At 62.4% G+C, this 45953-nt stretch carries 43 protein-coding genes; 33 read left to right on the top strand and 10 right to left on the bottom strand.

The genetic code is table 11. The features are described from left to right. The 6 genes from tssI to BM046_RS15745 all read left to right on the top strand — a co-directional run. Nucleotides 1-1257, top strand: a 1257-nt coding sequence (gene tssI, locus BM046_RS15770) for a type VI secretion system tip protein TssI/VgrG (protein ID WP_143084215.1), incomplete at its 5' end; no start/stop codon positions are given. Between the two features lie 362 nt (nt 1258-1619). Beyond that, complete coding sequence (locus tag BM046_RS15765; protein ID WP_177197895.1) at nt 1620-4358, top strand: hypothetical protein; 2739 nt, start codon at nt 1620-1622, stop codon at nt 4356-4358. Beyond that, the gene (locus BM046_RS16465; protein ID WP_090541271.1) at nt 4358-5677 is read left to right on the top strand and encodes a T6SS immunity protein Tli4 family protein; all 1320 of its coding nucleotides are present in this window, start codon (nt 4358-4360) and stop codon (nt 5675-5677) included. Before BM046_RS15765 ends, BM046_RS16465 begins: the two co-directional genes overlap by 1 nt. A gap of 41 nt (nt 5678-5718) precedes the next feature. Beyond that, the gene (locus BM046_RS15755; RefSeq protein WP_090541267.1) at nt 5719-6996 is read left to right on the top strand and encodes a T6SS immunity protein Tli4 family protein; all 1278 of its coding nucleotides are present in this window, start codon (nt 5719-5721) and stop codon (nt 6994-6996) included. A gap of 109 nt (nt 6997-7105) precedes the next feature. Next, a complete protein-coding gene (locus tag BM046_RS15750) occupies nt 7106-7363 on the top strand; it encodes a type II toxin-antitoxin system ParD family antitoxin (protein ID WP_090541284.1) in 258 nt (85 codons plus the stop codon). Continuing rightward, entirely contained in the window at nt 7350-7592 is a 243-nt protein-coding gene (locus BM046_RS15745) for a type II toxin-antitoxin system RelE/ParE family toxin (RefSeq protein ID WP_090541264.1), read from the top strand. Before BM046_RS15750 ends, BM046_RS15745 begins: the two co-directional genes overlap by 14 nt. Nucleotides 7593-7737: 145 nt before the next feature. On the opposite strand, the gene BM046_RS15740 is transcribed toward BM046_RS15745, so the two are convergent. Further along, nucleotides 7738-8208: a hypothetical protein gene (locus BM046_RS15740; protein ID WP_090541261.1), complete on the bottom strand. Its 471-nt coding sequence runs from the start codon at nt 8206-8208 to the stop codon at nt 7738-7740. Between the two features lie 552 nt (nt 8209-8760). Between BM046_RS15740 and BM046_RS15735 the strand changes: the two genes are divergently transcribed. The 4 genes from BM046_RS15735 to fliS (BM046_RS15720) all read left to right on the top strand — a co-directional run bounded on the left by BM046_RS15735 (nt 8761) and on the right by fliS (BM046_RS15720) (nt 12397). Further along, the gene (locus BM046_RS15735; protein WP_090541258.1) at nt 8761-9936 is read left to right on the top strand and encodes a flagellin; all 1176 of its coding nucleotides are present in this window, start codon (nt 8761-8763) and stop codon (nt 9934-9936) included. Between the two features lie 73 nt (nt 9937-10009). Further along, nucleotides 10010-10378, top strand: a complete 369-nt coding sequence (locus BM046_RS15730) for a flagellar protein FlaG (protein WP_090541255.1) — start codon at nt 10010-10012, stop codon at nt 10376-10378. 192 nt (nt 10379-10570) lie between these two features. After that, nucleotides 10571-12028: a flagellar filament capping protein FliD gene (gene fliD / locus BM046_RS15725; protein ID WP_235818665.1), complete on the top strand. Its 1458-nt coding sequence runs from the start codon at nt 10571-10573 to the stop codon at nt 12026-12028. Next, entirely contained in the window at nt 12029-12397 is a 369-nt protein-coding gene (fliS, locus tag BM046_RS15720; protein WP_090541248.1) for a flagellar export chaperone FliS, read from the top strand. It begins immediately after the preceding gene. An 89-nt stretch (nt 12398-12486) separates the two neighbouring features. On the opposite strand, the gene BM046_RS15715 is transcribed toward fliS (BM046_RS15720), so the two are convergent. The 3 genes from BM046_RS15715 to BM046_RS15705 form a co-directional block, all read right to left on the bottom strand. After that, nucleotides 12487-12780 carry a type II toxin-antitoxin system RelE/ParE family toxin gene (locus tag BM046_RS15715; protein WP_090541245.1) on the bottom strand — a complete coding sequence of 98 codons (294 nt, stop codon included), beginning with the start codon at nt 12778-12780 and terminating at the stop codon, nt 12487-12489. Continuing rightward, the gene (locus BM046_RS15710) at nt 12768-13040 is read right to left on the bottom strand and encodes a CopG family ribbon-helix-helix protein (RefSeq protein WP_090541240.1); all 273 of its coding nucleotides are present in this window, start codon (nt 13038-13040) and stop codon (nt 12768-12770) included. Before BM046_RS15710 ends, BM046_RS15715 begins: the two co-directional genes overlap by 13 nt. A gap of 247 nt (nt 13041-13287) precedes the next feature. Next, a complete protein-coding gene (locus tag BM046_RS15705) occupies nt 13288-15537 on the bottom strand; it encodes a sulfatase-like hydrolase/transferase (RefSeq protein WP_090541237.1) in 2250 nt (749 codons plus the stop codon). A gap of 149 nt (nt 15538-15686) precedes the next feature. Here BM046_RS15705 and fliS (BM046_RS15700) point away from each other — a divergent pair, with 149 nt between their 5' ends. The 22 genes from fliS (BM046_RS15700) to BM046_RS15595 all read left to right on the top strand — a co-directional run bounded on the left by fliS (BM046_RS15700) (nt 15687) and on the right by BM046_RS15595 (nt 36490). Then, nucleotides 15687-16067, top strand: coding sequence for a flagellar export chaperone FliS (gene fliS, locus BM046_RS15700; protein WP_090541233.1), 381 nt, complete (start codon nt 15687-15689; stop codon nt 16065-16067). Between the two features lie 16 nt (nt 16068-16083). After that, nucleotides 16084-16380 (top strand): flagellar protein FliT, encoded by a 297-nt coding sequence (fliT, locus tag BM046_RS15695; RefSeq protein WP_177197894.1) that lies wholly within the window; start codon nt 16084-16086, stop codon nt 16378-16380. A 222-nt stretch (nt 16381-16602) separates the two neighbouring features. Beyond that, nucleotides 16603-18084 carry a sigma-54 dependent transcriptional regulator gene (locus BM046_RS15690; protein ID WP_090541227.1) on the top strand — a complete coding sequence of 494 codons (1482 nt, stop codon included), beginning with the start codon at nt 16603-16605 and terminating at the stop codon, nt 18082-18084. Nucleotides 18085-18190: 106 nt separating this feature from the next. Then, the gene (locus BM046_RS15685; RefSeq protein WP_090541224.1) at nt 18191-19402 is read left to right on the top strand and encodes a sensor histidine kinase; all 1212 of its coding nucleotides are present in this window, start codon (nt 18191-18193) and stop codon (nt 19400-19402) included. Continuing rightward, nucleotides 19399-20796 (top strand): sigma-54-dependent transcriptional regulator, encoded by a 1398-nt coding sequence (locus BM046_RS15680; RefSeq protein ID WP_090541222.1) that lies wholly within the window; start codon nt 19399-19401, stop codon nt 20794-20796. Before BM046_RS15685 ends, BM046_RS15680 begins: the two co-directional genes overlap by 4 nt. A gap of 99 nt (nt 20797-20895) precedes the next feature. Next, entirely contained in the window at nt 20896-21231 is a 336-nt protein-coding gene (gene fliE, locus BM046_RS15675; RefSeq protein ID WP_090541219.1) for a flagellar hook-basal body complex protein FliE, read from the top strand. Nucleotides 21232-21274: 43 nt separating this feature from the next. Then, on the top strand, nt 21275-23002 hold the full coding sequence (fliF, locus tag BM046_RS15670) for a flagellar basal-body MS-ring/collar protein FliF (RefSeq protein ID WP_090541216.1): 1728 nt from the start codon (nt 21275-21277) through the stop codon (nt 23000-23002). After that, nucleotides 22995-24011, top strand: coding sequence for a flagellar motor switch protein FliG (gene fliG / locus BM046_RS15665; RefSeq protein ID WP_090541214.1), 1017 nt, complete (start codon nt 22995-22997; stop codon nt 24009-24011). Before fliF ends, fliG begins: the two co-directional genes overlap by 8 nt. Nucleotides 24012-24134: 123 nt before the next feature. Next, nucleotides 24135-24914 (top strand): flagellar assembly protein FliH, encoded by a 780-nt coding sequence (gene fliH / locus BM046_RS15660; RefSeq protein ID WP_090541211.1) that lies wholly within the window; start codon nt 24135-24137, stop codon nt 24912-24914. Next, nucleotides 24907-26256, top strand: coding sequence for a flagellar protein export ATPase FliI (gene fliI / locus BM046_RS15655; RefSeq protein WP_090541208.1), 1350 nt, complete (start codon nt 24907-24909; stop codon nt 26254-26256). Before fliH ends, fliI begins: the two co-directional genes overlap by 8 nt. Beyond that, nucleotides 26249-26707: a flagellar export protein FliJ gene (gene fliJ / locus BM046_RS15650; protein WP_090541206.1), complete on the top strand. Its 459-nt coding sequence runs from the start codon at nt 26249-26251 to the stop codon at nt 26705-26707. The genes fliI and fliJ overlap by 8 nt, the downstream gene beginning before the upstream one ends. A gap of 108 nt (nt 26708-26815) precedes the next feature. Then, nucleotides 26816-28087 (top strand): flagellar hook-length control protein FliK, encoded by a 1272-nt coding sequence (locus BM046_RS15645; protein ID WP_090541204.1) that lies wholly within the window; start codon nt 26816-26818, stop codon nt 28085-28087. Between the two features lie 239 nt (nt 28088-28326). After that, nucleotides 28327-28839 (top strand): flagellar basal body-associated FliL family protein, encoded by a 513-nt coding sequence (locus BM046_RS15640; protein ID WP_090541202.1) that lies wholly within the window; start codon nt 28327-28329, stop codon nt 28837-28839. Between the two features lie 10 nt (nt 28840-28849). After that, nucleotides 28850-29821, top strand: a complete 972-nt coding sequence (gene fliM, locus BM046_RS15635; protein ID WP_090541200.1) for a flagellar motor switch protein FliM — start codon at nt 28850-28852, stop codon at nt 29819-29821. Nucleotides 29822-29878: 57 nt separating this feature from the next. Then, a complete protein-coding gene (gene fliN, locus BM046_RS15630; protein WP_090541198.1) occupies nt 29879-30340 on the top strand; it encodes a flagellar motor switch protein FliN in 462 nt (153 codons plus the stop codon). A gap of 1 nt (nt 30341) precedes the next feature. Continuing rightward, the gene (gene fliO, locus BM046_RS15625; protein ID WP_090541196.1) at nt 30342-30761 is read left to right on the top strand and encodes a flagellar biosynthetic protein FliO; all 420 of its coding nucleotides are present in this window, start codon (nt 30342-30344) and stop codon (nt 30759-30761) included. Continuing rightward, nucleotides 30758-31510 carry a flagellar type III secretion system pore protein FliP gene (fliP, locus tag BM046_RS15620; RefSeq protein WP_090541193.1) on the top strand — a complete coding sequence of 251 codons (753 nt, stop codon included), beginning with the start codon at nt 30758-30760 and terminating at the stop codon, nt 31508-31510. The genes fliO and fliP overlap by 4 nt, the downstream gene beginning before the upstream one ends. A gap of 101 nt (nt 31511-31611) precedes the next feature. Then, nucleotides 31612-31881, top strand: coding sequence for a flagellar biosynthesis protein FliQ (fliQ, locus tag BM046_RS15615; protein ID WP_090541192.1), 270 nt, complete (start codon nt 31612-31614; stop codon nt 31879-31881). Further along, a complete protein-coding gene (gene fliR / locus BM046_RS15610) occupies nt 31881-32657 on the top strand; it encodes a flagellar biosynthetic protein FliR (RefSeq protein WP_090541190.1) in 777 nt (258 codons plus the stop codon). Before fliQ ends, fliR begins: the two co-directional genes overlap by 1 nt. Beyond that, entirely contained in the window at nt 32657-33790 is a 1134-nt protein-coding gene (flhB, locus tag BM046_RS15605; RefSeq protein ID WP_090541186.1) for a flagellar biosynthesis protein FlhB, read from the top strand. The genes fliR and flhB overlap by 1 nt, the downstream gene beginning before the upstream one ends. A 982-nt stretch (nt 33791-34772) precedes the next feature. Then, nucleotides 34773-35489 (top strand): SIMPL domain-containing protein, encoded by a 717-nt coding sequence (locus BM046_RS15600; RefSeq protein WP_090541184.1) that lies wholly within the window; start codon nt 34773-34775, stop codon nt 35487-35489. 131 nt (nt 35490-35620) lie between these two features. Further along, complete coding sequence (locus BM046_RS15595; RefSeq protein WP_090541182.1) at nt 35621-36490, top strand: alpha/beta fold hydrolase; 870 nt, start codon at nt 35621-35623, stop codon at nt 36488-36490. A gap of 76 nt (nt 36491-36566) precedes the next feature. Here BM046_RS15595 and BM046_RS15590 read toward each other — a convergent pair whose 3' ends face one another. The 5 genes from BM046_RS15590 to ectA are packed head-to-tail and all read right to left on the bottom strand — an operon-like array spanning nt 36567 to nt 41200. Beyond that, nucleotides 36567-38000: an aspartate kinase gene (locus BM046_RS15590; RefSeq protein WP_090541181.1), complete on the bottom strand. Its 1434-nt coding sequence runs from the start codon at nt 37998-38000 to the stop codon at nt 36567-36569. Between the two features lie 26 nt (nt 38001-38026). Beyond that, a complete protein-coding gene (gene thpD, locus BM046_RS15585) occupies nt 38027-38953 on the bottom strand; it encodes an ectoine hydroxylase (RefSeq protein WP_177197893.1) in 927 nt (308 codons plus the stop codon). An 8-nt stretch (nt 38954-38961) separates the two neighbouring features. Further along, nucleotides 38962-39363, bottom strand: a complete 402-nt coding sequence (locus tag BM046_RS15580) for an ectoine synthase (RefSeq protein ID WP_090541179.1) — start codon at nt 39361-39363, stop codon at nt 38962-38964. Nucleotides 39364-39377: 14 nt separating this feature from the next. Then, complete coding sequence (gene ectB, locus BM046_RS15575) at nt 39378-40664, bottom strand: diaminobutyrate--2-oxoglutarate transaminase (protein ID WP_090541177.1); 1287 nt, start codon at nt 40662-40664, stop codon at nt 39378-39380. Continuing rightward, entirely contained in the window at nt 40661-41200 is a 540-nt protein-coding gene (gene ectA, locus BM046_RS15570) for a diaminobutyrate acetyltransferase (RefSeq protein ID WP_090541174.1), read from the bottom strand. Before ectA ends, ectB begins: the two co-directional genes overlap by 4 nt. Before the next feature lie 319 nt (nt 41201-41519). Between ectA and speA the strand changes: the two genes are divergently transcribed. Further along, nucleotides 41520-43436, top strand: a complete 1917-nt coding sequence (gene speA, locus BM046_RS15565) for an arginine decarboxylase (protein WP_090541277.1) — start codon at nt 41520-41522, stop codon at nt 43434-43436. A 291-nt stretch (nt 43437-43727) separates the two neighbouring features. Here the strand turns inward: speA and ligB are convergent, their stop codons facing one another. Beyond that, nucleotides 43728-45362, bottom strand: coding sequence for an NAD-dependent DNA ligase LigB (gene ligB / locus BM046_RS15560; protein ID WP_090541173.1), 1635 nt, complete (start codon nt 45360-45362; stop codon nt 43728-43730). Nucleotides 45363-45953 lie beyond the last annotated feature (591 nt).

Below are 45953 nucleotides of genomic sequence, written 5' to 3'. Positions count from 1 at the left end.
GCCCACACCAGCTGCTGGCTGCGGGTGGCCAGCAGCTGGGCCGGCAACCACTGGGGCAGCGTCACCATCCCGCGCATCGGCATGGAAGTACTGGTCAGTTTTCTGGAAGGCGACCCGGATCAGCCCCTGGTCAGTGGCTGCCTGTACAACAGCGCCCATCCGGTGCCCTGTGAGCTGCCCGAGCACAAGACCCGCAGCCTGTTCAAGAGCCTGAGCAGCCCCGGCGGCAACGGCTTCAACGAACTGCGCATCGAAGACCGGGCCGGGGAGGAACAGATCTTCATCCACGCCCAGCGCGACTGGGACCAGAACATCCAGCACGACCAGACCATCCGCGTCGGCAACGAACGCCACGAGCGCATCGAAGCCAACCGCTACACCGAGAACCTGGCCGAGGAGCACCACCGCACCCACGCCGATCGCAGGACGGAAATCAAGGCGGATGATCATCTGACTGTCGCCCACCACCAGCACATCAAACTCGGTCAGGGCCAGTTCATCGAAGCCGGAGAGGAAATCCACTACTACGCCGGGGACAAAGTGGTGATCGACGCCGGCATGGAGCTGACCGCCAAAGGCGGCGGCTCCTTCCTCAAACTCGACCCCAGCGGCATTACCCTCAGCGGCCCGGGCATCAGGATCAACTCCGGTGGTGCGGCTGGGCGGGGTTCGGGGCTGGCAATCAAGCTGCCTGAGCGTCCGGGTGAAGCGGGCGCCGGTCAGCATGGAGCTCTCAACGATCCGGCACAGGCCAACCCGGCATTGCCATACCAGGCAGCAGTATCTGAACCACGTGAGATGCGTTTTGACATCCGTCTGAAGGACAAGCCCGGAGAAGACGGTTATGCCCTGGCGCACACCCCCTGGCGTATCGTCCGCGCCAGCAAACCAGGCTGGCGCACGTTCGCACGTCTGAGCGAGGCAGATATCATCGCCCGCGGCGAAACTGACGATAACGGTCGCATCATCCTCTCGGATGCAGAGCAGGAGTCGCTGTCTCTGGCCTATCAACAGACTCCGGGCAACCTATGGCTGCTCTACCCAGGACAATACGTTGCCCTGACGGTGCATGTGGATGCGGGCTGGAACGACCAGCAGCGCGAAGCGCTGGCACTGGCCAGTATGGATTTCAGCCATGCCCCACACACTGATCCACAGCACGCAATGGCCTGCCTCGATCAGACCTGCGCCCGTGACACCCTGGGGCTCGACGACAACAGTCCACTATTCGAAAAACTCAAGGCATTCAAGGGATGAGTCAGATGACGGCAATCCGCTCACGCCAACTGGACCAGCTCAATACGGCAGAAGGCGAGCCGCTGTGCGCCATTTCTGCCCCGGACTGGTTTATCCGTCCGGACCCGCGGTTTGGCCCGCCGTACGCCCGCAAGCGCGCCGGTAACAATGTCAGGTTCTTCACGAACGGCGAAGACTACTTCAAGGATGTCGCCGCCGCGATCAGCAATGCCCGGCACTCGATTTACATCAGTGGCTGGCAGATCAACTACGAGGTGCGCCTCGATGGCGACAGGCGCCTGTGGGACTGCCTGGCCGAAGCGCTGCGCAAGAACGAGAAGCCTGACATCTACCTGATGCCCTGGTTGTCGCCCAAAGTCGGCATGGACACCGGCGACCTTGAAACCATGCTGGCCAGCTTTCTGCTCAATGCCGGGTTGGAGCAACGCAAGGTCTGGTGTCTGCCGGCCATACAGCAAAGCGATATGGATCAGCTGGGTACCTTTTTCTCGCACCACCAGAAAATGGTTGTGATCGACAATCAGATTGCCTATGTCGGCGGCATTGACCTGGCCTACGGACGCCGTGACGACAACAACTTTCGCCTTGCCGCCGACGGGCGCAGTGAACGTGAACTGTACAACCCCTGCATTCCCCCGTTGCGAGAGATCCCGGCGCATCAGCAATACCCCTACATGACCACCGCAGAGCTGATTGGCGCCACCCTGATGGAAGGCGACGCCCTCAGCCGCGTGCAACGCTGGATAGGTCTGCGCCTTGATAACGAACACGTTAACGCCGTACGCCAACGCAAACAGGCGGCCCTGAACTGGCTCAAGGATAGGCTCAAGGGCGGCCTGCGCCTGTTCGGCGTTGGCGCCGCCTATACAACAGGAGGAGCGCTGGATATGGCGCGCTTTCTGCGTGAGTATCTGGGAGATGAAGAAGTCAGACAGCATCTGCCGCCCAGAATCAGCCAGTTGGAGAAAGATCTGCTGGACTGGGCAGAGGAAGTTGAGCAGCAGTCAGGCGAATACAGTCAGGCGCTGCAGATCAGAGGCAACACGTTATTCAATCAGTGGGTCGAGCAGAGCGGCGCTGGCGCATTCTTTACCTGGCTCAACAACACCCCGCCAGAACGGCTCACAGCCCAGGCACTGGAGCAGTTCAGCGCAATCGCCACACCATTCTTGCTCTACCTGCACAACACACTCGACCGTATGAGTGATGCGCAGCAGGGCCAGCCCTATTCCTATCTTTCTGACCCGGCAGTACGGTTGCTGCCCCCTGGCGGCCGCACAATCGATCCGGCACGCCAGCCCCGCATGCCCTGGCATGATGTGCAGGTACGCCTTGAAGGGACGGCCGTAGAAGACTTCTCGCGCAACTTCATCGAACGCTGGAATAGCCTGCAGGCACGCTTCGACGGAACTACACAGGCCATGCCGGCCCTGCTTGCGGGTGGGCTGGGGCTGGTAAGCCGCAATCTGGCTCCGCAACCATTCCGGCCACACTACCTGCCACCGGCACAACCCGTGGCAGCACAGGGCAGCCTGTTCGCTCAGGTGTTGCGCAGCACACCCTACCGGCAACTGCGTGAAGAGCGTCAAGGCGCTCTGCAAGCCCATGCCAGCCGTCTGCCGCAGCCCACTGAAGGTTTTGCGTTACCAGATGCCCGTCAGGCCAACTGCCTGCAAGCCATGCTGCAAGCCATTGCCGGCGCACAGCAGTTCATCTACATCGAGAATCAGTTCTTCCAGAGTGATTTCGGTGAGGTCGACTACGCCACACCCCCCAAGGACGACGGCGAGGAAGCGGCAGGGCCACCCAACCAGGATAAAAAAGATCCCTGGCAAGACGGGCCCATGCAAAGCCTGATGGACATCGAGAAGCTGCCCGACTACCCGCGCTATGCTGCACGGCTGGGGCTGGAAGGGCGTTTCCAGGACAACGCAACCCGTCTGCAGCACCTCAACTTCTACGCCCTGGCGGAAATGATCCACAACCGCGAGGCGGATGAGTTTGTCAGTGCGCTACTGAAAGTCTTTGCCAACCAGGCTGCTGTTGAAGCCTCTGTAAACCTGCAGGCACCACAGCCCAGGGTTCTGAACACCCTTTGCGAGGCCTTGGCCACACGCATAGAAGCCGCGATCGAGATGGGTGAAGATTTTCACGTCTATATGGTCCTGCCGGTTTATCCGGAAGGCCCGCTGAACGACATCACCCTGATGACCCAGATCCACCTGACCATGCAGAGCCTGTCTCTGGGCAGTCATAGCCTTGTGCGCCGGATTCAGCGGGCGATGGCAATGAAGGCACAAATGGACAGTGGAATCCCGGAAGACGTAGCCAGTGATAACATCGACAAGCATCAGCGCCGTGGAGAGGCCTGGAAGGTTTTCGAGCGAGAAGATTGGAAACGCTATCTTACTTTGCTCAATCTACGTACCTGGGAAGATTTCCACGGTCGCCCGGTGACCGAACAGATTTATGTACACAGCAAGCTGTTAATCGCTGATGACCGGGTGGCCATTCTCGGCAGCGCCAATATCAACGACCGCAGCCAGCTTGGTGACCGCGACTCCGAACTGGCCGTGGTAATCTCAGGCCGCCAGGCCCAGCTCAGCCAGCTCAACGGCTGCACGCCCCAACCCATCTGCCGCGAAGTGCAGCAACTGCGTATCGCCCTGTGGCGCAAGCTCTTTGCACTGGACGTCACCCATGAACAGGTTCGGGTGGCGCCGGCAACGCAACTGGAGCCGATGCTTGAACAGCCAGCAGCACCGGCGACCTGGCAGGCGATTCAAAAGCAAGCAAAGGACAACGCAACTGCCTATCAAGAAGCGTTCATACACATACCCCGAAACCACGCCTCAATCTGGCCAACTTGGCCGGATAACAATTCTGGCTCCATGCCCTTCGAGCATGCATTCTGGGAAAACCCGAGCACTGCCGAGCTACCGAAGAATGTCGCCGGCTTCATCACCGAGCTGCCCATCTACTGGACCCGTCGTGAAAATAATGACTCGGGGTTCAACTTGAGTGTTCTTGCCCACAACGACAAAAACGAGCGGAACACTCTACAAGCGTCTGTTTCGCTCGTTTCCGAAGGAACCACCTAATGCGTTATCTGATTGCGCTCATACTGCTTGGTTTGACGTCTGACATCTGGGCCGTTACTCCTGAACCATCTCTGCCAGCCAACTGGCAAACCCAATGCTTCGGCCGGGTGCAGTTTTCCATGCCCGCACACCTGGCTTGGTACAACCAGCAGGCTGAACCACCTGCATTTTATAAGGGAAGCGAACCCACCCCAGCAATCTGGCGGGGGAATTATGGCCGTGACCCGCTGCATGAAGAGAAGGTGCTGGTGCAAATCGCCGTCAGCCGCCTTGCCACGCTTGATTACTGGAAGCGCGACACTTCCTATTTCAAGCCCAGCCGCGGGGAGGCTCAAGAACGGGTCATCCAAAAACAGCTTGATGAGATTAAGGCCCGAAAAGTCGCTTTGCTTTCAGATCAAAGCGAGGAGGCAAATGCTCTTTACTCTCAGCTCCGTGAAGAAGAAAGAGCATTAGAGCAAGCTCAGCAGCACATCGGCAAAATCAGCACCGATATCCTGTGGGTTTCCGAAGCCATCGAAAACTTCAAGGAGCAGGGCCGGGACACAGCCCAACTGGAAGCCAAACTCGCCGAACTGCTGATCGAAGACGCCAAGTTTCCGACCGATGATCTGTTCGAACAGGAATACTTTGTAGAGCTCAATCGCCCCAATGCCCTGGCGATCAGCGGCCCCTTCGACTTTTCCGCCAAGCTCTGGGAAAACGGGCGTATCTATACCTTCCAGTTCGGCATGCAGCACAACAAACCACGCAGCGAACAGGCCAGCCTGGAGCCCGCCGCGCTGGACTTCCTGGCCCGTTTCCGCGCCCGCGCAGAACATGAAATCCCCACCGAACCCGGCGTGTGCATCCCCTTCGGCTTTATCGCCGACAGCGGCAATGAACCCTTTGACTTCGGGTACCAGTGGCGCCCGCGCAGCACCCCGGCACTGCTCTATCGGATCGATCAGCCAGCGTCCAGTGAGCTTTTCAGCATGGCCATGCGGCGTTTGATACCAAACGCTTATTCCAGCCTGCTGCAGATTAACCGCTTCGGCCCGCAGGATGTCGCTTTCGGCTATCAGGCCGGCAGCCTGGTCGGTACCCGTTTCCAACGACGCCACCCCGAAAACCCCGACTGGCAGCCCCCGCAGAGCTATCACCTGATTGCCGAGACCGGTGCGCATGGCACTGTGCCGCCGGTGTCCTTCGAGATGAAGGTGCATGATATCGACGGCGAATACCCTCTCTTCGAGCAGGGCGAGGCCGAGTTCAAACAGATTCTGGACACTTTTCGGCCCTTGCCGGGGATGGTCAAAGAAAGCGCAGGTCAGCCGTGACGAGAGCGATAAACAGGCTCGTGCTGTGTCTGCTACCGCTGATGGCTCCAGCCGTCTGGGCCGACAGCCCCAATGCTACGCTGCCAGCCGACTGGCAGACCCAATGCTTCGGCCGTGTACAGTTTTCCATGCCCGCGCACCTGGCCTGGTATAACCAGCAGGCTGAGCTACCCGCATCCTATAAGGGGAGCGAACCCACACCGGCAATCTGGCGGGGGAGCTATGGTCGTGATCCACTGCATGAAGAGAAGGTGCTGGTGCAGATCGCCGTCAGCCGGCTTGCCACGCTTGATTACTGGAAGCGCGACACCTCCTATTTCAAGCCCAGCCGTGGGGAGGCGCAGGAGCGTGTCATTCAGGGAAAGATCGACCAGCTTCGGGAGCAAAGAGCGGCATTATCAGATGATGAGCCAGACGAGCACCATCGCCGATTATTGGAGGAGGAACTGGCATTACGGGCCCAGATGCAGCACATCGGCAAAGTCAGCACCGATATCCTGTGGGTTTCCGAAGCCATCGAAAACTTCAAGGAACAGGGCCGGGACACTGCCCAACTGGAAGCCAAACTTGCTGAACTGCTGATCGAAGACGCCAAGTTTCCTACCGATGATCTGTTCGAACAGGAATACTTTGTAGAGCTCAATCGCTCCAACGCCCTGGCGATCAGCGGCCCCTTCGACTTTTCCGCCAAGCTCTGGGAAAACGGGCGCATCTATACCTTCCAGTTCGGCATGCAACACAACAAACCACGCAGCGAACAGGCCAGCCTGGAGCCTGCCGCGCTGGATTTTCTGGCCCGTTTTCGCGCCCGTGCGGAACATGAAATTCCCACCGAACCTGGCGTGTGCATCCCCTTCGGCTTTATCGCCGACAGCGGCAATGAACCCTTTGACTTCGGGTACCAGTGGCGCCCGCGCAGCACCCCGGCATTGCTCTATCGGATCGATCAGCCAGCGTCCAGTGAGTTGATGACCCATGCCCTGATGCGCTTTGTTCCCAACCCCTATCCGTCACGGGTACGGATCGATAGCTTCGGCCCGCAGGATGTCGCCTTCGGCTATCAGGCCGGCAGTCTGGTTGGTACCCGTTTCCAGCGACGCGACCCGGAAAACCCCGACTGGCAGCCACCGCAGAGCTATCATCTGATCGCCGAGACCGGTGCGCATGGCGCTGTGCCTGCAGTGTCCTTCGAGATGAAAGTGCATGATATCGATGGCGAATACCCTCCCTTCGAGCAGGCTCAGGCCGAGTTCAAACAGATTCTGGACAGTTTCCGGCCCTTGCCGGGCATGGCCAAAGAAAGCGCGGGTCAGCCGTGAGGAGAGCGATAAACAGGCTCGTGCTGTGTCTGCCATCGCTGATGGTTGGGTTTTCCAGCACTCCATGCTATATGTTCGAAGTATGAATATTGGTGCGGAGGGCAGGTCCATGTCCGTAGTACGTAAAACCATTACCTTGACTGAGCAGCAGAATGATTGGGTGAAAATGCGCATTGGCAGCGGTGACTATACCAATGATAGCGAGTACATCCGTGACCTGATCCGACGGGATCAGGAGCGCAGCGCAGGCCTGGAGCAATTGCGCATGTTATTGGATGAAGGGGAGCATAGTGGAGTGAGTCAGCGCTCGCCCCGGGACATCCTGTCTGCAGCCAGGGAAAGGCTGAAAGCTGATGGCGAATTATAGGCTCAGTAATAGTGCCGATGAGGATTTCGAAAATATCTTCATCTATGGGGTCAGGAGATTTGGGTTGAGGCAGGCTGAGCAATATGCGGAAGGGCTGGAAGCACGTTTCGAGCAAATCGCAGAGCTGCCAAGCCTTTATCCAGCCGCTGATCACATCAAGCCCGGCTATCGACTGAGTGTTTATATCAGTCATACCACTTATTACCGGGCTGATGAGCATGAGGTGTAATGACCCAGATACGACCGGCCCTATGTATGGACGGAGGAAAGGCAGTAACGATTCCTGAAGCCGGCGCTGGGCCGGGTTATGGCATCGACGTGAAGGAGCAGATGACTGAAACGCCCCCGGCTTATCATCGGGGGCGACGTGATAGTCAGAGCGTCTGCTTTTGCGCCTCACCAGCTTCGGCCGGGCCGTCCGCCGCAGGCTTGCTGACCAGTTTCTCAACGTTCGTGGCGATCGACAGGATCAGAATCAGGCTCTCTTTGAAGAAGGACATGAGAATGACGCTGAAGTAGAAGTACACCAGCACGGCAAACGCGCTGCCGATTCCCGCTAGAAAACCGAAACTGAACATCCCACCGAGCAGTGTGAGGATCGCGGCCACCGCGCCGACGAACCAGGACAGAAAGATCATTCCATCCCAGGCGGTACGGATCCAATCGAGTACCGGGAATTCCGACTTGCCGCGGCCATCGTCTGGTCCGCTTGCCGCTTCACGGCGATCAGCCAGACGCAGGGCAGCACCTTTCCAGATGGACAATGGGATGGTGAAAAAGCGCACGATGCAGACGATCAGGGCCTGAACGATAGCCGGGCCGATTTTCTGTTGTAGTTGGGACATTACAGCTCCTTGCTGATTGTTATACGTCAATGTGAAAGATTGCCGAATGATTATGCCATCATTGCGACATTAAAAAAGGGCATGAAGTCCTCCGTCCCCCTCCCGTAGGAGCACCCGCCCCGGGTGCGAACCGCTCTCCCCGGAAACACCAGCATCACCGGCGTGGCCCAAATTCGCACCCGGGGCGGGTGCTCCTACAGCAACAAGCCAGGATCTCGCCCAAGCCGTAGTCGGATCCCCCCGCTCGACCCGATGCCGTTACAGGAGCGCCACCGGGCCGCCCCGCTGTCAGCGTAATGCGCAGCACGTCTTATCAGCCAAACAAGCCAAGTCATCCTAAAGCTTTTGTCGACACGCCCGATACCCCGGGTATCGGCAAGGCGCTGCGAAGGCTGTCAACCCATCCGGAAAAATTTTTCCGGAAAAGATTAAAGCTCTTGGCCAGTACGCCGATAAAGGGATTGAACGCGAACATTATGGGTGTCTGGGCGAGTCCTGACCCATGAGTCGCTGGCTCAGACAAACATCGATTTGGTCAAATGGAGAACTACCATGGCCCTGACAGTAAACAGCAACATTGCTTCCCTGAACGCTCAGCGCAACCTGAGTGGTTCTACCAACGCCCTGTCCACCTCGCTGGAGCGTCTGTCCTCCGGCTCGCGCATCAACAGCGCCAAGGATGACGCAGCAGGTCTGCAGATTTCCAACCGTCTGACCAGCCAGATCAATGGTCTGAACGTCGCGGTGAAGAACGCCAACGATGGTATCTCCATTGCCCAGACTGCTGAAGGTGCACTGCAGGAATCGACTAACATTCTGCAGCGTATGCGGGACCTGGCTCTGCAGTCTGCTAACGGCTCTAACAGTGATGCGGAGCGTAAAGCTCTTAACGCTGAAGTGGGACAGTTAAAAAACGAACTGGATCGTATTAGCAAGACCACCACGTTCGGTGGTAAAAATCTCCTTGATGGAACCTTCGGCTCTGCGAGCTTCCAGGTTGGTGCTGCAGCGAACGAAACGATCAGTATGTCTATCGGCGAAGCGAGCAAGTCATCATTGAGCGGAAGTCATTTCGACAATGCTCTTACTGCGGCGACGGTGGACCCCGGCGGTATTACCGAGGATGGTGACCTGAAAATCACCATAACTATGGCTGACGACCGCGAAGTTAACGTATACGCTGCGATCAAGAAAGGTGACTCCGCCGACGTGGCTAACGCTAAAATTGCAGCGGCAATCAGCGACTCCGGCTTGGGCGTAGGTGCGTTTGTTCAAGGCAGTGGTGCGATTAACGTCGTGTCTGCAATAGACGATGAAGGTGGGAACGCACTGACTACTATTGCATTTGAAGATACTCCTGATGGACTCACGGTGGGTGTTTTCACACCGGCTGATAACGGTGCGGTAAAATCGCTGTCCGTTGAAGAAATGGATATTACAACCGCAGAGGGTGCGCAAAAAGCTCTATTGACGATTGATGCGGCTATCGAAACTATCGACGCTCAACGCGCTGACCTGGGTGCGGTGCAGAACCGCTTTGAATCCACTATCAGCAACCTGCAGAATATCGCTGAGAACGCCTCTGCATCCCGTGCTCGCATCATGGACACCGACTACGCAGCCGAGTCTGCCAACCTGGCCAAGAACCAGATCATGCAGCAGGCGGGTACTGCGATGCTGGCCCAGGCCAACCAGTTGCCGCAGGCGGTCCTCAGCCTGCTGGGCTAAGGTAAGCTGGCGGTATGACTGGCGGGGGAAGGGGTGACTCTTCTCCCGCCTTGTCCTGTTCGGAGGAAAAACCATGGATATGGGATCTCTCGGTAGCAGGGGTAATGTCGGGGTAAGCGCTCCGGCTTCCAGAACACAGGATATTGCGGATACACAACCGGCTCAGGCAGATGCCAGACAGGCCGAGTTGTTGCAGAACAAGGGCACGTCCGAGCCGAATCGTGAGCAGGTGCTGGCGGCGGTAACGGATATGCAGGATTTTGTGCAGGCGACCCATCACAATATCCAGTTTCAGCTGGATGAGAACAGTGGACGCATGCTGATAAAGGTAACCGAGCGGGATACCGGCGAGGTGATTCGCCAGATTCCCTCGGAAGAGGCGGTGCGACTGGCGGAGAGTCTGTCCGAGATCCGCAGTCTGTTGTTCAGGGCTGAGGCCTGAGATTGGCGGGCGGGTGCGGGGATGTTCGCACCGGGGCGGTGCTCCTACAGGGGGCGTTGATCTGATGGTCTTTGTCCAGGCGGCTCGGCTTGGAGCAGGAACGCGTGTGCTTGGCACGGTACATGCTTGATACGTTGGAGTACTCACTTTCAGCAAGCGATGCGTCAATAAACGGACGCAGAGGGTAGGATTATGGCAATCACCGGTATCGGTTCGGGCATGGATGTCAACGGCATGGTCAAGGCATTGTTGAATGCGGAGGCCGCGCCGAAGACTGCGCAACTGGATCGTCTGGAAAAGTCCACCACGTCCAAGGTGTCGGCGCTGGGGCAGTTCAAGAGCGCGCTGTCGACCTTCAAGGAAGCCCTCGGCAAGCTGAATGATCCTGCGCTGTTCGAGAAGCGCAGCTCGACGACCAGCAATGCAGATATCGTCGGCATCAGCGCTGGCTCCAAGGCCGTCACCGGCAACTACAACGTGCAGGTGTTCAACCTGGCGCAGAGCAGCAAGGTGGCGCTGGCCGGTGTCGAGAATGCCGAGGACCCACTGGGCAGCGGTACCCTGACCATCAATATCGGCGAGGACTCGCTGGATATCGACGTGACCGACGCCAACCTCACCGATATCCGCGATGCCATCAATGCGGCCGGCAAGGACAAGGGATTGAGTGCGACCATTGTCACCGACCCCAGCGGCGATGGCGGCTCCCGGCTGATCCTGAGTTCGGACAAGTCCGGTACCGGTAACGATATCAGCGTCGAGGTGTCCGGCGCTGACTCGGGCGGGCTCAGTGCTCTGGCATTCACACCGTCCTCTGGCACCGATGCCGACTTCCAGCCCACGCCGGTTGACCCGGCGAATCCCCGTGCGGCACGCGTGATCAGCTATTCGCGCGATGCCAGTTTCGCTATTGACGGCATCCAGCTGAACAGCGCCAGCAACACGGTGACGGATGCCATCGAAGGGGTAACCCTTACCCTGAAGAAGGCCCAAACCGCTGAGGCGCTGGAGAATGCTGAGACGGTCAATCTGGGCGTGACCCAGGACAAGGTGGGCGTCCGCAAGTCGATCACCGATTTTGTCGACGCGTATAACAAGATGCTCGACACCGTCAATTCGCTGACCAGCGTGGTCTCGGTCGGTGGCGATGATGGTGAGCCGCTGGCGGCTGCGCTGGTGGGGGACTCCTCGGTGCGTTCGTTCATGAACGCCATGCGTACCGAGCTGGGCACGCCGTCCGCCGGGGAGGGCATCCGCATACTGGCTGACCTGGGCATCAGCACCCAGCGTGACGGCAAGCTGGCGGTGGACGGCACCAAGCTGGATAATGCGCTGGACAACAACCTCGAGCAGGTCAACGGGTTCTTTACCGGCGAGCGGGGGCTGATGGCCCGCATGGAAGCCAAGATAGAGCCCTACACCCAGACCGGTGGGATTCTCGAGAATCGCACCAAGGCGTTGCAGAACACCCTGTCGGGCGTGGATGAGCAGCGCGAGACGCTGGCAATGCGTCTGACCAAGCTGGAGTCGCGCCTGTTCGCCCAGTTCAACGCCATGGACGCGCTGGTATCGCAGATGAGCAGTACCAGCTCGTTCCTGACTGCCCAACTCGACAGCCTGCCCGGCGTCGTTCGCAAGGATAAGAAGTAGATGAAAAGCCCCATCGATACCTACAAGCAGGTCAACCTGGCCCAGGAAGTGTCCCAGTACCGGGCGGTGCAGCTGCTGCTCAACGGTGCCATCGAGCGCCTCAAGCTGGCGCGGCATGCCCAGGCGACCGGTAATGCCGAGCGGCGCGGCACGGCGGTGAGCAGCACCATCAGTATCATTGGTGCGCTGCAGGCTTCGCTGGACAAGGAACTGGGCGGCGAGATTGCCGAGAACCTGGACAGCCTCTACGACTACATGACCCGCAAACTGGCGGGCGTAGCGCTGGATGATACGCCGCGGTCGCTGGAAGAAGTGCAGGGCCTGCTTGAGGAGATCAAGGAAGGCTGGGATGCGATCGAGCCCAGATAGGGCTGGTTTTTGAGTGGTGGTGATGATTTGGCGAACCCCGGCTTTGGCCGGGGTTTGTTGTTTTTTGGGGGCTTTCAGCGAGCGGCTATCTAATAGCCTGCTTCTTTTTGATGCCGGAAGGCCAGAACATATAGTGTATCGCTGGGTGGGTCATGGCGATAAAGAGCTACATAGCCGGAGTCACCGAAGGGAATCAGTAGCTCACGCAACTCTGGTAGGTCGTCGAATGGTCGGCCAATATCCGGTGTGGTTTCCAGTAGCAGAAGCTGCTGTTCGATGGCCTGGCCGGCCCGGGCGGCTGCCGCTGGTGCTTTTCTGGCCAGGAATAGACGGCAGCGCTCAAGACCTTCCGCTGCGAGCTCTGTGATGATTACTTGTGGCACTCTGGTATCTGTTTTTCGTCATCGGTGCCCCAGGTATTCAACCAGGTGCGCACTTCCTGTCCGGACAGGTGGCGACCTGTTTCCTGGTAGGACTGCCAAGACGCCAGGGCTTCCTGCTTGAAGCGCTCACGGGCTTCCTCACGCTCAATGTACTGTTCGATTGCTTCCTGAATCATGCCTTGGGGTGAGCGGTGGCGCTGATTGGCAAGCTGATGGACGCGGCTTTTCAGCGTGTCGTCAATCTTGATGGATGTTGCCATTGGGAGCCCCTTATCAAATGGAAATACTGGGTGATCTTGATGTTCCCGCATTTCATTATCGTCCAGGGCGATGTGGATGTCGATGAAGTTCAGATTCGTAAAGGATTACAGAGGTGGTGGAATATGGACAGGGGCAATGTGGCAGGGTGTGATGGGTTGGCAGGTCGATTCTGTCGGCGAGCGGGGGCTCGCCAGCGCTGAAGATGCTCCAGCTTTCCCCGCTGGAGCGTTATCCATGCTGCCGGAATCAGATCCGGCAAGCATTCCCCAGATTGGCTTCGATGATGGCTTTGTCCGCTTCGTCGGTGATGCCGTCGTGGTTGAAGTCGTACCAGCTGGAGGCGCCGCCGCCCTGGTTGGGGTCGGCCCAGTAGGCCCATTCGTCCAGGTCGGTCTGATCCACCTGCAGATCGCCGTTGCCGTCGCCGGGGCAGCTGATATTGCTGGCCAGCAGGGCGGTCAGCTGGTCGCTCAGGCTCTGGTAGATGGCCTGTTGCTCGGGGTTAAGGCTGTTGTTGGCCAGCAGGTCCTGGTCGGCGCGGTCGAGCTTGAGCTGCGCCGGGTCGGTGCTCTGGTTTATCTCATAGAACTCTTCGGTATCGACCAGGCTGTCGGTGGCGCAGTCCATGCGGCGGATGCGTACCAGCTTGTAATCCTCGTTGCGCAATGCGCTCTGGTGTTGAGGAAAGAGGATTGTGGCGGGTTGGCCCTGGTCTTCCAGATAGGCGTTGACCGCGCAGCAGGAGCTGAAGCCGTTGGGATCGATGGCGCTGCCGGGGCCGTACCAGACACCGCTCTGGTCCTCACATACACCCTGCTGCGGGAATATCTGCACGCAGGTGTTGGCGGCGGGGATGACGCAGGGGGCCGGGGTCTCGGCACTGATATTGGTGCCCTGTTCGGTGAAGTTGGTGCTGCGGATGGCCTCGTGCTGTGGTTCGGTGAGATAGGGCATGACCGGCTGGGCGTCCAGTTGCAGCTCGCTGGGCAGGGCTGCTGCGTCGATTCCCGCGATTTCCCGGAACAGGCTGAACAGGTCGGTGCTGTTGACCATGTGCGGCACGTCGCGGTCGCTTTCCGTGACCATCGGCCCGGCAACGATCAGCGGTACCCAGACGCCGGTCTGGTACAGCGAGCCCTTGGCCCGCAGCGGGTCGAAGGGCAGCTTGACGGTGGGCATATAGGTGCCGTTGTCGCTGGTGATGATGACCACGGTGTTGCTGTCGGGGTTGTATTCCAGACTGCCGTCGTCTTGCTCCAGGGCGATACCGGTGCTGACTAATAGACGGCCGATTTCATGGTCCACGGCTTCGAGCATGTGCTGGGCCACGGCGCGCTGCTGGGCGAAGTCGGCCAGATCGATGGCGGTGTCGGGCAGTATGCCCAGTTCGGTCAGGCTGTCGGCCACGGGTGTACCACAGCCGACCAGGCTGAGGGTGGCGTCGGGGTGGGGCAGCAGGCTGGCCGGTGGCGGCTGCAGGGGCGTGTGCAGGGCGGAGTAGCCGAGGCTGAGCATCCAGGGCTTGTCGGGCTGCTGTTCACTGATGCGGTTGAGCCACTCGATGGCCAGATTGGTTTCCAGAACGGTGCGGTAGCCCCGGGCCTCGGCTTGGTCGGCGCTCAGCTGGCGGTTGCTGCCGTCGGCCAGGTTGATTTTCCAGGCACCGGTGTAGTGGCCGTTCTGGGTGGCGAAGTCCAGTTCATCGCGCCGGGCTTCGCTGTAGACAGTGGCGCGTGGATCAAGAATGCCGCCCAGCTCCAGACAGGTACGGCCCGGAGTGGGGTACTGGTCCGGATCGGTCATCAGCAGGTGGCTGCCATCGCTGTGGCCCGCGGGCAGGTAGCAGACGCCGTAATCGGCGCCATTGTTGATGTCCGCCGTGGTGTTGGGCACAAAGCCGCAGTGGTAGGTGCCGGGCGGGGCGACGCCGCCGGCGGTGGTGTCGATCGGGTAGGGTGCGCCGTCCAGATAGCCGGCAAAGTAGTCCCAGCCCAGTTCACGCATGGCGTCGTCGCCCAGCGGGTGGTTGGCGGGATTGATGTCGGAGCCGGTCAGGTGCATCTTGCCGATCAGCGCACTGACGTAGCCGGCCTGCTCACGCAGCAACCGGGGCGTGGTCAGGCTATAGGGCGAAACCTGGGAGTTGGCCAGGTCATTGGAGACGATGGCGTTGCGTACACCGCTGCGAAATGGGTAGCGCCCCTCGAAAAAGGTCGAGCGCGTCGGTGAGCAGGTGGGCATGGACCAGGTGTTGCGAAAGCGCACCCCGGCCTGGGCAATGGCGTCGATGCTGGTGGTCTGGGCCGGTTGGGCGCCGCCGTAACCGAAGCTGGCGAACTGATCCACCCCCACGTCGTCAATGACGATGAACAGGATATTGGGTGGTAGCCGGGGGGATGCGTGGTTGCCGGAGCCTGAGCTTGAACTGGAACCGAACTTGCACCCGGTGAGCGCGAGCAGGCACAGGGCGGCCAGCAGGAGGGGGCGGCGGGGCATGACTTGTCCTTGTTATTGTCTGCCATCAGAGGGCTACTACTGAAAGATAGTCATGTTTGCAGGTGCGGGCAAACAAAAAAAGGGCTTCAGGTTTTGCCGCCATGGCCGATAACCGGGTCAGGTGTCACAGTTATCGGGATGTTTTTCTTATGAATGCCTACGCAATGAAGCAGTACCAGACCGTCAGTGTTCACGCCCAGGTAACCGAGGCGGATCCGCATCGGTTGATCCAGATGCTGATGGAGGGTGGTCTGCAGCGCCTGGCCCAGGCCAAGGGGGCAATGGAGTACGGCAACGTCGCGCTCAAGGGCGAACTGATCGGCAAGGCCATGGGTATCATCGGTGGCCTGCGTGAGGCGTTGGACAAGGATAAAGGTGGCGAAATAGCATCCAATCTGGATAATCTGTATGCCTTCATGCAGCAGCGCCTGAGTCAGGCCAATCTGCAGAATGATCCGGCCATGCTCGACGAGGTGGCGGGGCTGTTGCGCGAGATCAAGCAGGGTTGGGACGGTATCCGTCATTCCTGATCCGGGAGTTGAAATCATGGCCGTTGCGGTAGAACAATTGCAGGATACCCACAGGGCGCTGATCGCTGCCGTGCAGGCGGGGGATTGGCAGCAGGTGGGCGAGCTCGATCATCTGTGCCGCACCCTGGTGCAGCAGGCCATGGCCGATCCTCAGCGCAATGAGGCGGAGCTGGCCGAGGTGCTGGGATCCCTGTCCGCCACCTACCGAGAGGTGATCGGTCTCTGTCAGGCGGTACAGGGCAAGCTGGCCGAAGAGCTGCAGGCGGTGCAGCGCAGCAAGCAGGGCGCCAAGGTCTATCAGATGTTCAGCTGAGCGGTCGCTCGGCTGAAGACGGCACAGCGCGGGCAGCGACGACATCCCCAATTCTTGAAAGTTCCCCTTGAAATTGATATTTCGGACAGGCTGCACCTGAAAAGTGCGCCAAGTATTTGACTCGGGTCTCCTTTATCACTAAGTTGTCCGTTAGTTTTCGTGTTTATGGCGTAACGCTATCACTGCGCCAGTTACCGCGTGTCAAAGGACCTGTTCCCCGCTATGCCGCCAGATAGTTATGTTCTGCTTGTTGATGATTGTCCCCAGAGCCGTCATGACCTTCGCCTGATCCTGGAATTCCTGGGGGAAGAGCCGTTTCCCGTCGCCTCGACCGGCTGGCAGGCGCTGGTGGAGAAGCAGATTGGCTCCAGTGCGGCCGTCAAGTGCGTGATCATCGGCGAGTGCGACTCACCCGGTGGTCTTGCCAGTCTGGTTGAACAACTGGATGCCTGGGATGCCCATGTTCCTGTGGTGGTGATAGGTCGCGACCGGGTCGTCGGTTGGCCGGATTACATGCGTCAGCGCCTGCTGTCCACCGCCGAGCTGCCGCTGACCTACAACCAGCTGCTGGACATCCTCCACCGCGCTCAGGTCTACCGCGAGGTGTTCGACGAGGGGCTGCGCAAGCATCAGCGCGAGCCCAACCTGTTCCGCAGCCTGGTCGGTACCAGCCGGGCGATCCAGTCTGTGCGCCAGATGATGAAGCAGGTGGCCGATACCGAGGCCACGGTGCTGATCCTGGGCGATTCGGGTACCGGCAAGGAAGTGGTTGCCCGCAACCTGCACTACCATTCAAGGCGCAAGGATGCCCCCTTCGTTCCGGTGAACTGTGGTGCGATTCCCGCCGAGTTGCTGGAAAGCGAGCTGTTCGGGCACGAGAAGGGCGCCTTCACCGGCGCCATCACCAGCCGCGCCGGGCGTTTCGAGCTGGCGGCCGGCGGCACCCTGTTTCTGGACGAGATCGGCGATATGCCGATGAACATGCAGGTCAAGTTGCTGCGGGTGCTGCAGGAGCGCACCTTCGAACGGGTGGGCGGCAACAAGCCGCAGCAGGCGGATGTGCGGGTGATTGCCGCCACCCACAAGAACCTGGAAGAGATGATCGCCCGCGGCGAATTCCGCGAAGACCTGTACTACCGCCTGCACGTGTTCCCCATCGAGATGCCGCCCCTGCGCGAACGCATCGAGGACCTGCCGCTGCTGCTCAACGAGCTGATCACCCGGCTGGAAAAGGAAAAGCGCGGCTCCATCCGCTTCAGCAGCGCCGCCATCATGTCCCTGTGCAAGCATCCCTGGCCGGGCAACGTGCGCGAACTGGCCAACCTGGTCGAGCGCATGGCGATCATGCATCCTCATGGGGTTATTGGTGTGGGCGAGCTGCCGCGCAAGTTCCGCTATGTGGATGATGACAACGAGGATCTGCGCCAGCTGCAGCAGGAGCAGGATGATAACGCCTGGCGCCCTCCGTTCGCCGGCTTCAGCCGCTCTGTGGGGCTGCCGCCGGAAGGGTTGGATCTGCGTGAGCATCTGGCTGAACTGGAGCAGTCGCTGATCCAGCAGGCACTGGATGATGCCAATTTCGTCGTGGCCCGCGCCGCCGAGCGCCTGCGTATCCGTCGTACCACCCTGGTGGAGAAGATGCGCAAGTACGGCATGAGCCGGGATGCCGAGACGACGGTCAGTCGCGAAGCGTCAGAAGACTGACAGCGGTGTTTCTTTGATGTTCGTAACCTGTTGATTTTTAACGTTTTTGTTGGGGTGGTACGGAAATTGTATTGATGCTTCCGGAAGTTTGATTCAGGGAGTTGTCATGACCGCCACCGCAACACATCTGCCGCAGGAACCTGCGGCCACGCATCCGGACCGGGAACAGCTGCAGCAGGCCTATGACCTGTTCGGCCGCATGTCCGAGCAACTGCGTGAGTCGCAGAGTCTGCTCGAGCAGCAGGTGGCTCAGCTCAAGGCGGAACTGGCTGAAGTCAGCGCCCAGCGCACCCGTGAACTGGCCGAGAAGGCCTGCCTTGCCGGACGGCTGCAGAATCTGCTGGATCTGCTCCCCGGTGGGGTGGTTGTGCTGGACGGCCGTGGTGTCGTCCGCGAAGCCAACCCGGCTGCCCGGGAGCTGCTCGGCGAGCCTCTGGAAGGCCAGCTGTGGCGCGAGCTCATCCGCGAGCGCTTTGCCCCCCGTGATGACGACTACCATGAAGTCTCCCTGCGCAGCGGTCGCCGTGTCTCCCTGGCGACCCGGTCCCTGCAGGGCGAGCCAGGGCAGATCATCCTGCTCACCGACCTTACCGAGACGCGCCAGCTGCAGGCGCAGCTGGCGCGTAACGAACGGCTGTCAGCGCTGGGGCGCATGGTGGCGTCGCTTGCGCACCAGATCCGCACGCCACTGTCCACCGCCTTGCTCTATGCCAGTCACCTGAACCAGCCGGAGCTGACGGCCAATCACCGCCAGCGTTTCAGTCAGCGGCTCAAGGACCGCCTGCAGGCCATCGAGCTGCAGGTGCGCGACATGCTGCTGTTCGCCAAGGGGGATCTGCCGCTGAACAGCCAAGTGTCGGCCCGCGAGCTGTTCCGGGAGCTGAGGCAGCAGGCCGAGACCCTGATCGTCGAAGCCGGAGCCGATTGCCGCTGGGCCGACCGCACCCCCGCTGACGTGCAGCTGGTATGCAACCGGGAAACCCTGCTGGGCGCTGCGCTGAATCTGATCGAGAACGCCATCCAGGCCGGCTATCCGCAGCCGCGGCTGAAGGTCATCCTGCGCCTGCAGGAAGGGCGCCTGAGCCTCAATGTGGTGGATGGAGGCAAGGGCATGACCCGGGCCGAGCTGGCCCGGATCGGCGAGCCCTTCTACACCACCCGGGAGCAGGGCACCGGGCTGGGTGTATCCGTTGTCAAATCCGTGGCCCAGGCCCATGGCGGCGCATTCCTTCTGCGCAGCCGGCCGGGGCAGGGAAGCTGGGCGGAACTGGTGCTGCCGGTACTGCCGCAGCCGGTCTCAGGAGGAAGCACTAGATGAGCAAGTCACGCATTCTGCTGGTCGAGGATGATCGCGCCCTGCGTGAGGCGCTGGCCGACACCCTGGCGCTGGGCGGTTACGACTACCTGGAAGCCGCCGACGGTGAGGCGGCACTGACCCTGCTGCAGCGGGAGAGCGTCGCCATGGTGGTCAGCGATGTGAACATGCCGGGCATGGACGGTCATGCGCTGCTGCGCACCCTGCGGGAGCGCTTCCCGCAACTGCCGGTATTGCTGATGACCGCCTACGGCACGGTGCAGAACGCGGTGGTCGCCATGCGTGACGGCGCGGTGGACTATCTGGTCAAACCGTTCGAGCCCCAGGCACTGCTTGATCTGGTCGCCCAGCACGCCCTCGGCCGCCTGCGCGCCGGTACCGACGGTCCGGTGGCAGTGGACCCGGCCAGCCAGCAGCTGCTGTATCTGGCCCAGCGTGTGGCCGCCAGCGATTCGACGGTACTGATTTCCGGCGAGTCCGGCACCGGCAAGGAGGTGCTGGCGCGCTATATCCATCAGCACTCACCCAGGGCCGATCAGCCGTTCATTGCCATCAACTGCGCAGCCATTCCGGAGAACATGCTGGAGGCGACCCTGTTCGGTCACGAGAAGGGCGCCTTCACCGGAGCTGTCGCCGCCCAGCCTGGCAAGTTCGAGCAGGCCAACGGCGGCACCCTGTTGCTGGACGAGATATCGGAAATGCCCCTGGCGCTGCAGGCCAAGTTGCTGCGCGTATTGCAGGAGCGCGAGGTGGAGCGGGTAGGTGGCCGTCGGCTGATCGAACTGGACATCCGCATTCTCGCCACCACCAACCGGGACATGCAGGCCGAGGTGGCGGCCGGGCGCTTCCGCGAGGACCTCTACTACCGGCTCGGTGTCTTCCCGCTGCAGTGGACCCCGCTGCGCGAGCGTCCCGGGGACATACTGCCGATCGCCGAGCGTCTGCTGGCCAGGCATGCCGGCAAGATGAATCAGGGGCCGGTGCGTCTGGCCGAGGATGCCTGCCAGGCCCTGCGTCAGCACAACTGGCCCGGCAACGTGCGTGAACTGGATAACGCCATCCAGCGCGCCCTCATTCTGCAGCAGGGCGGGGTGATCCGCGCGGCGGATCTGTGCCTCGGCCCGATGCCCGGACTGGGTCTGACGGCCAACAGCATCAGCATGGCCGCGCCGGTGCAGCCGGCGGTCAATATGCCGCCACCGGTATCTACCGGGGCGCTGGGGCAGGATGTGAAGCAGCGGGAGTTCCAGTTGATCATCGACGTCCTGCGCGCCGAGCGTGGACGGCGCAAGGAGGCGGCGGAGCGCCTCGGCATCAGCCCGCGCACCCTGCGCTACAAGCTGGCCCAGATGCGTGATGCCGGTGTGGATGTGGATGCCATGCTGTTTGCCGGCTGAGCCGGGGGCAGCGTTCTCTCGGCGAGCTGGCATCAATCTTGCTGAATATTCTGCAGAGTCGATTTTGCCGTCAAAATATTTACGGCCTGGAGAATGTGAATGACACAGGGTGTTGAATTCAATCGTCTGATGCTGCAGATGCGCTCCATGCAACTGGAAGCGATGAGCCGTCCGCAACCGGTAGCGCCCGCAGCGCCCCAGGAAACCAGAGGGCCGGCATTCGATGACCTGCTGCAGCAGGCAGTCAACCGCGTCAATGAACTGCAGCAGACCACCGCCGAGTTGCAGAGCGGCTACGAGCGGGGGGTGCCGGGCATCGATCTGGCGCAGGTGATGGTAGCATCGCAGAAATCCAGCGTGGCGTTCCAGGCGATGACCCAGGTGCGCAACAAGCTGATCACCGCCTACGAAGACATCATGAAGATGCCTATCTGATCCTGCTACCCGATTGCGCTGTGCCTGACCGAGGAAACACCTGATGGACGCTGCCACCACTCCCAATACGCCCGCCACGCGCCCCGACCCGGCTCTGCCGGAGACGCCGCGCCGCCCGCTGCCGGGTCTGGGCTTTCTGGATAATCTCGCCCAGCTGCCCATGCTGCGCCAGTTCGCGTTGCTGGTGGGGTTGGCGGCGAGTGTGGCGATCGGTTTTGCCGTGGTGCTCTGGTCCCAGCAGCCTGAATACCGCCCGCTGTATGGCAGCATGGACAATCTCAACGCCAGCCAGGTGATCGAGGTACTGCAGCAGAGCCGCATCCGCTACAAGGTCGAGCCCAACAGCGGCGCGCTGCTGGTGCGCTCAGAGGACCTGGCCGATGCACGCCTGCAGCTGGCCAGTGCCGGTGTCACTCAGGGTGACGGCAATGTCGGTTTCGAGATTCTCGACCGCGAGCGCGGTCTGGGTACCAGCCAGTTCATGGAGACCACCCAGTATCGCCGGGGCCTGGAAGGCGAGCTGGCCCGGACCATCTCCAGCCTCTACAACGTCAAGGCGGCGCGGGTGCACATTGCCATGCCGCGCTCTACCGTGTTTGTCCGGGATGACCGCAAGCCCAGCGCCTCGGTTCTGCTCGAGCTCTATGCCGGGCGCAAGCTGGAGGCCGCCCAGGTCATGGCCATCGTCAATCTGGTGGCGACCAGCGTACCCGAGCTGAGCAAGGATCAGGTGACCGTGGTCGACCAGCACGGCAACCTGCTGTCCGATCAGGACGAGCTCAACGAGCTGACCATTGCCGGTCGCCAGTTCGAGCACACCCGACGTCTGGAAGATACCTACACCCGACGCGTGCACAGCATCCTGCAACCGGTGCTGGGCGACGGCCGTTATCGTGCCGAAGTGTCCGCTGATGTGGACTTCAGTACCCTGGAATCCACCGCCGAAAGCTTCAGTCCCGACGCCGTGCTGCGCAGCGAGCAGGTGCTCAGCGAGCAGCGCGTGGCCGGGCAGGCGCCGGTCGGTATCCCCGGCGCCCTGAGCAACCAGCCTCCGGGCACCACCTCGGTACCGGAGCAGGTGATTGATCCGGAGACCGGCGAGCCGGTGGTCGTTGCACCGCCCCGTGACAGCCGTGAACAGGCCACGCGCAATTTCGAGCTGGACCGGCAGATCAGCTACAGCCGTCAGCAACAGGGCCGGCTGACCCGGCTGTCGGTAGCCGTGGTGGTGGACAACCGCCAGCAACTCAACGCCGAGACCGGCGAGGTGGTCAGCGTGCCGCTGAGCGAGGCGGAACTGGCCAATCTGACCCAATTGGTGCGCGATGCGGTGGGCTATGATGAGGCCCGCGGTGACAGCGTCAGCGTGGTCAATGCCGCCTTCGTGCCCACCGGGGAAGTGCTGGAGATCCCGGCAATACCCTTCTGGAGCCAGCCCTGGTTCTGGGATATCGCCAAGCAGATACTCGGCATCCTGTTCGTGCTGGTGCTGGTCTTCGGCGTGCTGCGCCCGGTACTCAAGGGTATCGGCGGCGGCAATCGCCAGCCTGCCGAAAACTACCCCTATCCGGCGGTGGGCGATGACCCGCTGCTGACCGACGAGCTGAGCGATGACACTGTCAGCCTGTCCGGGCCGACCTCCGGGCCGGTGCTGCTGCCGCCGCCGGGTGCCGGTTACGAGCAGCAGCTGAACGCGATCAAGGGCCTGCTGGCCGAAGACCCGGGCCGGGTGGCCCAGGTGGTCAAGGAGTGGATCAATTCCGATGAGTGACGACAAGCGTACCCAGAAGCTGAGCAAGCTGGACAAGGCGGCGATCTTTCTGCTGAGCCTCGGTGAGTCCGACGCAGCAGCGGTGCTGCGGCACATGGGCCCCAAGGAAGTGCAGCGCGTCGGCAGCGCCATGGCCGGCCTGCGCACGGTCAATCGGGATCAGGTGCAGCAGGTGATGGCGGACTTCATCGAGGTGGCCAGCGACCAGACCGGTCTGGGGGTCGGCGCCGATGGCTACATCCGCACCATGCTGACCCAGGCCCTGGGCGAGGACAAGGCCAACAGTCTGGTCGACCGCATTCTCATGGGTGGCAGCACCTCGGGGCTGGACAGCCTCAAGTGGATGGAGCCCCGCGCGGTCGCCGATGTGATCCGCTACGAGCATCCGCAGATTCAGGCCATCGTCGTGGCCTATCTGGACCCGGATATGGCCGCTGAGGTGATCAGCTACTTCGATCACAAGGTGCGACTGGACGTGCTGCTGCGGGTGTCGGCGCTCAACACCGTACAGCCCTCGGCGCTCAAGGAGCTCAACGAGGTGCTGGAGAAGCAGTTCGCCGGCAACTCCAACACCACCCGCGCCAACATGGGTGGAGTCAAGCGCACGGCGGACATCATGAACTACCTGGAGAGCTCGACCGAAGCGCAGCTGATCGAGGCTATCCGCGAAATGGACGAGGATCTGTCGAACAAGATCGAGGATCTGATGTTCGTGTTTGATAATCTTGCCGACGTGGACGACCGGGGCATCCAGCTGCTGCTGCGCGAAGTCTCCAGCGAGGTGCTGGTCGTGGCGCTCAAGGGGGCTGACGACGAGGTCAAGGACAAGATCTTCCGCAACATGTCCAAGCGTGCCTCCGAGCTGCTGCAGGACGATCTGGAGGCCAAGGGGCCGGTCCGCATCAGCGAGGTGGAGGCGGCGCAGAAGGAAATTCTCACCATTGCCCGGCGCATGGCCGATGCCGGCGAAATCGTTCTCGGTGGCAAGGGTGCCGAGGAAATGATCTGATACGCGGGGGCGTCTGAGCCTTTGAGAGGCCCGGGCTTCGGGCCGGGGCCGGCGCCGGCGCTCCCGCGGATGCTTCCACAGGCAGGGTGAGCGTGGCAGGACTGACAGGGGATACACCGGGGCATGAGTGACAAGAATGACAGCGATCTGATCCGCGCCGACCGGGTGGAGGCCTTCAACCTCTGGGACCTGCCCAGTTTCGATCTGGACGGCCACCACGTGCCCCGGGAAGACGAGCCCGAGGCCGAGCCTGAACCGGAGGTGGAGGCCCCTGCGGTCGAAGAGATACCCGAGGAACCCGAGGTCAAACCCTTCACCGTCGAGGAACTGGAGCAGATCCGCGCCGAGGCCTATAACGAGGGCTTTGCCACCGGCGAGCGTGATGGTTTCCATTCCGGCCAGCTCAAGGCCCAGCAGGAGGCCCGCGAGCGTCTGGAAGCCCGGGTGGCCGAGCTGGAAGCGCTGATGTCCCACCTGATGGAGCCTATCCGCGATCAGGACGAGCAGATCGAGGACATGCTGCTGGAGCTGGTGGAAACCATGGTGCGCCAGGTGGTGCAGCGCGAGTTGCACAGCGACTCCAGCCAGATCCGTCAGGTCCTGCGCGGTGCGCTCAAGGCGTTGCCCGTGGGAGCCGAGCAGATCCGCATCTATCTCAATCCCACCGATTTCGAAACCGTCAGGGCCATCCGCGAGCGCCATGAGGAGAGCTGGCGCCTGCTGGAGGACGACCAGCTGCTGCCGGGCGGCTGCCGCGTCGAGGCCGAGCACAGTCAGGTCGACGCCAGTCGCGAAACACGCCTGCAACAGGTAATCCAGCAGCTGCATGATCAGCGGCGCGAGCAGCGCGCCAATCCGCCGGCGGCGGATCTGGGTCTGATCGGGGAAAGCGCTGATGACTGAAGCCCGGCGTATCAGTTTTGCCCGGCGGCTCAGCGGCTACGTGCCGGCAGTGGAGCTGCCCGCGGCACCTGTGGTCGAGGGCCGGCTGATCCGCATGGTCGGCCTGACCCTGGAGGCCGAGGGCCTCAAGGCCCAGGTCGGCAGCCGCTGCGTGGTGATCAACGAGACGCCCCAGGGGGAGGAGCGGGTCGAAGCCGAGGTGGTCGGCTTTGCCGGCAGCAAGATCTATCTCATGCCGGTCGATCGCATGCAGAGCATGCAGCCCGGCGCCCGCGTGGTGCCCTCCGCCGGCGGTGGCAAGCTGCCGATGGGCAGCGGCATGCTCGGTCGCGTGCTGGACGGCATCGGTCGACCGCTGGACGGCAAGGGTGCCTTCGTCTGCGAGGACTGGGTCAGCCTGGACGGTCCGACCATCAACCCGCTCAAGCGCCATCCGATTGACGAGACGCTGGATGTGGGCATCCGCGCAATCAACAGCATGCTGACCGTGGGTCGCGGCCAGCGTCTGGGGCTGTTTGCCGGTAGCGGCGTGGGCAAGAGCGTGCTGCTGGGCATGATGACCCGCTTCACCGAGGCGGAGATCATCGTGGTCGGTCTGGTTGGTGAACGGGGTCGCGAGGTCAAGGAGTTCATCGAGGAGATTCTCGGTACCGAAGGCCTGGCGCGCTCCGTGGTGGTGGCTTCTCCAGCCGATGATGCGCCGCTGATGCGCCTGCGCGCCGCCATGTACTGCACCCGGGTGGCGGAATATTTCCGCGACAAGGGCAAGAACGTGCTGCTGCTGATGGATTCCCTGACCCGCTATGCCCAGGCCCAGCGGGAGATCGCCCTGGCCATCGGCGAGCCGCCGGCGACCAAGGGCTACCCCCCTTCGGTCTTTGCCAAGCTGCCGGCGCTGGTCGAGCGGGCCGGTAACGCCGAGCAGGGTGGCGGTTCCATCACCGCCTTCTATACCGTGCTGTCGGAGGGGGATGACCAGCAGGATCCCATTGCCGATTCCGCGCGGGCCATTCTCGATGGTCACGTGGTGCTGTCGCGGCGGCTGGCCGAAGAAGGGCACTACCCGGCCATCGATATCGAGGCCTCGATCAGCCGTGCCATGCCGCAGATAGTCACCCCCGAGCACCTGCGTCAGGCCCAGCAGCTCAAGCAGCTGTACGCCCGCTATCAGCAGAGCCGCGACCTGATCAGTGTCGGCGCCTACGCCGCCGGCTCGGACCCCATGACCGACAAGGCCATCGCCAGGATGCCCGCCATCCAGGCCTTCCTGCGCCAGGGGCTGCGGGAGAGCTTCAGTCTGGAACAGAGCCGCGCGGAGCTGGAACAGCTGATCAATGACTGATCCCAGAGCCAGACGCATGGCGCCGGTGCTGGACATGGCGCTGGAAGAGGAGCGCAAGGCCGCCCGTACCCTCGGGGAATGCCAGCGGCAGCTGGAGGACGCCGGTAACCGCCTGCGTGACCTGGAGCACTATGCCAGCGAATACGAGAAGGGCTGGACCCAGCGCGGCAGTCAGGGTGTGGGCCGTGACTGGCTGATCAACTACCAGCGCTTCATGAGCCAGATGCACGTGGCCGTCGAGCAGCAGAGGCAGACGGTGGACTGGTATGCCGAGAGCCTGCAGCGGGCCCGGGACAACTGGCGCCAGCGCTACCAGCGGGTCGAGGCGCTGCGCAAGCTGATCGAGCGTTACCGGGAAGAGGCCCGGGCCCGGGCTGACAAGCAGGAGCAGAAGCTGCTGGATGAGCTGACCCAGCGCCTGTTCAGTCACCGCAGCTCCAGCAACGAATGATCCGGCGCCGCCTTGGCCCGGAAGTTGCTCCATAACCTGCAGCACAGATAAATCCTGCCGCGGGCAGGCTGCAATTGACCGCGATTGCGTCTTTCATGGAGAGTCCCGATGTCCACCAGTCAGGCCTTGATGGCCATCTTCAGTAGCGATCTGCGCCTTGCTCAGGGCAGCTCCAGCCCGCAGAAATCAACGGTGGGCGAGGGTGGGGAGCTGTTCGCCGGTCTGCTTGCCGAGCAGTTGCCCGAGGAGCTGGAGTCGCTGGTCGACAGTCTGAGCGCGGACCAGCTGGCGGCATTGGAGGAGGCAAGCCTTGCCGTTGACGGCAAGGTCTTGCCGTCCGAGTGGCAGCAATTGATCGAGCAGCTGCCGCAGCAGGACGGTGAGCCTGTGAGTGGTGAGGCGCTGGCCGTCATCAGCCAGTGGATGCAGTTGCTGCAGCCCGGCGCTGTACCCCGGACCGCAATCCCCGGTGGGGAGCCGGGCTCCGCAGCCCAGCCCGTTACCCAGATGCCGGGCATCAACGCCCAGGGCCAGCTTCCGGTAACCAACCCGGAGGCTGGGATGCTGGACGCTGATCCGGGCACGCCCGGCGGGCGGGCCGACGGTGCTGCGCAGCTGACCGACACTGTCCGCAGCGGCGCGACCAACACGTCGACCGCCGCGACTGTGGCAACCGCTTCGCCCGCCGGCCAGTCTGCCACGGTCCAGCTGCCGGGGCAGCAGGACCTGGCAGCCCTGATGCAGCGCACCATGGGGGAGGCGGCACCGGTGACCGCAACCCAGTTCAGCCGGCTGCTGGAGCAGATGGACCCCGCCCGTACCGGGCAGGGAGAGGAGGGCGACGCGCTGGAAGGCCTGGGCCGCAGCCATGCTGCCTCGGGCAGCGCCGCGACCCCGCTGACCGCTCGCCCGGTAGCGGCCGCCATGCAGCCGGCCACGGTGCCCTTCGGCCATCAGAGCTGGGGCGAGGCCATGGTTGAGCGGGTGATGTGGATGTCTAGCCAGAACCTGCGCAGTGTGGAGATCCAGCTGGACCCGGCGGAGCTGGGACCGCTGGAGATTCATATCCAGAACCGCGGTCAGGAACTGCAGGTTCAGTTCGTCAGCCAGAACCCCGGCGTGCGGGAAGCGCTGGAAGGTCAGATGCATCGCCTGCGCGAGATGTTTGCCGGCCAGGGCCTGGAGCAGACCCAGGTTAGCGTCACGGACCGTTCCGCCGGCGAGCAGTCTCGCCAGGGTGACGGGCAGCTGGCGGAGCGCTCGGGCAGGCAGGGCGGCACCGGCAGATCCGAAGGCGGCGCAGCCGACAATGACCCCGTCACCACCTTGACACCGCGGGTCGAACGACCGCTGCGTGGCCTCGTGGACTACTACGTCTGACCGGGACGGCTCCGGATCGTACCGGAGTCGCTGGCCAGCCTTCTCCCACCCGCGCCCCGCAGCCACTGCGGGGCAATGCCCACCCGCAATTCTGCCATGGCAATGTGAGACATTTGCGCCGCTGGGCTTTATCCTTGTGCGCAGCTGCCGGAGGCCGCGCATCCGTCGCGCTTCTGGCATGATCAATGCAGTAAATTCACCACAGGCGGTCAAGCGCCAACTGGCGACGGAAATTTGTCATGGCAAGAAACCAGGCGGGAGCCCAGCAACAGGCTCCGCAAGTAAAACCCGAAGGAAAGAGCAAGTCCCTGATCCTGATCTGCGTGGGGCTGGTGGCTTTCCTGCTGTCGGCGGCGGGACTGACCTACGCACTGATGTCCGGTAGTAACGGCAACGGCGCGGTCAGCGAGGCGGCCAGGGAGCCGGCCCGGCTGCCGGCGCTCTATCAGCCGCTGGATCCGGCGTTCACCGTGAACTATGCCCATGGCGGGCGCCAGCGTTACATGCAGGTCAGCGTGGTACTCATGGGCCGCGACCCCGAAGCCATGGCAGCAGCAACGGAACATTCACCCTTGATACGCAATCAACTGGTGATGCTGTTCAGTAGTGCTGATTTCGAACAACTGATGTCTGCCGAAGGCAAGGAAAAACTGCGCGAGCAGGCCACCCTTGCGGTACAGACCCTGATGGAACAGGAGCTCGGCAAGCCGATAATCGAGTCGGTACTGTTCACCAATCTGGTTCTGCAATAGGAAAAATAATATGGCGGTTCAGGATCTGCTTTCCCAGGATGAAATCGATGCCCTGCTGCACGGGGTGGACGAGGGCATCATTGACAGTGAGCAGGACAGTGAGCCGGGCGGCGTCAGAAGCTACGACCTGACCAGCCAGGACAGGATAGTGCGCGGGCGCATGCCCACGCTGGAAATGATCAACGAACGCTTCGCCCGCTACACCCGCATCAGCATGTTCAATCTGCTGCGCCGCTCCGCCGACGTCTCGGTGGGGGGCGTCCAGGTAATGAAGTTCGGCGAATACGTTCACACCCTGTACGTCCCGACCAGCCTCAACCTGGTGAAGATGAAGCCCCTGCGCGGCACGGCCCTGTTCATCCTGGACGCCCGTCTGGTGTTCAAGCTGGTGGACAATTTCTTCGGTGGCGATGGCCGGCATGCCAAGATCGAGGGCCGCGAGTTCACCCCCACCGAGCTGCGGGTAGTGCGCATGGTGCTGGAGCAGGCCTTCGTTGATCTGAAGGAGGCCTGGCAGGCGGTCAAGGATGTGCAGTTCGAGTACGTCAACTCCGAGGTCAACCCGGCTCTGGCCAATATCGTCAGCCCCAGCGAGGTGGTGGTGGTTTCCACCTTCCATATCGAACTGGATGGCGGCGGCGGCGAGATGCACGTGACCATGCCCTATTCGATGATCGAGCCCCTGCGCGAGGTGCTGGATTCCGGGGTGCAATCAGATGTCGATGAGCATGACGAGCGCTGGGTGAAGGCCCTGCGTGAGGAGATCACCGCCGCCAAGGTGCCGCTCAGTGCCACCGTGGTGCGGCGCGAGCTGAAGCTGCGTGACCTGCTGAGCATGCAGCCCGGCGATGTGATACCGGTGGAAATGCCCGAACACATGGTGCTCTGCGCCAATGGGGTTCCCACCTTCAAGGCACGACTGGGATCTGCCAGGGGCAATCTGGCCCTGCAGATTCTCGGACCCATTACCCGTCCCCGCTGAACAGGGAAGGGCAGTCAGCATTAACGCAGTACTACAGGTAAACGAGGGTCAGGCAAGATGGCTGAGGACAGAAAGGACGAGATCAGTCCGGAGGAGCAGGCGCTGGCAGATGAATGGGCCGCCGCACTGAACGAGGCAGGTAACGCCAGTCAGGATGACATTGATACCCTGTTGGGGGATAACGTATCCCGACCTCCGATGGAGGAGTTCGGTGCGCCCCGGCGAGAGGCGTCGGACAACCCCTTCGGCAGTGCCGATGGCCCCAATCTGGACGTGATTCTGGATATCCCGGTGACCATCTCCATGGAGGTCGGCAACACCGATATCACCATCCGCAACCTGCTGCAGCTCAACCAGGGCTCCGTGGTGGAGCTGGATCGTCTGGCGGGTGAGCCGCTGGACGTCAAGGTCAACGGTACCCTGATCGCCCATGGGGAAGTGGTGGTGGTCAACGAGAAGTTCGGTATCCGTCTGACCGACGTGATCAGCCAGGCCGAACGCATCAAGAAGCTCAGCTGACATGCTGTTGCGCCGGTGGACGTGCGCCCCGCTGACGGGGCTGCTGGCGTTGCCGCTGACGGCGGCCGCTGCCGAACCGGGGCCCGGCACCAGCCTGACCGGTCAGCTGGTGCAGATGGGATTGGGGCTGCTGGTGGTGGTCGGGCTGATCTTCCTGCTCGGCTACCTGATGCGCCGGGTCGGCCCGCTGGCCCCCCAGGGCGGCCAGCATATCCGTGTCATCAGCCTCTATCCGCTGGGGCCGCGTGATCGCCTGGCCCTGGTCGAGGTCGGTGGCCGGCAGCTGCTGCTGGGCATATCTCCCGGGCGCATCACCACCCTGCATGTGCTGGAAGAACCGGTAACGGATGACGCTGGAGCTGGCGGTGGCGATTTCGCCCGCAAGCTGCAGGCAATGCTGAAGAGGGACCAGAAGCCATGATGCGCTGGGCGCTGCTGTTGTTGACCCTGCTGACGCCCATGGCGTTTGCCCAGACCGCCGGCGACCCCCTGAGTCTGCCGGCCATCACCCTGACCACCGACGCCGAGGGCCAGCAGACCTACTCGGTCAGCCTGCAGATCCTGCTGCTGATGAGTGCGCTGACCTTCATTCCGGCGTTCGTCATGATGATGACCAGCTTCACCCGCATCATCATAGTGTTCGCCATCCTGCGTCAGGCTCTGGGTCTGCAGTCGACGCCTTCCAGCCAGATCCTCATAGGGCTGGCGCTGTTTCTCACCCTGTTCATCATGGCCCCGGTATTCGAGCGCATCAACAACGATGCGCTGCAGCCCTATCTGAACGAGGAGCTGGCACCCCAGCAGGCGCTCGAGGCAGCGGGTGGTCCCATGCGTGAGTTCATGCTGGCGCAGACCCGGGAGACCGATCTGGAGCTGTTCGTCAGGCTGGCCAAGCGCACCGATCTGACCGGGCCCGAGGACGTGCCCTTTCATATCCTGGTACCCGCCTTCGTCACCTCGGAGCTCAAGACCGCCTTCCAGATCGGCTTCATGATCTTCATCCCCTTTCTGGTGATCGATCTGGTGGTGGCCAGCGTGCTCATGGCCATGGGTATGATGATGCTGTCGCCGCTGATCATCTCGCTGCCGTTCAAGATCATGCTGTTCGTGCTGGTCGACGGCTGGGCCCTGATCATAGGTACCCTGGCCGCCAGCTTTGCGGTGACCTAGGGGGCGCGCGTGAACTCCGCACTGCAGGCTTCCCAGCGGTTGGCGAGCACCGGCTCGCCGACAGATATACGCGGCTCCGGCTCCATGGAGGAGACTGAACAATGACACCTGAAGTAGCAGTGGATCTGTTCCGCCAGGCACTCTGGCTGACCACCATCATAGTCGCGGTGATAGTGGTGCCCAGTCTGCTGGTCGGTCTCATGGTAGCGGTATTTCAGGCCGCTACCCAGATCAACGAGCAGACGCTGAGCTTCCTGCCGCGCCTGCTGTTCACCTTCGTCACCATCATCTTTCTCGGTCCCTGGCTGGTACGCCAGCTGATCGAGTTCACCGACCAGCTGTACCGCAGCATTCCGGGGCTGATCGGCTGATGATCGAACTGGCGGGCAGTGATATCGGCCGCTGGATTGCCGGCTATCTGTGGGTACTGTTCCGTATCGGCGCAGTGCTCATGACCATGCCGGTGATAGGTACCCAGCTGCTGCCGATGCGCATCCGTCTGTATCTGGCGCTGGCCCTGACCGCGCTGGTGGCGCCGCAGATTGCCGAAGTACCGCAGCTCGAGCCCCTGGCGCTGAGTACCTGGGTGGTCATTGCCGAGCAGATACTGATCGGTGCCAGCATGGGCTTTCTGCTGCAGCTGCTGTTCCAGATCCATGTGATTGCCGGGCAGATCGTCGCCATGCAGATGGGGCTGGGGTTTGCCTCGATGAACGATCCGGCCATGGGGATCTCCGTGGCGGTCGTGGCCCAGGTGTTCACCATGCTGGTGACCCTGCTGTTTCTGGCGCTCAACGGGCATCTGGTGGTGATCGAGGTGCTGGTGGAGAGCTTCACCACCCTGCCCATAGGTCAGACCCTGCAGGCGGTGGACTTCCACACCCTGGTGCTGCGCTTTTCCTGGGTCATGGCCTCGGCGCTGCTGATCGGTCTGCCGGCAATCACCGCGCTGCTGATCGTCAACCTGTCCTTCGGCGTGATGATGCGCGCCGCCCCCCAGCTGAACATCTTCTCCATCGGCTTTCCGCTGACCCTGGTCTTCGGTCTGTTCATTCTCTGGGTATTGCTGGGTAATGCCGCCGGGCAGTATCACCTGCTGGCCTCCGAAGCCCTGATTTGGCTGCGGGAAATGGTGGGGGCGCGCTGATGGCGGAAGACAGCGGCCAGGAACGCACGGAAGAACCCACGGCGAAACGCCAGAAGGAATCCCGCGAGAAAGGCCAGGTTGCCCGGTCCAAGGAGCTCAATACCCTGGCCGTGGTCATGGTGGCGGCAGTCGGCCTGCTGATGCTCGGTCCGCGCCTGGCGCAGCGGTTGATGGACCTGATGGTGTACAACTTTTCCATCGAGCGCGAGGCCCTGTACAACACCGACAGCATGGGCCTGCACCTGCTGTCTTCACTCAACCACGGTTTTTCGGGGCTGGCGCCGCTGCTGTTCATGCTGCTGGTGGCAGCGCTGGTCGGCCCGGTGCTGCTCGGCGGCTGGCTGTTCAGCGCCAAGCTGCTGGCCCCCAAGGGCGAACGGCTCAACCCCCTGGCCGGGCTCAAGCGGATGTTCTCCATCAAGGCACTGGTCGAGCTGCTCAAGGCCCTGGCCAAGTTCCTGGTGGTGCTGGTCATGGCCCTGGTGGTGCTCAACATGCGCACCGATGATCTGCTGGCGCTGGGCAACCAGCCCCTGCCCACGGCCATCACCCACAGTGCCTGGGTGCTGGGCACGTCACTGGTGCTGCTGGCATCGGCGCTGATCCTGATCGCGGCAGTGGATGTGCCCTTCCAGATCTGGGACAACAAGCAGAAAACCAAGATGACCAAGCAGGAAGTGCGCGACGAGTACAAGGACAGCGAGGGCAAGCCCGAGGTCAAGTCCCGTGTCCGCCAGCTGCAGCGGGAAATGGCCGAGCGGCGCATGATGGGCGAGGTACCCAAGGCCGACGTGGTAATCACCAACCCGACCCACTACGCGGTGGCGCTGAAATACGACCCGGTGCAATCCGGCGCGCCGGTGGTGGTGGCCAAGGGCGCCGACTTTCTGGCGCAGAAGATCCGCGAGGTCGCCACCGAGCACGATGTCATCGTCCTCGAATCGCCGCCGCTGGCACGGGCGGTGTACTACAGTACCGAACTCGAGCAGCCGATCCCCGCCGGTCTCTATCTCGCCGTGGCCCAGGTGCTGGCCTATGTCTACCAGATCCGCCAGTATCAGCAGGGCAAGGGACAGCGTCCCGGCCCCATGCCCGAACCGCCGATCCCGGAGGATCTGCGCCGGGACGAGTAAGACGGAACACGGCGGCTGCCGTGAACCCGCCTCCCGGATGTCGTAATCCTGTAGGAGCACCCGCCCCGGGTGCGAACAGCGTCGCACACCTGCTGGCTCGATGTGCGGGCCCTCCTGCTGCACCGCGGACGAGCTGGTGCTCGTCCCTCCCGGGGCTGCACCGGCTCGCCGACGTAAGCGCGCAGACAACGCAGGTGTAGCGCAGGTGCGCTACACCCCGGGGAGCCGCTGCCCGGGAACGTCGAGCCCACAGGCCGCCATAGGGCGCGATAAGCTCGCCCCCCGGGCGTCGTCACCTTGTAGGAGCACCCGCCCCGGGTGCGAACAGCGCAGCGCGCCGGTTGGCTCGATGGGCGGGCCCTCCTGCTGCCCCGCGGACGAGCTGGTGCTCGTCCCTCCCGGGGGCACACCCGCTCGCCGACGTAAGCGCGCAGACAACGCAGGTGTAGCGCAGGTGCGCTACAAAGCCACCGTCGCCCTGGCGAACAAGATGGCACGTATTGGCTGGGCGGTTATTGCCCGATCCAGGCGCTACCAGCCCGTGCCCTGCATGTAGAGACAGTCAGGCAGTTAAAAGTTAACAAGAGGCAAACCCCAGGTTGCGAAGGCAATCAGCAAGCGATGACAACACAGGTAAACCGGTGTATCGAAAACCTGCGGAGGGTCGAAGCCATTAAAGGCTGTGTGCTCGATCAGGACGATACACTTGCAGATCTCATCGGGGCCCGCAGCTACAAGCCGCATCCAGAGGCCGCATATACGACAGACAACCTGCTCTTGTCACTGACTGTTGAATGCCTTGCAATGAGGGAGGAGACCATATACGTCCCTCCCAGGGAGCACGCTTCCCGGGAACGTCGAGCACCGGCTCGATGAGCGGAGCTGGCCGTCACGCCGTGGTCGAGCTGGTGCTCGTCCCTTCCGGAGAATATCGTGCTACTTTCGCACATACAGATCTTCGTCAGAATAAGGACCCTCAGGCATGACCGAAAGCTCCCGCATTTCCCTGTTTGCCGTGATAGCCGCCGCGCTGCTGGCGCTGGCACTGGCCTTCATGGCTGTCAGCATCAAGACCGGACTGCTGCAGTTCAGAGATTCCGACCGTGTGGTCAGCGTCAAGGGGCTGGCCGAGCGCACGGTGGAGGCCGATCTGGCGCTGTGGCCGATCAACTTCACGGTACTGGGGGACAGTCTCGATGTGCTGCAGAGTGATATCGACGCGCAGCAGGATCTGATCCGTTCCTACCTGCTGCTCAAGGGCTTTGCCGAGCAGGACCTGCAGCTGTCCATGCCCAAGATCACTGATCAGCACGCCAACCTCTACGGCAACAACCTGCCGCCCCAGCGCTATCGCGCCGAAGTGACAGTGCTGGTGCGCACCGGGGATATCCAGCGGGTCAAGGAAGGCATGCAGAGCGTCGGTGAGCTGGTCAAATCCGGCGTGGCGCTGACCCAGAGCTATGAACACCAGCCGCAGTTCCTCTTCACCCAGCTCAACGCCATCAAGCCGGAGATGATCGCTGAAGCCACCCGCGAGGCCCGGGCCGCCGCCGACCAGTTCGCCCGGGACGCCGGCGCCGAAGTTGGCAGCATCCGCCGTGCCAGCCAGGGGTATTTCAGTATCGAGGATGTGGACCAGTATACCCCCGAGACCAAGAAGGTACGGGTGGTAACCAGCGTGGACTACATCCTGCGCTGAGGCCCCAGCGGCTCTCCGGCATGCCTGAAAGCGGAGCGCCATCATCCAGCGCAATGATTTCGCCGTGAACGACCTGACATCGGTTCCCCCAGGTAATAGACTCGGGGGCTGGTTTTCGGGGGAGTTCAGGCATGACGTTGTTACCCTGGTCGCACGAGAGTTCGGCCGGATTCACCTTGCGCGGCTGGCATACGCCGCCCAGCGGCAAGCCGCTGCTGCATTTCATCCACGGTAACGGGTTCTGTACCCGCACCTACGAGCCCATGCTGGAAAAGCTGGCCGGCCACTTCGACCTCTGGCTGTGCGATATGCAGGGCCACGGCGACAGTGATCATGGGGGCGCCTTCAGGGGCTGGAACCAGAACGCCGAGCTGGCGGTGGAAGCCTTCGTGGCCGGCTGCCCGCGCTTCGGCAATGTGCCCAGGTACGCCTGCGGGCACAGCTTCGGCGGCGTCTTGACCAGTCTGTTCGTCTCCGCCCACCCGCAACTGTTCGAGCGCGCGGTACTGCTGGACCCGGTGCTCTTTCCCCGTCGTCTGATCCTGCTGCGCAATCTGCTCGGGCCGCTGCTGCGCAACCCCATGGCCGATGCGGCCCGGCGTCGGCGTACCCATTGGCAGGACGCCGAAGAGGCCTACGCCCGGTTGAACGGGCGGGGGATCTTCCGCGGCTGGGAGGAAGAGGCCATGCGTGCGCATGTCCTCCACGCCCTGCGCGAGGAGCCGGGGCAGGGCGTGACCCTCAAATGCCTGCCGGAGCGGGAAGCGGAAATCTTCGAGTCATCCCCCCATGGACTCTGGCGCGCACTGTCGCGCATCGCTATTCCGGTGCGGCTGATCCATGGCGACCAGACCTACCCCTTCGTCCGGCAGTCCGCCCTGCAACTGGCCGGACGCAATCCCATGGTCACAGTCGAGTCGCTGCCGGGCGGGCATTGCTTCATGCAGGAGAACTCGGCGCTGGCGGCGGAAAGGGTGAGGGCATTTTTGCTGGAGGGCTGAGGTTGATTGCACAACCTGCCCCTCTCCCCCATCCCCTCTCCCGCGGAGGGGAGAGGGGGAGAGCGGAAGGGCTCAGCTAGGAAGCCACCGCAATCACATCCCCATGATTCTCCGGTTCGATCAGCGCCCTGTGCAGCGCTACCACCGCCGCGTCGTAATCGGCTTCGTCGATGATGCATTGCATCTCCACCTGACGGATCGACTGGTGGATGGCCTGGATGCTGATGCCGGCCTCGGCCAGGGCGGCGACGGTGCGGGCGAGGATGCCCTTGACCTTCAGATCCGAACCGATCGCCGAGACGATGGCGATGTTGTGCAGGTTCACCTCGGCCATCGGGTAGCGTTCCTTGATCAGGCGCACAGCCCGGGTCAGGGCCTTGCGTGAGCCGGCGGTGTACCAGGTGATGCTGTTGGCATCGGAGTCCTTGTTCACCACATACAGCTTGAGCTGCTTGAGCAGGCTGCTGATCTCGATGTCGTAACCGACATCCCCGAGCATTTCCTGATCGAAGACCTCCAGGCCGTAGACGTCCTTGCGTCCGGCGATGATCTCCACGCAGGGTTTTTCGCTGCAGTAGTTCTGGCTGATGGTGGTGCCGGCATGATCCGGCTCGAAGGCGTTCTTGATGCGCAACTGTATGCCGGCGCGGCGCAGGGTGCGGGCGGCGCGGGGGTGGATGGCTTCCATCCCCAGGTTGGACAGCTGGTCGGCCACATCGTAGTTGGTGCGGCCTATGGTGACCACCTTGTCCACCCCGACCTGATTCGGGTCGGCACTGGACAGATGGTACTCCTTGTGGATGATGGCCTCCCGCGCGCCGGTGCTGGCAGCGATCTGGGCGAAGGTGATCTCGCTGTAGCCGCGGTCGAAGGTCTTCATCTGGCCTTCGCTGCAGTGGGTGTAGCCGGTGCTGACCACCAGCTCCCGGGAAAAGTCGATACCGGCGAAGCTGTCGCTGATCATGTCGCGGAAGCTCTTGGGCTCCTGCAGATCCCAGCCGGTCAGGTCGACCAGACGGGCATTGACACCGGCCTGCTTGAGCGCCAGCACGGTGTTGAAGGCGCTGTGCGCCTCGCCCAGGGAGGCGAGCATCTCGCGCACCTTGAGCAGGTGCTCGTCCAGCTGGAAGTGGCCGTAGGAGCACAGTTTGCGCAGGTTGCGCATGCACTCGGCGGCATCGTCAATGCGCCCGCCGATAAAGCGGTCCGCGGCGTGACGCTCATATTCGGCGCTGAACAGTTCGGCGTTCTTGGCCAGCATGGCCGCACGCACCCGCTCCAGCGCCTCCAGCCAGGCGTCCTCGTTCTCGGCGTCGGCGAAGCGGGCATAGACGCCCGGCTCGCCGCTCTTCTTGTGCTCCAGCAACAGGTTGGTCATGCCGCCGTAGGCGGAAACCACGAAAATGCGGTTGTACAGCTCGCTGCCTCGGCGCTGTCCGGTGAAGATGGTGTTCAGTACTTCATCGAAGCGGCTCATGGAAGTGCCGCCGATTTTCTCTACTGTATGCATGATTGCCTTTCTTTCATCCGGTGAATTCATGGCGACTCGCGGTAGTGCTGCGGGCCGATGTCCAAGGGCTCGACGGGGCCGCGTTCGGCGACGAAGTCCGGTCTCGGCGGCATGCCATCGAAGGGTGCCTCCGGCCGGTTGTCGATGTGGTTGTAGACGAAGAACAGATTGCTCCGGGGGCTGGGGGCGATATTGCTTCCCGAGCCGTGGATGGTGTTGCAGTCGAACAACACTACGCTGCCGGCTGGCCCTGTGGCCTGCTCTATACCGTAGCGCTCCACCAGCCGGGTCAGGCTGTCCTCGTCGGGTATGCCGAACTCCTGACGGCGAAGGGATTGCTGGTAGTGGTTCTCCGGGGTCTGCCCGACGCAGCTGATGAAGTGCCGGTGCGACCCGGGAATCAGCATCAGCGGCCCGTTCCAGGGATGGTTGTCGGTCAGCAGGATGGAGCAGCTGATGGTGCGCATGCGCGGCAGCCCGTCCTCGGTGTGCCAGGTCTCGAAGTCGGAGTGCCAGTAGAACTCCTTGCCCTTGAAGCCCGGTTTCAGGTTGAGGCGGGACTGGTGCACATAGATATCGCCATCCAGCAGGTGGCGTACCAGTCCGGCGGTGCGCTCATCCCGGGCGACCCGAGCGAACAGCGGGTTGTCCCGGTGGATGGCGAATACCGAGCGCAGGGCACCACTGTCCGGTTCGCGGATGGCGGTGGGGGCTTCGAGCACCTTCGGGTCCTTGCTCATGCGCTGGAGTTCGGCCTTGAACACGGCGACCTCCTCGGCGCTGAACAGGTTCTCGATGATCAGGAAGCCGTCGCGCTCGAAGCGCGACAGCTGCTGCTCGGTCAGGGGTGAATCTGGGGCATCCTTGCGCCAGGCGATGGGGTCCAGTCGGTCCTGCCAGCGGGGATGGTTGTGCTGGCGTGACGGATAAAGGTCAGCTTGCACGATAGACATTGCTTCTCCTATGCCGGTTCGGCGCTCAGGTCGGCGGGGTAGACGCCGTTCTCGTCGTGAACTTCACGACCGGTGAGCGGCGGGTTGAATACGCAGGCCATCTTCATGTCCTCGGTACCGCCACGCAGCAGGTGCTCGTCGTGCTGGTCGAGGATGTAAAGGGTGCCGGGCTCGATCTTGTAGACCTTGCCGTCGGCAATGGTCTCGATCTCACCGTTGCCACTCATGCAGTACACCGACTCCAGATGGTTCTGGTAGTGGATGTGGGTCTCGGTGCCCGCGTAGATGGTGGTGATGTTGAAGGAGAAGCCCATGCGGTCCTCCTTCAGGATCATCCGGGTGCTGTCCCAGGTTTCGGTTACAACCTTGCGCTCGGATGCTTCGCAGTCTTTCAGGGTACGTACGATCATGTTCTGTCTTTTCCTCAGGATGCTTTGTTCTGAACTTCGGCCGCCATGACCTTGGCGAAGGCGGCGTCGAGAATGTCCATGGCCTTGTGGATCTGCTCCTCGCTGATGATCAGCGGGCACAGGCACTTGACCACCTGGCTGTGGTTGCCGCTGGTCTCGATGACCAGACCGCGCTCGAAGGCCTCGGCGCAGATGGCGGCGGCGGTGTCACCGTCCGGGCAGCTGATGCCTACCATCATTCCGCGACCCTTGACGAACAGGGAGTCGGGACCATGGCGGCGGACGATCTTCTGCATGCGCTCGCGGATCAGCGCGCCCTTGGCCTTGACGCTGTCGGCGAATTCGCTGCTGGTCCAGAAATGTTCCAGCGCGGCGGTAGCGGTGACAAAGGCGTGGTTGTTGCCACGGAATGTGCCGTTGTGTTCACCCGGTTCCCACTGGTCCAGCTCCCGGCGCAGGACCACCACGGCAAAGGGCAGACCGAAGCCGCTGAGGGACTTGGAAAGGGTGATGATGTCGGGCTTGATGCCCATTTCCTCGAAGCTGAAGAAAGTGCCGGTACGGCCGCAGCCGGCCTGGATGTCATCGACGATCAGCAGCATGTCGTGCTTGCGGCACAGCTTCTCCAGCTTGCGCATCCAGTCAGCGGAGGCGGTGTTCAGGCCGCCTTCGCCCTGGACGACTTCAACGATGACCGCGGCGGGCTTGTCCACGCCGCTGCTCGGGTCGCTGAGCAGCTTGTCCATCATCGAGATGGTGTTGACCTTGTCGCCGAAGTAGTTGGCATAGGGCATGCGGCTGACGTCGGTCAGGGGCACGCCGGCGGCACCACGGTGATGCTGGTTGCCGGTGGCCGCCAGGGCGCCGATGGAGCAGCCGTGGAACCCGTTGGTGAAGCTGATGATGTTGCTGCGCCCGGTGACCTTGCGCGCCAGTTTCAGCGCCGCTTCCACCGAGTTGGCGCCGGTCGGGCCGGTGAACTGCACCACATGATTGCCCAGCCCGCGTGGCTCCAGGATCACCCGATGGAAGGTTTCGAGAAAGCGCTCCTTGGCTTCGGAATACATGTCCAGACCATGGGTCAGGCCGTCGCTGTGCAGATACTCGATCAGCGCCTGCTTGATGACCGGGTGGTTGTGCCCGTAGTTGAGGGTGCCGGCACCGGCGAGGAAGTCGATATAGGTCTTGCCTTCGGTGGTGACCAGCTCGGCGCCACGCGCCTGCTTGAATATCACCGGGAAGGAACGGCAGTAGCTGCGAATACCGGACTCGTGTTGTTCAAACTGTTCGAAGGTGTTCATGCAGACTCCTGGGTTTTATCGGAAAGTGTGGAAAGTGCAGAGGGGGAAAAGGGGCCGGCGCGGTACAGCACCTCGTCATCGTGCTGGCCATCGAAATGCCCGGCGCGGCTGAACAGCACCCGGGTCTCGGCTTGAACATCGAGGGTGCTGAAGGCCCTGGCGAACAGCGCCTCGGAGGCGGTATTGCCGGGGGAGATGGTAGTCTCCAGCCAGCGCACGCCATCGGCGGCGCAGCGCCTGATCAGTGCAAGCAGCATGTTCAGTGCCAGGCCCTGACCGCGCATGCGGCTGTCAACGGCGACCTGCCAGACAAACAGGGTGTCGGGACGCGAGGGTGGTCGGTAGCCGGAAATGAAGCCGACCAGCTCACCTTGGCTGTCTTCGGCAGCGATACCGGTGGCCGAAAAGTCGGAGCATTGGAGGAGGTTGCAGTAGACGGAATTGGTATCCAGAGGCGGGCAGCGCTTGACCAGCTGGTTCAGAGCGTATCCATCGGTCGCACGCGGCCTGCGTAGCGAATAAGACTTGGAAGACATGAAATTAATGTTTACTTGTAAATTCATTTTTATGGTAAACACATCTGAAAAACGATCACAACCCTTGATTGTTGTGACTTGTGACCCTGTTCCTCTCGTGTTCACATATTTACAGCTGTTAAGTATTCGTCGTGGAGTTTGCTGTGACCCTTGCCCTGCATGGGTTGTGGGAGGTGCCTCGACCTTTTTTGTGACTGCGGGAAACTGGAATGATTCGACAAAAAAATATTTTTCCATCGGCCCGCCTTCCGGGGCGGTTCGGCCCGGCAAACTGGTTTATGCTGGAGGTCAAACAGGCAGGGCCGAGGGTTCATACATGGTGGTATCGCGACGCTCCCGCAAGGAGGACGCATCAGCCTGGACGGTGGCGGACAGCCGCAGCGTCTATGGCATCCGGCACTGGGGGGCGGGTTACTTCAACGTGAACGAGCAGGGCAATGTCGAGGTGCGGCCACGGCCGGACCTGGCGCCAAGCATCGATCTGCACGAACTGGTCGGCCAGCTGCGCGAGAGTGGTCTTGACCTGCCGTTGCTGCTGCGCTTTCCCGACATACTGCAGGACCGGGTGCGCCAGCTGACCTCGGCCTTCGATCGCTGCATTGCCGAACTGGAATACCAGAGTCGTTACACCGCGCTGTATCCGATCAAGGTCAATCAGCAGGAGGCAGTGGTCAAGAACATCATTGCCACCGAGGACGTGGCCATCGGTCTGGAAGCCGGCTCCAAGCCGGAGTTGATGGCGGTGCTGGCACTGGCCCCCAAGGGCGGCACCATCGTCTGCAACGGCTACAAGGACAGGGAGTTCATTCGCCTGGCACTGCTGGGGCAGAAGCTCGGGCATAACGTTTTCATCGTGATCGAAAAGGAGTCCGAGGTCGATCTGGTGATCGAGGAGGCTGCCAGCCTGCAGCTGACGCCGCAGGTCGGCCTGCGGGTGCGGCTGTCGTCCCTGGCGTCGAGCAAATGGGCCGATACGGGAGGCGAGAAATCCAAGTTCGGCCTGTCCGCTGCCCAGCTGCTGCGGGTGGTCGATCAGTTCCGTCAGGCCGGTCTGGAAGCCGGGGTACGGCTGCTGCATTTTCACATGGGCTCGCAGATCGCCAACCTGGCGGACTACCAGCACGGCTTCCGCGAGGCCATCCGCTATTTCGCCGAGCTGCGTGCCCTCGGCCTGCCGGTCGACCATATCGATGTCGGCGGCGGTCTGGGGGTGGACTACGACGGCACCCACTCGCGCAACGCCAGCTCCATCAACTACGACATCGGCGAATATGCCCGTACCGTGGTGCTGATGCTCAAGGAATTCTGCGAGGAGCAGGGGCTGCCGCATCCGCACATCTTTTCCGAGAGCGGGCGGGCACTGACCGCGCATCACGCGGTGCTGGTGGTTCAGGTAACCGACGTGGAGCGGCATAATGCGGCCATCCCGCCGATCGACAATGTGGAGGAACTGCCCCAGGCGCTGCAGGCTCTGGTCGGGTTGCTCGGGCAGACCGACATCGAGATGGTCACCGAGACCTACTGGCGCGCGACCCACTACATGACCGACGTCGCAGGTCAGTATGCTGCCGGCAAGCTGAGCCTGTCGGAGAAGGCGCTGGCCGAGCAGTGCTATTTCGCCCTGTGCAACCGCCTCTATTCCCTGCTCAAGGCGCGGCAGCGCTCCCACCGCCAGGTGCTCGATGAGCTGAATGACAAGATGGCGGACAAGTACATCTGCAACTTCTCGGTGTTCCAGAGCCTGCCCGATACCTGGGCCATCGATCAGGTGCTGCCGATTGTGCCGCTGAACCGGCTGGACGAGGAACCGCTGCGCCGGGCCGTATTGCAGGACCTGACCTGTGACTCGGACGGCAAGATCCGCCATTACGTCGACGAGCAGAGCATCGAGAGCAGCCTGCCGGTGCACGAACTGCGCGAGGGCGAGGATTATCTGCTGGGCATCTTCATGGTCGGCGCCTACCAGGAAATCCTCGGCGACATGCACAACCTGTTCGGCGACACCGACTCGGTCAACGTCTACCAGCTGGACGATGGCCGGGTCGTGCACGGCGGGGTGGAGACCCACGACACCATTGAGGACATGCTGCGCTATGTCCACTTCGAGCCGGACGAGCTGGTCGCCCGCTACCGGGACAAGGTCGCCGGCGCACGCCTGAGCCCGGCCGAGCGGGCCAGGTACCTGGACATGCTGCGTCTGGGCCTGACCCGATCGTCCTACCTGACCGCCGAGTAACCGGGGGTGTAGCGCCGACCCGAGGCGCTCGCCGGTCCCGGGAGGGACGAGCACCAGCTCGTCCGCTGCGTTACCGGCAAGTCCGTCCATCGAGTCCGATCGCGGCCCGTAGGCTCGACGTTCCCAGGGGGCGCGGCCTCCGGGGTGTAGTGCACCTGCGCTACGCCTTTGTTGGCTGATCGTGCAAAGCATGTTGGCGAGTCCGATCGCGGCCCGGGGTGCTCGCCAACCCGTGATGCTTGCCGATTCGGCCCCGGGAGGGACGAGCACCAGCTCGTCCAAAGCGCCCGCTCAGAACCCCTCCACTCCCGCGTCCGCCAGTTGCCGGCGCAGGCGGTTCACCTCCGGATGCCCGAAGAAGGCCACCAGCTGCCGCGCCCGGGTCGGGCCTATGCCGGGTTGCTCTTGCCATTGGTCGACACTGCGCGACGCCAGTTTATCCCAGTCCGGGGGCAACCCGGCTCCGCCGATGGCGGGCATGCCCAGCGCCTGCAGCCAGCGGCTGAAACTGCGCTGGTGCGCGGGTCTCAACTGTTCCGCCAGCCGACTGCCGCAGTGGCTCGGCAGCCTCTTGGCTTCCAGCCAGTCCAGTAACCCGTCCAGCGCACCCGCATCGATCAGGCAAGCCCAGCTGCCCGGGCCGACACCGGGCAGATCCAGTCCGCGAGCGTCGCTCAGCCAGCTCAGGCGCGCCAGAAACTGCTCACGGCAGCCTTCGCTCAGCGTCCAGCAACTGAGGGGATGGTAGCGTGCCGGGTCCGGGGTGGTCGGTGGCGTGCGACTGTCGCTGCGGCTGATTACCTGCTGCAACTGCGGGATGGCCTGACTGGATAACCGGATGGACACCAGATCCCCCGGCAGCACATCCAGATCCCGCCAGCGCCGCAGGGAACCGAGGCTGGCGCGACTGATGCGGCGGTCATCCAATTGAATCGGCTCCAGTTCGAGTACCGGTGTGATGCGCCCGCTGCGACCGATGCTGAAGCTGACCGCCTCGACCCGGGTCAGCGCCGAGCGAGCGGGGTGTTTCCAGGCGATGGCCCAGTGCGGCGGTGCGGCGCGCCACTGGTTGGCGGCCGGGCGACTGCTCTGGCGCAACACCACACCATCGGTGGCGAAGGGCAGAGGCTGGGTGTACCAGCGCTGGCGCTGTGCCTCGGCGCTGGCAAGGCTGTCGAACGCCAGTGTGTAGGTCGCGGTATCCAGACCGGCGGCGCTCATCTGCGCAAGACGCTCCTGCATGGGAGCGGGGCCGTCAGGCCAGTCCCAGACGAAGAGGCCGATACCGGGCAGGTCCCGATCGTCGATCTGCTGGCGGTTCATCAATCCGGCAATCCGCGCCCGGGCACCTGCGCCCCCGTCCCGCGCCTGGACATGCTGCTCTAGCCGCCAGTAAAGCTCACCCTGGAGCACCACCTGCTGCGCTGACGGCCAGCGTTGCGGGACGGCGGGTATGCGCCGGGCGTGGGCGGTCCAGTCCTGCCCCGAGACGCCGTCGCCGCGACTGATGGCCCGCTGCAGCCGGCCATCGCGGTAGTGCAGGGTAATGGCAACCCCATCCACCTTGGGCTGGATCCACAGTTGCTGCTGCCGGCGTGCCTGTATCCATTGCCGCGCCTGATCTGTGGTGTGGATCTTGTTCAGCCCGGTCTGGGCAACGGGATGCGGCTGAGTGCCTCCAGTCGGGCGGTATTCGCTCACAGCGGCGGAATGGCACCGCTGCCAACGCTGCAGGCGCAGCCGCGCCTGATCGTAGATATCGTCGCTGACCAAGGACTCGCCCCGTTCGTGATAGGCCTGGTCCCATTGCCGGATCTGATCGGCGAGGCGGGTCATTTCCGTGTGGGTGCCTGTTTCGGTTTCGGGGCAGCTGGCGCGGGCCATCCCAGTAGTCAGGCACAGCGTGATGAGGATCCATGGGCGCATGCTGCAGCCTCCCTGCTTGAGGTCAGCGGGCACTGTGGTCAGCAGGGGAAGTTCGGGCAAGTGGCCGAGACTGGAATTGTGGCGCAGGTGGCAGATGGCGGAGGCAGGATGTGAACTGGATCCGGGAGGGCGGGTGCCGGCTCGTCTGCTGTTCTGCCGGCGAGTCCGTCCATCGAGCTGGTGCTCGACGTTCCCAGGGAGGGTGCGACCTCCGGGGTGTAGTGCCAACCCGAAGCGCTCACCGATCTGGTTCTGGGAGGGACGTATATGGTCTCCTCCCTCATTGCAAGGCATTCAACAGTCAATGACAAGAGCAGGTTGTCTGTCGTATATCCGGCCTCCATGTGCAGCACAGAGCTGCGGGCCTTGATGAGCAGTCGCTGTGTATCGTCCTTATCGAGCACGCGGCCTGGTTGGCCCTGTCCCTCCTCAGGTTTTCGATACACCGGTTTGACCTGGATTGTCATCACATTGCTGATTGCCTTCGCAACCTGGGGGAGTGCTTTACCTCTCTGTGTTTAACCTTGTGTGCTATCAGCCTGCGCTACACAGGTATGGCTGCATATGCCTGTTCCTTCGTCACAACCGCCC

The sequence above is a fragment of the Halopseudomonas formosensis genome, assembly GCF_900115905.1.
GTDB lineage: Bacteria > Pseudomonadota > Gammaproteobacteria > Pseudomonadales > Pseudomonadaceae > Halopseudomonas > Halopseudomonas formosensis.
Note: the sequence above shows the minus strand (reverse complement) of the source record. Positions and strands in the feature narration are given on the sequence as shown.

Coding starts and splice junctions, on each gene's coding strand:
- BM046_RS15765 (WP_177197895.1), top strand. CDS start 1,620: ATGGACACCGGCGACCTTGAAACCATGCTGGCCAGCTTTCTGCTCAAT.
- BM046_RS16465 (WP_090541271.1), top strand. CDS start 4,358: ATGCGTTATCTGATTGCGCTCATACTGCTTGGTTTGACGTCTGACATC.
- BM046_RS15755 (WP_090541267.1), top strand. CDS start 5,719: ATGGCTCCAGCCGTCTGGGCCGACAGCCCCAATGCTACGCTGCCAGCC.
- BM046_RS15750 (WP_090541284.1), top strand. CDS start 7,106: ATGTCCGTAGTACGTAAAACCATTACCTTGACTGAGCAGCAGAATGAT.
- BM046_RS15745 (WP_090541264.1), top strand. CDS start 7,350: ATGGCGAATTATAGGCTCAGTAATAGTGCCGATGAGGATTTCGAAAAT.
- BM046_RS15740 (WP_090541261.1), bottom strand. CDS start 8,208: ATGTCCCAACTACAACAGAAAATCGGCCCGGCTATCGTTCAGGCCCTG.
- BM046_RS15735 (WP_090541258.1), top strand. CDS start 8,761: ATGGCCCTGACAGTAAACAGCAACATTGCTTCCCTGAACGCTCAGCGC.
- BM046_RS15730 (WP_090541255.1), top strand. CDS start 10,010: ATGGATATGGGATCTCTCGGTAGCAGGGGTAATGTCGGGGTAAGCGCT.
- fliD (WP_235818665.1), top strand. CDS start 10,571: ATGGCAATCACCGGTATCGGTTCGGGCATGGATGTCAACGGCATGGTC.
- fliS (WP_090541248.1), top strand. CDS start 12,029: ATGAAAAGCCCCATCGATACCTACAAGCAGGTCAACCTGGCCCAGGAA.
- BM046_RS15710 (WP_090541240.1), bottom strand. CDS start 13,040: ATGGCAACATCCATCAAGATTGACGACACGCTGAAAAGCCGCGTCCAT.
- BM046_RS15705 (WP_090541237.1), bottom strand. CDS start 15,537: ATGCCCCGCCGCCCCCTCCTGCTGGCCGCCCTGTGCCTGCTCGCGCTC.
- fliS (WP_090541233.1), top strand. CDS start 15,687: ATGAATGCCTACGCAATGAAGCAGTACCAGACCGTCAGTGTTCACGCC.
- fliT (WP_177197894.1), top strand. CDS start 16,084: ATGGCCGTTGCGGTAGAACAATTGCAGGATACCCACAGGGCGCTGATC.
- BM046_RS15690 (WP_090541227.1), top strand. CDS start 16,603: ATGCCGCCAGATAGTTATGTTCTGCTTGTTGATGATTGTCCCCAGAGC.
- BM046_RS15685 (WP_090541224.1), top strand. CDS start 18,191: ATGACCGCCACCGCAACACATCTGCCGCAGGAACCTGCGGCCACGCAT.
- BM046_RS15680 (WP_090541222.1), top strand. CDS start 19,399: ATGAGCAAGTCACGCATTCTGCTGGTCGAGGATGATCGCGCCCTGCGT.
- fliE (WP_090541219.1), top strand. CDS start 20,896: ATGACACAGGGTGTTGAATTCAATCGTCTGATGCTGCAGATGCGCTCC.
- fliF (WP_090541216.1), top strand. CDS start 21,275: ATGGACGCTGCCACCACTCCCAATACGCCCGCCACGCGCCCCGACCCG.
- fliG (WP_090541214.1), top strand. CDS start 22,995: ATGAGTGACGACAAGCGTACCCAGAAGCTGAGCAAGCTGGACAAGGCG.
- fliH (WP_090541211.1), top strand. CDS start 24,135: ATGAGTGACAAGAATGACAGCGATCTGATCCGCGCCGACCGGGTGGAG.
- fliI (WP_090541208.1), top strand. CDS start 24,907: ATGACTGAAGCCCGGCGTATCAGTTTTGCCCGGCGGCTCAGCGGCTAC.
- fliJ (WP_090541206.1), top strand. CDS start 26,249: ATGACTGATCCCAGAGCCAGACGCATGGCGCCGGTGCTGGACATGGCG.
- BM046_RS15645 (WP_090541204.1), top strand. CDS start 26,816: ATGTCCACCAGTCAGGCCTTGATGGCCATCTTCAGTAGCGATCTGCGC.
- BM046_RS15640 (WP_090541202.1), top strand. CDS start 28,327: ATGGCAAGAAACCAGGCGGGAGCCCAGCAACAGGCTCCGCAAGTAAAA.
- fliM (WP_090541200.1), top strand. CDS start 28,850: ATGGCGGTTCAGGATCTGCTTTCCCAGGATGAAATCGATGCCCTGCTG.
- fliN (WP_090541198.1), top strand. CDS start 29,879: ATGGCTGAGGACAGAAAGGACGAGATCAGTCCGGAGGAGCAGGCGCTG.
- fliO (WP_090541196.1), top strand. CDS start 30,342: ATGCTGTTGCGCCGGTGGACGTGCGCCCCGCTGACGGGGCTGCTGGCG.
- fliP (WP_090541193.1), top strand. CDS start 30,758: ATGATGCGCTGGGCGCTGCTGTTGTTGACCCTGCTGACGCCCATGGCG.
- fliQ (WP_090541192.1), top strand. CDS start 31,612: ATGACACCTGAAGTAGCAGTGGATCTGTTCCGCCAGGCACTCTGGCTG.
- fliR (WP_090541190.1), top strand. CDS start 31,881: ATGATCGAACTGGCGGGCAGTGATATCGGCCGCTGGATTGCCGGCTAT.
- flhB (WP_090541186.1), top strand. CDS start 32,657: ATGGCGGAAGACAGCGGCCAGGAACGCACGGAAGAACCCACGGCGAAA.
- BM046_RS15600 (WP_090541184.1), top strand. CDS start 34,773: ATGACCGAAAGCTCCCGCATTTCCCTGTTTGCCGTGATAGCCGCCGCG.
- BM046_RS15595 (WP_090541182.1), top strand. CDS start 35,621: ATGACGTTGTTACCCTGGTCGCACGAGAGTTCGGCCGGATTCACCTTG.
- BM046_RS15590 (WP_090541181.1), bottom strand. CDS start 38,000: ATGCATACAGTAGAGAAAATCGGCGGCACTTCCATGAGCCGCTTCGAT.
- thpD (WP_177197893.1), bottom strand. CDS start 38,953: ATGTCTATCGTGCAAGCTGACCTTTATCCGTCACGCCAGCACAACCAT.
- BM046_RS15580 (WP_090541179.1), bottom strand. CDS start 39,363: ATGATCGTACGTACCCTGAAAGACTGCGAAGCATCCGAGCGCAAGGTT.
- ectB (WP_090541177.1), bottom strand. CDS start 40,664: ATGAACACCTTCGAACAGTTTGAACAACACGAGTCCGGTATTCGCAGC.
- ectA (WP_090541174.1), bottom strand. CDS start 41,200: ATGTCTTCCAAGTCTTATTCGCTACGCAGGCCGCGTGCGACCGATGGA.
- ligB (WP_090541173.1), bottom strand. CDS start 45,362: ATGCGCCCATGGATCCTCATCACGCTGTGCCTGACTACTGGGATGGCC.